48 protein-coding genes, 5 tRNA genes and 4 pseudogenes (2 of these 57 running past the window's edge) are annotated in these 56,563 nt (G+C 65.1%); 23 read left to right on the forward strand and 34 right to left on the reverse strand.

Going from position 1 to position 56,563, the window contains the following annotated elements; all coding sequences use genetic code 11:
• The 4 genes and pseudogenes from msbA to LL972_RS06620 all read right to left on the reverse strand — a co-directional run.
• Positions 1-283 carry the 5' end (the start) of a lipid A export permease/ATP-binding protein MsbA gene (gene msbA, locus LL972_RS06605; protein ID WP_228326902.1) on the reverse strand. 1,487 nt of this gene lie to the left of the window's left edge, so only the first 283 of its 1,770 coding nucleotides appear in the window; the start codon lies at positions 281-283; its stop codon lies beyond the left edge, outside the window.
• A complete protein-coding gene (locus tag LL972_RS06610; protein ID WP_228326903.1) occupies positions 280-744 on the reverse strand; it encodes an ExbD/TolR family protein in 465 nt (154 codons plus the stop codon). Before LL972_RS06610 ends, msbA begins: the two co-directional genes overlap by 4 nt.
• A 3-nt stretch (positions 745-747) precedes the next feature.
• Positions 748-1,410, reverse strand: coding sequence for a MotA/TolQ/ExbB proton channel family protein (locus tag LL972_RS06615; protein ID WP_228326904.1), 663 nt, complete (start codon positions 1,408-1,410; stop codon positions 748-750).
• A pseudogene (locus LL972_RS06620) lies at positions 1,304-3,850 on the reverse strand (DNA internalization-related competence protein ComEC/Rec2); the annotation flags it as partial. The pseudogene LL972_RS06620 and the gene LL972_RS06615, both read right to left, overlap by 107 nt.
• On the opposite strand from LL972_RS06620, the gene LL972_RS06625 reads away from it, so the two are divergent.
• A complete protein-coding gene (locus tag LL972_RS06625) occupies positions 3,756-4,127 on the forward strand; it encodes a hypothetical protein (protein WP_228326945.1) in 372 nt (123 codons plus the stop codon). The pseudogene LL972_RS06620 and the gene LL972_RS06625 overlap by 95 nt on opposite strands.
• On the forward strand, positions 4,106-5,170 hold the full coding sequence (locus LL972_RS06630) for an SDR family oxidoreductase (protein ID WP_228326905.1): 1,065 nt from the start codon (positions 4,106-4,108) through the stop codon (positions 5,168-5,170). Before LL972_RS06625 ends, LL972_RS06630 begins: the two co-directional genes overlap by 22 nt.
• 226 nt (positions 5,171-5,396) lie before the next feature.
• Here the strand turns inward: LL972_RS06630 and lolD are convergent, their stop codons facing one another.
• The 10 genes from lolD to LL972_RS21695 form a co-directional block, all read right to left on the reverse strand.
• The gene (gene lolD, locus LL972_RS06635) at positions 5,397-6,128 is read right to left on the reverse strand and encodes a lipoprotein-releasing ABC transporter ATP-binding protein LolD (protein WP_323134207.1); all 732 of its coding nucleotides are present in this window, start codon (positions 6,126-6,128) and stop codon (positions 5,397-5,399) included.
• 9 nt (positions 6,129-6,137) lie between these two features.
• Positions 6,138-7,379: a lipoprotein-releasing ABC transporter permease subunit gene (locus tag LL972_RS06640; protein WP_228326907.1), complete on the reverse strand. Its 1,242-nt coding sequence runs from the start codon at positions 7,377-7,379 to the stop codon at positions 6,138-6,140.
• A 23-nt stretch (positions 7,380-7,402) separates the two neighbouring features.
• A complete protein-coding gene (locus tag LL972_RS06645; protein WP_228326908.1) occupies positions 7,403-7,855 on the reverse strand; it encodes a hypothetical protein in 453 nt (150 codons plus the stop codon).
• Positions 7,806-8,054: a succinate dehydrogenase assembly factor 2 gene (locus tag LL972_RS06650; protein WP_228326909.1), complete on the reverse strand. Its 249-nt coding sequence runs from the start codon at positions 8,052-8,054 to the stop codon at positions 7,806-7,808. The genes LL972_RS06645 and LL972_RS06650 overlap by 50 nt, the downstream gene beginning before the upstream one ends.
• 111 nt (positions 8,055-8,165) lie before the next feature.
• Positions 8,166-8,948: a succinate dehydrogenase iron-sulfur subunit gene (locus LL972_RS06655; protein WP_024938686.1), complete on the reverse strand. Its 783-nt coding sequence runs from the start codon at positions 8,946-8,948 to the stop codon at positions 8,166-8,168.
• Between the two features lie 16 nt (positions 8,949-8,964).
• A complete protein-coding gene (locus tag LL972_RS06660) occupies positions 8,965-9,168 on the reverse strand; it encodes a hypothetical protein (protein ID WP_429002123.1) in 204 nt (67 codons plus the stop codon).
• A gap of 9 nt (positions 9,169-9,177) precedes the next feature.
• Positions 9,178-10,968 carry a succinate dehydrogenase flavoprotein subunit gene (sdhA, locus tag LL972_RS06665; protein ID WP_039514416.1) on the reverse strand — a complete coding sequence of 597 codons (1,791 nt, stop codon included), beginning with the start codon at positions 10,966-10,968 and terminating at the stop codon, positions 9,178-9,180.
• Positions 10,969-11,001: 33 nt separating this feature from the next.
• Positions 11,002-11,388 (reverse strand): succinate dehydrogenase, hydrophobic membrane anchor protein, encoded by a 387-nt coding sequence (gene sdhD / locus LL972_RS06670; protein WP_016902592.1) that lies wholly within the window; start codon positions 11,386-11,388, stop codon positions 11,002-11,004.
• Entirely contained in the window at positions 11,385-11,780 is a 396-nt protein-coding gene (gene sdhC / locus LL972_RS06675) for a succinate dehydrogenase, cytochrome b556 subunit (RefSeq protein ID WP_228326911.1), read from the reverse strand. The genes sdhD and sdhC overlap by 4 nt, the downstream gene beginning before the upstream one ends.
• Positions 11,781-11,836: 56 nt before the next feature.
• The gene (locus LL972_RS21695; protein WP_228599687.1) at positions 11,837-12,145 is read right to left on the reverse strand and encodes a DUF1674 domain-containing protein; all 309 of its coding nucleotides are present in this window, start codon (positions 12,143-12,145) and stop codon (positions 11,837-11,839) included.
• Here LL972_RS21695 and LL972_RS06685 point away from each other — a divergent pair.
• Positions 12,047-12,937: a YgfZ/GcvT domain-containing protein gene (locus LL972_RS06685; protein WP_228326912.1), complete on the forward strand. Its 891-nt coding sequence runs from the start codon at positions 12,047-12,049 to the stop codon at positions 12,935-12,937. The genes LL972_RS21695 and LL972_RS06685 overlap by 99 nt on opposite strands.
• On the opposite strand, the gene LL972_RS06690 is transcribed toward LL972_RS06685, so the two are convergent.
• Positions 12,934-14,022, reverse strand: coding sequence for an ABC transporter ATP-binding protein (locus tag LL972_RS06690; RefSeq protein ID WP_228326913.1), 1,089 nt, complete (start codon positions 14,020-14,022; stop codon positions 12,934-12,936). The genes LL972_RS06685 and LL972_RS06690 overlap by 4 nt on opposite strands.
• A gap of 421 nt (positions 14,023-14,443) precedes the next feature.
• Between LL972_RS06690 and zwf the strand changes: the two genes are divergently transcribed.
• From zwf to LL972_RS06715, 5 genes are all read left to right on the forward strand, one after another.
• Entirely contained in the window at positions 14,444-15,874 is a 1,431-nt protein-coding gene (gene zwf / locus LL972_RS06695; RefSeq protein WP_228326914.1) for a glucose-6-phosphate dehydrogenase, read from the forward strand.
• Positions 15,871-16,878 (forward strand): glucokinase, encoded by a 1,008-nt coding sequence (gene glk / locus LL972_RS06700; RefSeq protein ID WP_016902597.1) that lies wholly within the window; start codon positions 15,871-15,873, stop codon positions 16,876-16,878. The genes zwf and glk overlap by 4 nt, the downstream gene beginning before the upstream one ends.
• Positions 16,875-17,594, forward strand: a complete 720-nt coding sequence (gene pgl / locus LL972_RS06705) for a 6-phosphogluconolactonase (protein WP_228326915.1) — start codon at positions 16,875-16,877, stop codon at positions 17,592-17,594. The genes glk and pgl overlap by 4 nt, the downstream gene beginning before the upstream one ends.
• Before the next feature lie 123 nt (positions 17,595-17,717).
• A complete protein-coding gene (gene edd, locus LL972_RS06710) occupies positions 17,718-19,634 on the forward strand; it encodes a phosphogluconate dehydratase (protein ID WP_228326916.1) in 1,917 nt (638 codons plus the stop codon).
• A gap of 52 nt (positions 19,635-19,686) precedes the next feature.
• Complete coding sequence (locus LL972_RS06715) at positions 19,687-20,346, forward strand: bifunctional 4-hydroxy-2-oxoglutarate aldolase/2-dehydro-3-deoxy-phosphogluconate aldolase (RefSeq protein WP_228326917.1); 660 nt, start codon at positions 19,687-19,689, stop codon at positions 20,344-20,346.
• A gap of 1,275 nt (positions 20,347-21,621) precedes the next feature.
• Here LL972_RS06715 and LL972_RS06720 read toward each other — a convergent pair.
• The 3 genes and pseudogenes from LL972_RS06720 to LL972_RS06730 all read right to left on the reverse strand — a co-directional run bounded on the left by LL972_RS06720 (position 21,622) and on the right by LL972_RS06730 (position 29,350).
• Positions 21,622-24,708 carry an efflux RND transporter permease subunit gene (locus tag LL972_RS06720; RefSeq protein ID WP_228326918.1) on the reverse strand — a complete coding sequence of 1,029 codons (3,087 nt, stop codon included), beginning with the start codon at positions 24,706-24,708 and terminating at the stop codon, positions 21,622-21,624.
• Positions 24,705-28,213 (reverse strand): annotated as a pseudogene (locus LL972_RS06725) (efflux RND transporter permease subunit). The gene LL972_RS06720 and the pseudogene LL972_RS06725 overlap by 4 nt, the downstream one beginning before the upstream one ends.
• 6 nt (positions 28,214-28,219) lie before the next feature.
• Positions 28,220-29,350 (reverse strand): efflux RND transporter periplasmic adaptor subunit, encoded by a 1,131-nt coding sequence (locus LL972_RS06730; protein ID WP_228326919.1) that lies wholly within the window; start codon positions 29,348-29,350, stop codon positions 28,220-28,222.
• A 220-nt stretch (positions 29,351-29,570) separates the two neighbouring features.
• On the opposite strand from LL972_RS06730, the gene LL972_RS06735 reads away from it, so the two are divergent.
• From LL972_RS06735 to LL972_RS06760, 6 genes are all read left to right on the forward strand, one after another.
• The gene (locus tag LL972_RS06735; protein ID WP_228326920.1) at positions 29,571-29,963 is read left to right on the forward strand and encodes a c-type cytochrome; all 393 of its coding nucleotides are present in this window, start codon (positions 29,571-29,573) and stop codon (positions 29,961-29,963) included.
• A gap of 8 nt (positions 29,964-29,971) precedes the next feature.
• Complete coding sequence (locus tag LL972_RS06740; protein ID WP_228326921.1) at positions 29,972-30,433, forward strand: c-type cytochrome; 462 nt, start codon at positions 29,972-29,974, stop codon at positions 30,431-30,433.
• 103 nt (positions 30,434-30,536) lie between these two features.
• Positions 30,537-30,612, forward strand: a tRNA-Ala gene (locus LL972_RS06745).
• Positions 30,613-30,657: 45 nt separating this feature from the next.
• Positions 30,658-30,733, forward strand: a tRNA-Glu gene (locus LL972_RS06750).
• 500 nt (positions 30,734-31,233) lie between these two features.
• Positions 31,234-31,309, forward strand: a tRNA-Ala gene (locus LL972_RS06755).
• Positions 31,310-31,358: 49 nt separating this feature from the next.
• A tRNA-Glu gene (locus LL972_RS06760) sits at positions 31,359-31,434 on the forward strand.
• Positions 31,435-31,644: 210 nt separating this feature from the next.
• On the opposite strand, the gene LL972_RS06765 is transcribed toward LL972_RS06760, so the two are convergent.
• Positions 31,645-31,821 carry a hypothetical protein gene (locus LL972_RS06765; RefSeq protein WP_228326922.1) on the reverse strand — a complete coding sequence of 59 codons (177 nt, stop codon included), beginning with the start codon at positions 31,819-31,821 and terminating at the stop codon, positions 31,645-31,647.
• Between the two features lie 352 nt (positions 31,822-32,173).
• Positions 32,174-32,260: transfer RNA gene (locus LL972_RS06770), tRNA-Leu, on the reverse strand.
• Between the two features lie 139 nt (positions 32,261-32,399).
• On the opposite strand from LL972_RS06770, the gene LL972_RS06775 reads away from it, so the two are divergent.
• The 3 genes and pseudogenes from LL972_RS06775 to LL972_RS06780 form a co-directional block, all read left to right on the forward strand.
• The gene (locus tag LL972_RS06775; protein WP_228326923.1) at positions 32,400-32,780 is read left to right on the forward strand and encodes a response regulator; all 381 of its coding nucleotides are present in this window, start codon (positions 32,400-32,402) and stop codon (positions 32,778-32,780) included.
• 359 nt (positions 32,781-33,139) lie between these two features.
• Positions 33,140-33,766 (forward strand): annotated as a pseudogene (locus tag LL972_RS21790) (PAS domain-containing protein); the annotation flags it as partial.
• 6 nt (positions 33,767-33,772) lie between these two features.
• Positions 33,773-36,754 (forward strand): annotated as a pseudogene (locus LL972_RS06780) (PAS domain S-box protein); the annotation flags it as partial.
• A 299-nt stretch (positions 36,755-37,053) separates the two neighbouring features.
• On the opposite strand, the gene LL972_RS06785 reads toward LL972_RS06780, so the two are convergent.
• The 3 genes from LL972_RS06785 to LL972_RS06795 all read right to left on the reverse strand — a co-directional run bounded on the left by LL972_RS06785 (position 37,054) and on the right by LL972_RS06795 (position 40,475).
• Entirely contained in the window at positions 37,054-37,398 is a 345-nt protein-coding gene (locus LL972_RS06785; RefSeq protein ID WP_228326925.1) for a hypothetical protein, read from the reverse strand.
• Positions 37,399-37,637: 239 nt separating this feature from the next.
• The gene (locus tag LL972_RS06790; RefSeq protein ID WP_228326926.1) at positions 37,638-40,004 is read right to left on the reverse strand and encodes a Tex family protein; all 2,367 of its coding nucleotides are present in this window, start codon (positions 40,002-40,004) and stop codon (positions 37,638-37,640) included.
• Positions 40,005-40,247: 243 nt separating this feature from the next.
• Complete coding sequence (locus LL972_RS06795; protein ID WP_016904406.1) at positions 40,248-40,475, reverse strand: hypothetical protein; 228 nt, start codon at positions 40,473-40,475, stop codon at positions 40,248-40,250.
• 192 nt (positions 40,476-40,667) lie between these two features.
• Here LL972_RS06795 and LL972_RS06800 point away from each other — a divergent pair, with 192 nt between their 5' ends.
• Positions 40,668-41,879 carry an NAD(P)/FAD-dependent oxidoreductase gene (locus LL972_RS06800; protein ID WP_228326927.1) on the forward strand — a complete coding sequence of 404 codons (1,212 nt, stop codon included), beginning with the start codon at positions 40,668-40,670 and terminating at the stop codon, positions 41,877-41,879.
• Here LL972_RS06800 and LL972_RS06805 read toward each other — a convergent pair.
• The 5 genes from LL972_RS06805 to LL972_RS06825 form a co-directional block, all read right to left on the reverse strand.
• Entirely contained in the window at positions 41,837-42,325 is a 489-nt protein-coding gene (locus LL972_RS06805; protein WP_266104526.1) for a hypothetical protein, read from the reverse strand. The two genes, LL972_RS06800 and LL972_RS06805, sit on opposite strands and share 43 nt — an antisense overlap.
• Positions 42,322-42,522, reverse strand: coding sequence for a PspC domain-containing protein (locus tag LL972_RS06810; protein ID WP_016904409.1), 201 nt, complete (start codon positions 42,520-42,522; stop codon positions 42,322-42,324). The genes LL972_RS06805 and LL972_RS06810 overlap by 4 nt, the downstream gene beginning before the upstream one ends.
• A gap of 117 nt (positions 42,523-42,639) precedes the next feature.
• On the reverse strand, positions 42,640-43,716 hold the full coding sequence (locus LL972_RS06815) for a class III poly(R)-hydroxyalkanoic acid synthase subunit PhaC (protein ID WP_228326929.1): 1,077 nt from the start codon (positions 43,714-43,716) through the stop codon (positions 42,640-42,642).
• Complete coding sequence (gene phaE / locus LL972_RS06820) at positions 43,713-44,882, reverse strand: class III poly(R)-hydroxyalkanoic acid synthase subunit PhaE (RefSeq protein WP_228326944.1); 1,170 nt, start codon at positions 44,880-44,882, stop codon at positions 43,713-43,715. The genes LL972_RS06815 and phaE overlap by 4 nt, the downstream gene beginning before the upstream one ends.
• Before the next feature lie 54 nt (positions 44,883-44,936).
• Positions 44,937-45,599 (reverse strand): CDP-alcohol phosphatidyltransferase family protein, encoded by a 663-nt coding sequence (locus tag LL972_RS06825; RefSeq protein ID WP_180497015.1) that lies wholly within the window; start codon positions 45,597-45,599, stop codon positions 44,937-44,939.
• An 82-nt stretch (positions 45,600-45,681) separates the two neighbouring features.
• On the opposite strand from LL972_RS06825, the gene LL972_RS06830 reads away from it, so the two are divergent.
• On the forward strand, positions 45,682-46,443 hold the full coding sequence (locus LL972_RS06830; protein WP_228326930.1) for a 3-hydroxybutyrate dehydrogenase: 762 nt from the start codon (positions 45,682-45,684) through the stop codon (positions 46,441-46,443).
• Positions 46,444-46,775: 332 nt separating this feature from the next.
• On the opposite strand, the gene LL972_RS06835 is transcribed toward LL972_RS06830, so the two are convergent.
• The 3 genes from LL972_RS06835 to ppsR all read right to left on the reverse strand — a co-directional run bounded on the left by LL972_RS06835 (position 46,776) and on the right by ppsR (position 48,861).
• Positions 46,776-47,264 (reverse strand): NUDIX hydrolase, encoded by a 489-nt coding sequence (locus LL972_RS06835; protein ID WP_228326931.1) that lies wholly within the window; start codon positions 47,262-47,264, stop codon positions 46,776-46,778.
• Positions 47,265-47,330: 66 nt separating this feature from the next.
• Positions 47,331-47,840: a DUF1249 domain-containing protein gene (locus LL972_RS06840; RefSeq protein WP_228326932.1), complete on the reverse strand. Its 510-nt coding sequence runs from the start codon at positions 47,838-47,840 to the stop codon at positions 47,331-47,333.
• Between the two features lie 199 nt (positions 47,841-48,039).
• Positions 48,040-48,861 (reverse strand): posphoenolpyruvate synthetase regulatory kinase/phosphorylase PpsR, encoded by an 822-nt coding sequence (gene ppsR / locus LL972_RS06845; RefSeq protein WP_024939184.1) that lies wholly within the window; start codon positions 48,859-48,861, stop codon positions 48,040-48,042.
• Positions 48,862-49,003: 142 nt separating this feature from the next.
• Here ppsR and ppsA point away from each other — a divergent pair, with 142 nt between their 5' ends.
• Positions 49,004-51,382 (forward strand): phosphoenolpyruvate synthase, encoded by a 2,379-nt coding sequence (gene ppsA / locus LL972_RS06850; RefSeq protein WP_228326933.1) that lies wholly within the window; start codon positions 49,004-49,006, stop codon positions 51,380-51,382.
• A complete protein-coding gene (locus tag LL972_RS06855) occupies positions 51,382-52,347 on the forward strand; it encodes a mechanosensitive ion channel family protein (protein WP_228326934.1) in 966 nt (321 codons plus the stop codon). Before ppsA ends, LL972_RS06855 begins: the two co-directional genes overlap by 1 nt.
• Before the next feature lie 188 nt (positions 52,348-52,535).
• Here LL972_RS06855 and orn read toward each other — a convergent pair whose 3' ends face one another.
• The 3 genes from orn to mntR form a co-directional block, all read right to left on the reverse strand.
• Positions 52,536-53,120 carry an oligoribonuclease gene (gene orn, locus LL972_RS06860; RefSeq protein ID WP_228326935.1) on the reverse strand — a complete coding sequence of 195 codons (585 nt, stop codon included), beginning with the start codon at positions 53,118-53,120 and terminating at the stop codon, positions 52,536-52,538.
• A gap of 70 nt (positions 53,121-53,190) precedes the next feature.
• The gene (gene tadA / locus LL972_RS06865) at positions 53,191-53,706 is read right to left on the reverse strand and encodes a tRNA adenosine(34) deaminase TadA (protein ID WP_228326936.1); all 516 of its coding nucleotides are present in this window, start codon (positions 53,704-53,706) and stop codon (positions 53,191-53,193) included.
• Positions 53,703-54,170 (reverse strand): manganese-binding transcriptional regulator MntR, encoded by a 468-nt coding sequence (gene mntR, locus LL972_RS06870; protein ID WP_024939187.1) that lies wholly within the window; start codon positions 54,168-54,170, stop codon positions 53,703-53,705. Before mntR ends, tadA begins: the two co-directional genes overlap by 4 nt.
• A gap of 143 nt (positions 54,171-54,313) precedes the next feature.
• Between mntR and LL972_RS06875 the strand changes: the two genes are divergently transcribed.
• Both LL972_RS06875 and LL972_RS06880 read left to right on the forward strand, forming a co-directional pair.
• The gene (locus LL972_RS06875; RefSeq protein WP_228326937.1) at positions 54,314-55,660 is read left to right on the forward strand and encodes an Nramp family divalent metal transporter; all 1,347 of its coding nucleotides are present in this window, start codon (positions 54,314-54,316) and stop codon (positions 55,658-55,660) included.
• 336 nt (positions 55,661-55,996) lie between these two features.
• Positions 55,997-56,563, forward strand: the 5' portion of a protein-coding gene (locus LL972_RS06880; protein ID WP_228326938.1) for an alpha/beta fold hydrolase. Its footprint extends 258 nt past the window's final position; only the first 567 of its 825 coding nucleotides appear in the window; its start codon is at positions 55,997-55,999; its stop codon lies off the right edge, out of view.

The raw sequence follows: 56,563 nt of genomic DNA on the forward strand, positions 1-56,563 counted from the left end.
TGCCCATCGCCATGTCGGTGATGTAGCCGGCGACCCCGCGCACCACGAACAACAGGATGATCTGCACCGGCAGCCAGCGGCTGACTTCAGCGTTCTTGTAGATGAAGGTTTCGTCGGTGATCGGCTTCATCAACGCCAGAAAGCCGGTCGTGCCTGCCGCCTCGACCAGCGCAGCAATCAGCGCAGCGATCAGCAACAGGCGATACGGCTTGGCGAAGGCCAGCAGGCGACGGTACGTGCGCCAGGACGAGACTGGCGCCGGGCGGTCGTTGGAGGTGGTCACTGGCGGGTTCCGTTATTACGTGTCTGGCCGGGTGTAGGTGTCGTGCCGGCCTGCGGCGCTGTGGCGATCGCGATCCGGCGGAAGCCGAGTTGCCCCAACGCATCCTGCGCGGTCACCACCGCTTGATACGGCGTACGCGCATCGGCGCGCATCAACACTGTCTGCTCGCGGTCGTCACCGGCGATCTGGGCGATGGTCTGCTTGAGCGAATCCACATCCGAACGCAGCACCTCTTGGTCGTTGATGAAATAACGCCCGTCGGCATTGACCAACACGCTCAATGAACGCGGCGGCGCGCTGGTGTGTTGGTCGCTGGCGGTCGGCAGCTGCAATTGCAGCGTGGAGCGTGCGTCGAAGGTCGTGGTCACCACGAAAAAAATGATGAGGACAAGGATCACGTCAATCAATGGCACCAGATCGATATGCGGCTCGTCCTGGCGTCGGTCACTGCCGATGCGCATCCGTCAGCCCTTTGCCATGACGGGTTTGCCAGCTGCCGCGAGCGGTGCCGCGGCGGCTGGCATCGCGCGGCCGTCCATCGTGTCCAGCAGCAAGGTGGCTTCCTGCTCCATTTCGATGATGTAACCGGCGATGCGGCCCTTGAAGAAGCGATGCGCCATCAATGCCGGTACCGCGATGATCATGCCGGTGGCTGTGCACACCAGCGCCTTGCCGATGCCGCCGGCCAGCTGGTTCACATCGCCCACGCCGTGATCGAGGATGCCCAGGAACATCTGGATCATGCCGACCACCGTGCCCAGCAGTCCCAGCAGCGGCCCGGCTGAGGCGATCGTGCCCAAGGCATTCAGATAGCGCTCCATGCGGTGCACCACGTGCCGGCCGGTGTCTTCGATGCGCTCGCGAATCAACTCACGCGGACGACCACGCACGTCCAGCGCTGCGGCGAGCAAGGCGCCCAGCGGCGAATTACGCCGCAGCGATTCGATGTGGCTGGGATCCAGCTTGCCGCGCGCGGCCCAGTTGCGGACCTCTTCGCCCAGACCTGGCGGGGTCACCTCGTTGCGGCGCAGGCTCCACAGACGCTCCAGCACGATCGCCAGGGCGATCACGCCCAGCAACAGCAACGGCACCATCGGCCAACCGCCTGCCTTGACCAGCTCCAACACGATTCGAGTCCTCCGGCGACGCAGCCGCCTATTCGCTGGTCGATAGGATAGCAGCCGACCGCCGCCGTTCCGCAGCATCCCACAGCCGTGGCTGCCAGCACCGCCGCTCGCGTACCTGCAGGCCGTCGGCGCCCAGCCAGACCCGGATCGCCCCGGCCCGGGCCGTGTCCAGCAGCTCGGCGCCACTGCCCTGCCAGCGTTGCACCACCTCCGCACGCGGATGGCCGAAGCGATTGCCGTACCCGGAGGACACCAGCGCCAGCCGCGCGCCGGTGGCGGCGATGAAACCGGCATGCGAGCCGTCGGCGCTGCCGTGGTGGGGAACCACCACCAGATCGGCCCGCAACTCCGGGGCATGTTCCCGCAGCAGGCGCCGCTCGACGAGCTCGCCGATATCGCCCGGCAACAATGCGCTTCCATACCGTGTTTCGATGCGCAGCACGCAACTGGACTGATTGCGCAGATACGGAAAACCGACGCTGGGATGCAGGAAGCGAAACCGCACACCGTCCCATGTCCACTGTCGGCCAGCACGGCACCGTGTACTAACGTCCAACGGCGCCTGTGGCGGCGCAGCCGTCATTGCAACAGGCAATCCCGCACGCACTGCCGCATAGCCGCCGGCATGATCGGCGTCGGCATGACTGAGCACGATGGCATCCAGGCGGCGCACCCCGAGCGCGCGCAATGCCGGCAGCACCACCCGCTCACCGGCATCGAAACCATCGCGCACCGCCGGGCCGGTGTCGAACAGCAGTGCATGCCGTTGCGTGCGCACCAGTACCGCCAGGCCCTGCCCCACGTCCAGCACCTGCACCTCGGCCTCGCCAGCCGCAGGCAGTTCGCGGTCCGGCCACAGCAGCGGCAGCCATAGCAGCAACGCCAGGGATTTGCCGGGCGTGCCGCGCGGCAGCAGCAACCAGAACGCGCCGAGCAGGGCCACGACCAAGGCGATCGCATCGGACTCGGGTACCCACCACAACGCCACCGACGTCTGCCCGAGCCAGACCAGCCCTGGCCAGGTCAGCTCGAAGCACCAGCCCGCCAATCGCCACGCCCACAGGCCCGCTCCCGGATGAAGTGCTTCCAGCGCAGTCCCCAGCAAGGCAAGTGGCACCACCACGAAGGTCCACCAGGGAATGGCGACCAGATTGGCCAATGGCCCCACCAACGATGCCTGCCCGAACAGGCTGACGGTCAACGGCAGCAGGCCGACGGTGGCGACGGTCTGGGCGGACAGGAAGCCTCGCACGATCGCGTGATCATCCGATGGCAGACACCACACCAGCCAGGCCACTCCGGCAAAGCTGAGCCAGAAGCCGGCCACCAGCACGCTCAGCGGGTCCCACAGCAGCACTGCCAACACCGCCAGCGCGAGAATCTGCGTGGTGGTGGCACGGCGCCGCACCAACCGCGCCAATGCGACCACGGCAATCATCAGCACGGTGCGCACCGTGGGCAGCGCCAAACCCGCCAGCACCGCATAACCAGCCGCACCGAGCAAGGCGGCAACTGCCGCCGCGTGGACACGCGGAATCCGCGTTCCAAGCGCTGGCCAGCAACGCCAGAGTCCGGCGACCAGCACGGCGACGAACGCAGCGACCAGCCCCACATGAAATCCCGAGATCGCAATCAAATGGCTGAGCCCGGTCGCGCGCAGCGTGGCCCAGGCTGCGTCGTCCAGCCCGCGCGTGTCGCCCAACGCGAGCGCGCGCAGGTAAGGCGCCGACGGTCCGGGCACGCGCTCGGCAATGCGCTGCGACATCCCTTCGCGCCAAGCATCCACGCCACGCGATGCAGCGACCTGCCGCGCAGCAGCTGGCACCCGCACATAGCCGGTGGCGGCAATGCGCTGTGCCAGCGCCTGCCGTTCGGCATCGAACCCACCGGGATTGCGCAAGCCACGCGGTGCACGCAGTTTGAGCCGCAGCTGCCACCCTGCGCCCGCGCGCAATGCGGCACGCGGCCCCATCCGCTCGGCACCGAAGTCGTCGTACCAGGCCAACTGCAGCAGCTTGCCGCGTAGTGCGGCAGGCTGTGCGGGATCGTCATCCACGCGCAACTGGAAGCGCGTGCGTCGTGGTTCGGCGACCGGCAATTCGACGATCTGGCCGCGCACCGTCAGTTCTCGCGCTTCATCCTGCGGGCGCAGTTGTGCCTGCAGGACACCGGCGACCTGCCAGCCCATCAGCCCGAAACCGAAGACCGCGCTGGCCAGTGCCCACACCAATACGATCCGCCGCGGACGCAGCCATATGCTGACGCCGATGCCCAGCACCCCTGCACCAACGCAGGCCGCATAGACCGCACGCGACAGCAGTGCAGGCGACCACGCGCACACCACAATGCCCAGCAACAATGCTGCCGCGACCATCGTCGTCGATACGCTCTGCGGCGAAGGCGATGCCTGTGCTGACGCATGCATGCTGTCGGTCGCCATCCTGGCCGTGGTCCATCCACCGATTCAAGTTAGGCCAGCGCCTGCGTCGGGCACAGCAGCGATTAGCGCATTGCTTTGTAGGAAAACGGCTGCGCCTGCCGTGTGCACCCAGTCGGTGGAAGATGCTGCTGCGGACGTGCAACACGCTGGGCAGGACAGTGTGTACGGGCCGCTCATCGACTGTATCGGCCTGCATTCGCCTCGATTTCATGACGGCCGCGCTATGTTCGCCACTGTTTTCGAGGAGTTTCTCCCATGCGTAAAGGCACTGCACTGATTGTCGGCGTGACCGGCATTTCCGGTTACAACCTCGCCAATGTCCTGGTGGCCGATGGCTGGACCGTCTATGGCCTGGCACGGCGCCCGCTGCCACAGGATGGCGTGATCCCGCTTGCGGCCGATCTGCTAGATGCCGAAAGCACCAGCAAGGCGCTGCGTGGCCTGCCGATCACCCATGTGTTCTTCTGCACCTGGACCCGGCGCGACACCGAGCGCGAAAACGTCGAAGCCAACGGCGCGATGATGCGGCATCTGTGCGAAGCGCTGAGCGATGCGCCGCTGCAGCACATGGCGCTGGTCACGGGCACCAAGCACTACCTGGGCGCATTCGAGAACTACGGTAGCGGCAAGGCCGAAACCCCATTCCTCGAAAGCGAGCCGCGCCAGCCCGGCGAGAATTTCTACTACACGCTGGAAGACCTGTTGTTCGCGCATGCCGAGCAGCATGGCTTCGGCTGGAGCGTGCATCGCTCGCACACCATGATCGGCATGGCCAATGGCAGCAATGCGATGAACATGGGCGTGACGCTGGCGGTATATGCGTCGCTGTGCAAGCACACCGGCCAGCCGTTCGTGTTTCCCGGCTCGCAGGCGCAGTGGAACAGCCTCACCGACCTGACCGACGCCGGCCTGCTCGGCAAGCAGCTGGCCTGGGCCGGCCTGAGCCCGGCGGCGCGCAATCAGGCCTTCAATACCGTCAATGGCGATGTGTTCCGCTGGCGTTGGATGTGGAGCCAGATTGCCGACTTCTTCGGGCTCGAAGCTGCGCCCTGCCCCGAGACCCCGATGCCGCTGGAAGCACGCCTGAGCGAGACCGCGCCGGCGGTGTGGAGCGAGATAGCCAAGCAGCATGGCCTGGTGGAAGCCGACGTCAACCGGCTGGCATCCTGGTGGCACACCGATGCCGACCTGGGCCGAGAGATCGAGTGCGTCAACGACATGACCAAGAGCCGCGAGCTGGGCTTTGTGGATTTCTACGACAGCCGTGCATCGTTCCTGGAATTGTTCACGCGCCTGCGCGCGCAGCGCGTCATTCCCTGATGCGCCAGGTCGTCGTCACGCACGTGACGGCGACCGTTTCCTGTCGGCGCGAGCATCGATGCGATGATGCTCGCGGACACCGCGTGCCGAACGAGCAGGTTGTCGCAACATTAGGTGGCCTATCACGCGGATGCATCGATGACCGGATACGGGATCTTCGATCTGAAACCCGCGGTTTACCACCATCTAGCCGTCAAGGATTGCTCCGACGGCCAGGCAATGCGTCCTACACCGCAGACGGTGCCAACTCGCGCAGCTTGCCCTGATGCAGCTCGAGCACGCGGTCCAGACGCCGCGCCAGACTGCGATCGTGGGTTACCAGGACCAGGCTGGTGCGTTGTGCACGATTGAGCTCCAGCATCAGCTCGAACACTGTCTCGGCGGTCTTGTCGTCCAGGTTGCCGGTCGGCTCATCGCCAAGCACGCACCCCGGCTTGTTCACCAGCGCACGCGCCACGGCCGCACGCTGGCGCTCGCCGCCGGACAACTCGCTGGGCTTGTGCTCGATGCGATGTCCGAGCCCGACCGCTTCCAGCAACTGCAAGGCCTGCGCCCGGGCAAGCCCTACCTCTTTGCCGGACAACAGCACCGGCATCATGACGTTTTCCAGCGCGGTGAATTCCGGCAACAGATGATGGAACTGGTACACGAAGCCCAAGGCCTGATTGCGCAACTTGCCGCGCTCGCCATCGGACAACGCCGACATGCGCCGGCCGGCCACATACACCTCGCCCGAGGTCGGAATATCCAGCCCGCCGAGCAGGTGCAGCAGCGTGCTCTTGCCCGCCCCTGAGGCACCGACAATGGCCACGGTTTCGCCGGTCGCCACGGTCAGATCCAACCTGTCGAATACCGGCGTGCGCATCTTGCCTTCGGCGTAGGTCTTGGCCAGACCCTCGGCACGGATCACCGCCTCTGCTTGGTTTGGCTTCTGCACGACCGATTCCCGATTCCCGATTCCTTGATCTCATTCATAACGCAGCGCCTCTGCCGGCTGGGTGCGCGAGGCGCGCCATGCCGGATACAAGGTCGCCAGGAAACTCATCACCAGCGCGACGACGGTGATCACCACCACGTCCTGGGTCTGCATGTCGGTCGGCAGGCCGGTGATGTAATACACGTCCTCGGGCAGCAGCTTGACGCTGAAGATGGTCTCGATCACGCCCAGGATGCGTTCCAGGTTGAGCGTCAGCACGATGCCGCCGATCACCCCCATGATCGTGCCCATGAAGCCGATCAACGAACCCTGCACCATGAACACCTGCATCACGCCCGCAGGCGACAGGCCCAGGGTGCGCAGGATGGCGATATCGGCCTGCTTGTCGGTGACCAGCATCACCTGCGAAGACACCAGGTTGAACGCGCCCATCGCCACGATCAGCGACAGCAGGATGCCCATCACGGTCTTTTCCATCTTCAACGAGTGGTAGAGATTGGCGTTCTCCTGGGTCCAGTCGCTGACCCGGTACGGGCCATGCAACTTCACCGCCAGATCGCGTGCCACCGGCCAGGCCTGATCCATGTCGTGCAGGCGCAGCCGCACGCCGGTGACGCCGTCCATGCGCAACACGTGCGCCAGGTCCTGCATGTTAACCACGGCCAGGCCGCGGTCGATCTCGTTGTAGCCCGCCTCGAAGATTCCGCTGACGGTGAAGCGCTTGAGCCGCGGCATCGCGCCCAGCGGCGTGGCCTGGGTATCGCTGAGCAGCACCACGATGCTGTCGCCCATGTCCACGCCCAGCCAGATCGCCAGCTCCTTGCCGATGACGATGTTGTAGGAGCCCGGGGTCAGGCTGTCGACCGACCCCTGCTGCATCTTCTTGGCCAGCACCGACACCTTGCCCTCTTCGGCAGGAATGATGCCGCGCACGATCGCCGGCTGCTTGCGCGGGCCCTGCAGCAGCGATTCGGTTTCGATGTACGGCGCGGCACCGGCGATGCGCGGATCGGCCATGGCGACCGCGACTGCATGCTGCCAGTCATGCATCGGCGCGCCGTCCGCACTGACCGTGGCATGCGCGGCCATCTGCAGCAGACGGTCGCGGATTTCCTTCTGGAAACCGCTCATCACCGCCAGCGTGGTGATCAGCACGGTCACGCCCAGGGCGATGCCCAGGATCGATGCCATCGAGATAAACGAGATGAAGCCATTGCGCCGCTTGGCACGCAGGTAGCGCAAGCCGATGGCAACCGGGATAGGTTTGAACATGCGGTTCAACCAGGAAAGGGACGCTATGGTGCCACTTGCGACCGCCGGGACGAAATGGCGTGTGCCTGAGCGGCCAGACGCAGTTCACGTCGCTGCGCTGCGGGCAAGGTATCCGGCCAGAAAAGCAGGCGTTGGCGACGTGCATCCAGGCCAGTCCACGCCACCACCGCGACCGGCCCGCGCCACGCCACCTGCAGGCCCTGTACCTGCACACCGTCAACGCTGGCGGGCGTTTCGCTCCAGGGCACGATCACTTCCCGCGCTGGCGAGCGCAACAGCAGGCGCAGTGATAGTCCACCGGTCAACACCGTATAGACGGACAACAGCATCGCCAGCCATGGCGGTGCCCCGCTCCGCCAGAGCGCCCCCAACGCGAGCGCGCTCAGCACGCCCAGCGCGCAAGCAAGCCCGCGCGATGGGCGCCATTCAAGCCGGCATGGCGCGAATATCGGCGATGAGTGCGGCGTTGGCGGCATCCGGGCAGGCCTTGTATCCCATGAACCAGCGCCACAACTTATCGTCTTCGCAATCCAGCAGCTGTAGGAAAACCGCGCGCTCGGATTCGGAAGCCTGCGCCCAGCGTTGATCCAGATAGCGCCCGAACAATTGATCGAGCTCGCGCATGCCGCGCCGGCAACGCCAGCGCAGTTTCTTCAACAGGGTTTCTTCATCCATCTCACTCTCCAGCTCGCCTTGCCGGCGCCGAAAACGACAGCGGCACCAGACCAAGGGCCGGTGCCGCTGTGAACCATCTCCCCGCCGAGGCGGGCCCGCATTGCGCTGCGATCAGGCGCGACGCGCCATCATCAGCTTCTTGATCTCGGCAATCGCCAGCGCCGGGTTCAGGCCCTTGGGGCAGGTCCGCGCGCAGTTCATGATGGTGTGGCAGCGATACAGCTTGAACGGATCTTCCAGGTCGTCCAGGCGCGCACCGGTGTCTTCGTCGCGCGAATCGATGATCCAACGATACGCCTGCAGCAGGATCGCCGGGCCCAGATAGCGCTCGCCATTCCACCAGTAGCTCGGGCAGCTGGTCGAGCAGCAGGCGCACAGGATGCACTCGTACAACCCATCGAGCTTGCGGCGGTCTTCCGGCGACTGCAGGCGCTCGCGGTCCGGCGGCGGCGGGGTCTGGGTGCGGATCCACGGCTTGATCGACGCGTACTGCGCGTAGAAATGCGTCAGATCCGGCACCAGGTCCTTGATCACGCTCATGTGTGGCAGCGGATAGATCGGCACCTCGGCCTTGCCGCAGGCGGCAATCGCCTTGGTGCAGGCCAGCGTATTGGTGCCGTCGATGTTCATCGCGCACGAGCCGCAGATGCCCTCGCGGCAGGAGCGGCGGAACGCCAGTGTCGGGTCGATCTCGTTCTTGATCTTGATCAGCGCGTCCAACACCATCGGGCCGCACTTGTCGAGATCAATCTCGTAGCTGTCGGTACGCGGGTTGGCCTCGCCATCCGGATCCCAGCGGTAGACCTTGAAGGTGCGCGTGTTCTTGGCGCCCTGTGCAGGGTAATGCTTGCCCTTGCCGATCTTTGAATTCTTGGGGAGGGTGAACTCTGCCATAGCTGCTCTCGTTGGCTCAGGCGATGCGCGGTGCGAACGACAACCGCACCGTGCGCATGAAGGTAAAGATGACGGATGCCACCGCCGCGGCGGTGGCGCAACGGCCGGCGGCGTGCCGGCGTTGCCGCTGCGTCAGGACACGATCCGCCTGCAACGGTGCGCCGCTGCCATGCCCGAACAGGCCGGCCGGCAGAGGCAACGCACAAGCGGATCGATCCATGCGCATCGATCAGTAAACGCGCGGCTTCGGCGGGACCACGTCCACGTCCTTGCTCAGCGTGTACATGTGCACCGGACGATATTCGAACTCGCACTTGCCCTTGTCGTCGACGGTGACTAGCGTGTGCTTCTGCCAGTTGACGTCGTCGCGGTCCGGGAAGTCTTCGTGCGAATGCGCGCCGCGGCTTTCATGGCGCTGCTCTGCCGAGTTGATCGTCGCCACTGCGTTGAGCAGCAGGTTGTTCAACTCGTAGGTTTCGATCAGATCCGAGTTCCACACCAGCGAGCGGTCCGAGACCTTGACGTCCTCGAAGCTGGCGAAGATCTCGGCCATCTTGTCGACACCCTCTTTCAGCGTCTTGCTGGTACGGAACACGGCTGCGTCCGACTGCATGGTGCGCTGCATGTTGTCACGGATCACCGAAGTCGGCGTGGAGCCGTTGGCGTAGCGCAGCTTGTCCAGCAGGCCCAGCGCCTTTTCGCAGGCATCGGACGGCAGCGTCTTGTGCGGCTGGTTGGGCTTGACCGTCTCGGCGCAACGGTTTGCCACCGCACGGCCGAACACCACCAGATCCAGCAGCGAGTTGGAACCCAGGCGGTTGGCACCGTGCACCGATACGCAGGCAGCTTCGCCGATCGCGTACAGGCCCGGCACGACCGCATCCGGGTTGTCGCCCTGCTTGCGCACGACTTCGCCGTAGAAGTTGGTCGGAATGCCGCCCATGTTGTAGTGCACGGTCGGCAACACCGGAATCGGCTGCTTGGTCACGTCCACACCGGCAAAGATGTGCGCGCTCTCGGCGATGCCGGGCAGCTTTTCGTTGATGACTTCCGGGCCGAGGTGGGTCAGGTCGAGCAGGATGTGGTCCTTATGCTCGCCCACGCCACGGCCTTCGCGGATCTCCACGGTCATCGAGCGCGATACCACGTCGCGCGAGGCCAGATCCTTGTAATGCGGTGCGTAGCGCTCCATGAAGCGCTCGCCGTTACTGTTGCGCAGGATGCCGCCTTCGCCACGCACGCCTTCGGTGATCAGGCAGCCCGCACCGTAGATGCCGGTGGGATGGAACTGCACGAACTCCATGTCCTGCACCGGCAGGCCGGCACGCATCACCAGGCCGCCGCCGTCACCGGTACAGGTATGGGCGGAGGTGGCGCTGAAGTAGGCGCGGCCATAGCCGCCGGTGGCCAGCACCACGCCGTGGGCGCGGAACAGATGCAAGCTGCCATCGGCCATGTCCAGCGCCAGGACGCCGCGGCAGACGCCCTCCTCGTCGAAGATCAGGTCGAGCGCGAAGTACTCGATCATGAAGCGCGCGTTGTGCGCCAGCGACTGCTGGTACAGCGTGTGCAGCATCGCGTGACCGGTCCGGTCGGCCGCTGCGCAGGTGCGCTGTGCGGACGGGCCTTCGCCGTACTTGGTGGTCATGCCGCCGAACGGGCGCTGGTAGATCTTGCCCTCTTCGGTGCGCGAGAACGGCACGCCGTAGTGCTCAAGTTCGATGATGGCCGGGATCGCCTCACGGCACATGTACTCGATCGCGTCCTGGTCGCCCAGCCAATCGGAGCCCTTGATGGTGTCGTAGAAGTGGTAGCGCCAGTCGTCTTCGCCCATGTTGCCGAGCGCGGCCGAGATGCCGCCCTGCGCCGCCACGGTATGCGAGCGGGTCGGGAAGACCTTGGTCAGGCAGACCGTTTGCAGGCCCTTCTGGGCCAGGCCGAACGTGGCGCGCAGGCCGGCGCCGCCGGCGCCCACCACGACCATGTCGTACTTGTGTTCTGTGATCTTGTAAGCGGACATCGAATTATGGATTCCTGTTTGGTCGCGGACGACTCAGCTGATGCCCAGCGCAATACGCGCCACGGCAAACACGCTGACGATGGCGCCCAGCACGGCGACGAAGCGCACGATGGTCTGCGCAGCAAGCGCGAGCAGCGAGTTGTGCACGTAATCTTCCAACACCACCTGCATGCCCAGCTGCGCATGCCAGAACGAGGCGATCAGGAAGCCGACCAACAGGATCGCGTTCCATGGCTTGGCCACGGCGGCGCTGGCCGCAGCGTGATCGGCACCGATCAGGCTCAGCACGAAGATCAAAAACCAGATCGACAGCGGCACCAGGGCGGTGGCGGTCAGGCGCTGCACCACGAAGTGTTCGGTACCGGTTTTGGCGGCACCCAGGCCACGCACGTTTTTCAACGGGGTACGGTAGCGATTCATACGGCACCTCCGGCCAGCAGCACATAGGCCCAGATGGTAGCAGTGAGCACGAAGCTCAGGATCAGCGACAGCCAGCCAAGACTGACGAACGAGCGCACTGCATAGCCCTGTCCGAAGTCCTGCATGATGTGGCGCAGTCCACCAAACAGGTGGAACGCAAAGCACCAGGTCCAGCCGAACAGGAAGACCTGGCCGTACCAGGCGCCTGTGTGCTCGCGGAAACAATTCCAGTGGTCGGGGCCGAGCATCAATGTCAGCAAGGCGGCGGCAATCGCCAAAGCGCCGATGGACAGTACGATGCCGGTGGCTCGATTGAGAATCGAGGTCACCATCTGTATCTGCCAGCGATACACCTGGAGATGCGGGGAAAGAGGACGTTCGCGGATCGCCATTCGCTGGGCTCGTTTTCTCGGCTGGGCGGCACTAGACCGCTGTGGCTAAAAGCTGCTCAAAAATCGATGCAGCGTCCATTTTTTTCCCAGTCGCCGTAGCGCGTTGGCTCAGGGCCGTCGCGTCCACCAATTTCCTTGGGCAGTGGCTGCTTCTCGGGAAGATGCTCCTGAGGAGAAGGCTGCGTCTCGGAATCCTGCGCTGGGGTGGGGGTTGGATGGCCTATCATAGTGGTCTCACAACATTGCGATTTTAGTCCTCCCCTTCCATGGCTGACAACCTGAATCTTATTCCACAGGGTTTTGGCTCCCTGCACGACATGCAATACGTCCGCTTGATCGGGACGGATGCAGTGGCGTTCGCGCATGCCCAATTTGCCAACGACGTACAAGCGCTGGCGATCGGGCAGTGGCAGTGGAATGCGTGGTTGACCGCGAAGGGGCGCGTGATTGCCATCTTCGCACTCCTGCGTGAGGACGACACACACCTGTTGATGCTGTTGCCCGACGGCAATGCGACCGAGATCGCGGCGCAACTCGGCCGCTTCGTATTCCGACGCAAGCTCAAGATCGGCGTGGCAGCGCTTTCGGCGTACGGCGGCTTTGTCGTGCCTGCGCGCGCAAACGGCGCGCAGGCCGATATCGGAACGCAGCGTATCGAATTGGACATGGGCAGCCCGGCTCTGCCGCGCACCTTGGTATTGCTCGCGGACTATAAGGCATTGGCTGCGCCTATCGAATCTGCGCGGATGGATGCCGATTGGCGCCGTACGGATCTGCAACTGGGGCTGGCGCGCCTGCCCGATGCGCAACGCGAGCAGTGGACGCCGCAGCAGCTAGCGCTGGATCGCCTGCAGGCCTTCAGTGTCAAAAAGGGCTGCTATCCGGGCCAGGAAATCGTGGCACGCACGCATTTTCTGGGCAAGGCCAAGCGTGCGCTGCAGCTGCTGCAGGTCGATGCCGTTGGCAGCGATGCGCTGGTCGAGGCGGGCCAGGCCGTGCTGCTGGACGATGCCACCGTCGGCACGCTGGTCAGTGTGGCGGGCGATCTTGCACTGGCGGTGCTGCCGCTGGAGCTGACCCTGGAGGCCGGCGCCGTGCTGCAAGCGGGCGCGCATGCCGCACGCCCGCTTGCGTTCGTGCAGGGATTGGCGCGTTAAGCCACTGTCAGCCGTTCGCCGCTGGCCGGGTCGAAGAAATGCAAGGCGTCGCTGCGCAGCGCCAGGCGCAGTTGCTCCCCCACCGCCGGCAAGGCCTGCGGCGCGACACGGATCACCAGCGGCTGGCCGCCACGGTCGAGGTTGAGGAATATCTCGTTGCCGACCGGCTCGATCACATCGATACGTGCGTCGAAGCCCAGTGCGGCATCGCCTGACGGTTGCAGGTGCTCCGGGCGGACGCCGACGATCACCTCGCGACCAAACCAGCTGCGCTCGACCCGCGCCGCACCCAGCGGTACGCGCCAGCCATCGGCCATGACCAGATGCAGGCCGTCCAGTTCATCCAGGCGTCCCTGCAGCACATTCATCGCCGGGCTGCCGAGGAATCCGGCCACGAACAGATTGGCCGGGCGGTCGTACAGCGCCATCGGACTGTCGATCTGCTGAATCACCCCATCCTTGAGTACCACGATGCGCTGGCCCAGGGTCATCGCCTCGACCTGATCGTGGGTGACGTAGATCATCGTGGTACCCAGCTTGCGATGCAGCTGCGCGATCTCGGTGCGCACGCTGTGGCGCAGCTTGGCATCCAGATTGGAGAGCGGCTCGTCGAGCAGGAACACCGACGACTCGCGCACCATCGCCCGCCCCAGTGCCACGCGCTGACGCTGGCCGCCGGACATCGCCTTGGGCAGCTTGTCGAGCATCGGGGTCAGCCCCAGCAGCTCGGCGGCGTTGTTGACGCGCTCGGCGATGACCTGCTTGGGGTGGCCGCGCAGCTTGAGCCCGAAGGCCAGGTTCTCGGCCACGGTCATGTGCGGGTAGAGCGCATAGCTCTGGAACACCATGGCGATGTCGCGGTCCTTGGGGGCCACGTCGTTGACCACGCGCTCGCCGATCTTGAGCGTGCCGGCGCTGATGTCCTCGAGCCCGGCGATCATGCGCAACAGGGTCGACTTACCGCAGCCGGACGGACCGACCAGTACCATCAGCTCGCCATCGGCGACCTCGAAGCTCGCACCCTGTACCGCGACCTGGCCGTTCTCGTAGACCTTGCGGACACCTTCCAACTGCACTTTCGCCATCTTCGGCCTCAACGTAAGTTGTGCGCCCTGCCCTCGGCCCTCCCGACGGCGGTGACGCCGCATGCGCCTGCAAGGAAATTTCCTGCAAACGAATGCATTGGTTTATTCTGACATGTAATCGTTTTCACATGGCAACATCGATCTCGGGAGGGACCATGCCGCCACCGACCCAAGCCGCTGCCTCAAGCGGTGCAGCCTACCGTGCAAGGCCCGCCATTCGGCCACGCATGTGCAGGTCTACCGCCGCGGCGCTAACCGCTGACGGCCACTTGCTGCAACAATCGGGGATTGGGCGTACGCGTCCATCCCCCGCTGCGCGCACGCCAGTGTCGCTCAGGAACAGACATACCGACCGCCGGCTGTCCGGCGCCTTTCCGACCAGCTGCTGATCACGATGTCTCCAGAATCTGAAATTCGGTCCATGCACAACACCCTGATCCTGTTCGGCGCCACCGGCGATCTCGCCCAGCGCTATCTCTTCCCGTCCCTGCTGCGATTGTTCGTCGATGGCCTGCTGCCGGAGGACTTCCGTATCCGTGCGCTGGCATTGTCGCCGCACGACACCGAGGCGTTCCGCGAGGTCCTGCGCCCGCGCCTGGCCGCCGCGCTGCCGATCGCCACGCCCGAGCAGATCGAAACGCTGCTGCAGCGGGTCGACTATCGCTCGGTGGATATGCGCGATGCCGAGTCGGTGGCCAATGCCGTACGCGAGCTGGCCAGCCGCCAGTGCGTGAGCTACCTGGCGATTCCGCCGGGCCTGTATATCAGCACCTGCCAGGGCCTGGCCCTGGGCGGTGCGCTGGCCGCGCCGCACCGGCTGATGCTGGAAAAGCCGATCGGCCACGACTCGGACAGCGCCCGCGAGATCCTGCAGTCGATCGGCGCGCTGATCGACGAAGACCGCGTGTTCCGCCTGGACCATTACCTGGGCAAGGCGGCGGTGCAGAACCTGATCGCGCTGCGTTTCGGCAATACGTTGCTGGAAGCGGTGTGGAACCGCACCTACATCGAGTCGGTGCAGATCCTGGTGGCCGAAAGCGAAGGCGTGGACGGGCGTGATGCCTATTACGCCCGCTCCGGCGCGCTGCGCGACATGGTGCAGAGCCACATCCTGCAGCTGTTGTGCCTGGTGGCGATGGAGCCGCCGGCCTCGCTGGAAGCCGACCGCATCCGCGACGAGAAGGTCAAGGTGCTGCGCGCATTGCGCCCGATGACCGCCGAACACGCCGCCCATGACAGCGTGCGCGGCCGCTACACCGCCGGCAGCATCAACGGCCAGCCGGCGCAGGCCTATCACCCGCCGGAAGGCAGCGACGTGGAAACCTTCGTCGCGGTGACCGCGCATATCGACAACTGGCGCTGGGCCGGGGTGCCGTTCCACCTGTGCACCGGCAAGCGTCTGGCCGAGCGCTCCACCCGCATCGTGGTCACGCTCAAGCCGGTGACGCATTGGCTGTTCGAGCGCCCGGACCGGCAGAACGCCGTGCCCAACCGCCTGACCTTCCAGCTGCAGCCGCAGGAAAACATCGAGCTCGGCCTGATGAGCAGCCTGGCCGGCCCGGAATGGGGCGCGATCGAACTGCAGCCGCTGGAACTGGAACTGTCGGTGCCAACCGGCCTGCACCGCCGCATCGCCTACGAGCGCCTGTTCGTGGATGCCTTCAACGGCAACCCGGCGCTGTTCGTGCGCGACGACGAGGTCAAGGCCGCCTGGTCGTGGATCGACAGCGTCAGCCATGCGTGGAAAGACGCGCAGCTGCCGCTGCAGCCCTACCCGGCCGGCAGTTGGGGCCCCGATGCCGCGGCGCCCTTCCTGCCCCCGGCCACCGACGCACAGGGACACACCGCATGACCGCTCCTTCCAAGCCGGTGCTGGTTGCCGATATCGGCGGAACCAATGCGCGCTTCGCGCTGGCCGACGTCGACGCCTCGGTGCCGCTGCTGGATGACACCTCGCGCGAATTTGCGGTGGTCGACTTCGGCTCGCTCGGCGAAGCCGCGCGTTACTACCTCGACCAGATCGGCGTGCAGGCCACCCAGGGCGTGTTCGCCGTGGCCGGCCGCGTGGATGGCGACGAGGCACGCATCACCAACCATCCGTGGGTGATCTCGCGCTCGCGCACCGCTGCCATGCTGGGCTTCAGCACCCTGCACCTGATCAACGACTTCGCCGCGCAGGCCATGGCGATCAGCCTGCTGCGCCCGCAGGACGTGGTGCAGGTCGGCGGCGCCAGCTGGCGGCCGGCGCCGATCGATCAACCGCGCAACTACGGCGTGATCGGCCCGGGCACCGGGCTGGGCGTGGGCGGGCTGATCATCCGCAACGGGCGTTGCTTCCCGCTGGAAACCGAAGGCGGCCATGTCAGCTTCCCGCCCGGCACGCCGGAGGAGATCCGCATCCTGGAGATCCTTTCCGAGCAGTTCGGCCGGGTCTCCAACGAGCGCCTGATCTGCGGCCCAGGCCTGGTCAACATCCACCGCGCGCTCAGCGAGATCGCCGGGGTCGATCCGGGCCCGCTGCAGCCCAAGGACATCACCGCGCGTGCGGCGGCGGGCGACCCGCGCTCGTCGCGCACCATCGATCTGTTCTGCGCCATCTTCGGCGCGATCGCCGGCGACATGGTGTTGATGCAGGGCGCCTGGGACGGCGTGTTCCTCACTGGCGGGCTGGTGCCCAAGGTGCTGGATTCGCTGCAGCATTCCGGCTTCCGCCAGCGCTTCGAACACAAGGGACGCTTCTCCGCGATCATGTCGCGGGTGCCGTCGCTGGCAGTCATGCATCCGCATGCCGGCCTGCTCGGCGCCGCCGCCTATGCGGTGGATGCGCAGCGTCAGCATCCAGGGGAGCAACGATGAACCTGCAGGACAATCCGCGCATCACACTGGTGCGTTACGAAGACCCGGCCGAATGGACCGAGGCGGTCGCCAGCGAGATGGCCGACCTGCTGGAACAGGAGATTTCGCGCCGCGGCCAGGCGCGCATGCTGCTGTCCGGCGGCACCACCCCGGCGCCGGTGTACGAATCGCTCGCTCACCGTGCGCTGGACTGGTCGCGGGTGGAAGTGGGCCTGGTCGATGAGCGCTGGCTCTCGCCGCAGGATCAGGACAGCAACGCCTGGCTGGTCAATCACAGCTTTTTGACCCACGCACCGGCGGCGACCTTCATTCCGCTGGTGCGTCCGGGCAAGCAGTTGCCCGAGTGCGTGCACACCGCGAACCTGCAGGCCAGGCATGCCGAACCCGCATGCCTGGCGGTGCTGGGCATGGGCGGCGACGGACATACCGCCTCGCTGTTTCCGGGCTCGACCGATCTGAGCAAGGCACTGTCCAGCCCGCAGCCGTACGCGTCGCTGGATGCCACCGGCTGCCCCGGCTCGAATCAGTGGCCGCTGCGGATCACCCTGACACCGGCCGGACTGGCCGCCATCCCGACCCGCCTGCTGTTGCTGCGCGGCAAGCAGAAGCTTGACGTGCTGCAGGCTGCCTTGGAGGGCGATGATGTCAGCGAGTATCCGATCCGGGTGGCGCTGCAGCAGCCGGGCCCGAAGTTGCGGGTTCACTGGTGTGCTTGAATGCGAGTCCCTCGCAACAGCCGATTTTGTGCGAATCCCTCGCAAGAGCCCGCACATCCATGTGCGGGTATCTACGAAAAGAACAGCGTGATTACCTTCCCCGTTTCTCATAGCCGGTAGCCAATGAGCCTGCATCCGAACATCCAAGCTGTCACCGACCGTATCCGCAAGCGCAGCGCGCCGTCGCGCGCGGCGTATCTGGCCGGTCTCGATGCCGCCCTGCGCGAGGGTCCGTTCCGTAGCCGTCTGAGCTGCGGCAATCTTGCGCATGGTTTCGCTGCGTCCGAGCCGACCGACAAGTCGCGCCTGCGCGGTGCGGCCACCCCCAACCTCGGCATCATCACCGCCTACAACGACATGCTGTCGGCCCATCAGCCGTTCGAGCATTACCCGCAATTGATCCGCGAGACCGCGCGTACGCTTGGCGCCACCGCGCAGGTCGCCGGCGGCGTGCCGGCGATGTGCGACGGGGTGACCCAGGGCCGCGCGGGCATGGAGCTGTCGCTGTTCTCGCGCGACAACATTGCCCAGGCCACGGCGATCGGCCTGAGCCACGACATGTTCGACAGCGTGGTGTACCTGGGCGTGTGCGACAAGATCGTGCCGGGCCTGCTGATCGGCGCGCTGGCGTTCGGACATCTGCCGGCGCTGTTCATGCCGGCCGGCCCGATGACGCCGGGCATTCCGAACAAGCAGAAAGCCGAAGTGCGCGAGCGCTACGCCGCCGGCGAAGCCACCCGCGCCGAACTGCTGGAAGCCGAGTCGTCCTCGTATCACTCGGCCGGTACCTGCACCTTCTACGGCACCGCCAACTCCAACCAGGTGTTGCTCGAAGCGATGGGCGTGCAGCTGCCCGGCGCCTCGTTCGTCAACCCGGAACTGCAGTTGCGCGATGCGCTGACCCGCGAGGGCACCGCGCGTGCGCTGGCAATCTCCGCGCTGGGCCAGGACTTCCGCCCCTTCGGTCGCCTGATCGACGAGCGTGCCATCGTCAATGCCGTGGTCGCGCTGATGGCCACCGGCGGCTCGACCAATCACACCATCCACTGGATTGCGGTGGCGCGCGCGGCCGGCATCGTGCTGACCTGGGACGACATGGACCTGATCTCGCAGACCGTGCCGCTGCTGACCCGCATCTACCCCAACGGCGAAGCCGACGTGAATCGGTTCCAGGCCGCGGGCGGCACTGCCTTCGTGTTCCGCGAGCTGATGGACGCCGGGATGATGCACGACGACCTGCCCACCGTGGTCGAGGGCGGCATGCGCGCCTACGCCAACGAGCCGCGCCTGCAGGACGGCAAGATCGTCTACGTGCCCGGCACCGCGACCACCGCCGACGACAGCGTGGCGCGCCCGGTCAGCGCCGCATTCGAGTCGCAGGGCGGCTTGCGCCTGCTGCGCGGCAACCTGGGCCGTTCGCTGATCAAGCTGTCGGCGGTCAAGCCGCAGCACCGCACGATTGAGGCGCCAGCGGTGGTGATCGATACGCCGCAGGTGCTCAACAAGCTGCATGCCGCCGGCGTGCTGCCGCACGATTTCGTGGTGGTGCTGCGTTACCAGGGCCCGCGTGCCAATGGCATGCCGGAATTGCACTCGATGGCGCCGCTGCTGGGCCTGTTGCAGAATCAGGGCCGGCGCGTGGCGCTGGTCACCGACGGCCGTTTGTCCGGTGCCTCGGGCAAGTTCCCGGCGGCGATCCACATGACGCCCGAAGCCGCACGCGGCGGCCCGATCGGGCGCGTGCGCGAAGGCGACATCGTGCGCCTGGACGGCGAAGCCGGCACGCTGGAAGTGCTGGTGTCGGCAGAAGAGTGGGCATCGCGCGAGGTCGCGCCGAACACCTCGGTGGCCGGCAACGATCTGGGGCGCAACCTGTTCGCCATCAACCGCCAGGTGGTCGGCCCGGCCGACCAGGGCGCCATCTCGATTTCCTGCGGCCCGACCCGTCCGGACGGCGCGCTGTGGAGCTACGACGCCGAGTACGAACTCGGTGCCGATGCAGCGGCCGCCGCCGCACCGCACGAGTCCAAGGACGCCTGATTCCCCTTCCCTCTGCGCGACCGCCTGGCGGTCGCCGTCTACCGGAGTTGCAATGACGATTGCCCAGACCCAGAACACCGCCGAACAGCTGCTGCGCGACGCCGGCATTCTGCCGGTGGTCACCGTGGACACGCTGGACCAGGCCCGCCGCGTCGCCGATGCGCTGCTCGAAGGCGGCCTGCCCGCGATCGAGCTGACCCTGCGCACCCCGGTCGCGATCGAAGCGCTGGCCATGCTCAAGCGCGAGCTGCCCGACATCGTGATCGGCGCCGGCACCGTGCTGAGCGAGCTGCAACTGCGGCAGTCGGTGGATGCCGGTGCGGACTTCCTGGTCACCCCGGGCACGCCGGCACCGCTGGCGCGTCTGCTCGCCGATGCGCCGATCCCGGCCGTGCCCGGCGCGGCGACGCCGACCGAACTGCTGACCCTGATGGGCCTGGGCTTCCGTGTCTGCAAGCTGTTCCCGGCCACCGCCGTGGGCGGATTGCAGATGCTCAAGGGCCTGGCCGGCCCGCTGTCCGACCTCAAGCTCTGCCCCACCGGCGGCATCAGCGAGGCCAACGCGGCCGAGTTCCTGTCGCAGCCGAACGTGCTGTGCATCGGCGGCTCCTGGATGGTGCCCAAGGACTGGCTGGCCCAGGGCCAGTGGGACAAGGTCAAGGAAAGCTCGGCCAAGGCTGCGGCGATCGTGCGGCAGGTACGGGCTGGCTGACTTACGGGGCACCGCGGCCAGCGGCCTGGAAGACTGGGCTTCTGCGTGAAAGAAAGCTGGTTGCCCGAGGAAAGCGTGGTTGACTGGCGCTTTATCGTTTTTTGAAGAAAAGCGCCGTTGTTTGCGCTTTGACTTTGGTTGAGAAAGGCATGGTGGCTGGCGCCTTGTTTTTGCCCGCAGGAGCGGCCCGCGGGCGCCGGGGCAGGACACGCCATGAACCCATCCATGGGGGTTCTTACACGACATCCTTGTCGTGTAAGGTCCTGCCCCGGCGCCCGCGGACCACTCTTCGAATCGTCCTGTGTTTGCGGAACGGAGAGCAGCGATTGCCGCAGGGGGGCTCGACTCAGGCTTTGATAGTTGCCTTGCCTAGTAAGGCAGAGACCTCTTCGCATCCCTCTTGAAGGTGGTGGATTGAGAGCGGTGGAAAACCGTGCACCTCTAAGCAATTGACGTCAGGGCGGTTTTTCCGAGAGCTACAAAGTCATAAGGTCCAGAAGACGTGCAGCGAACTTGGCGGATGACTGGCACGTACTAAAATCGAGCACGAATCAGCTGCGGTTTTTCGTTGCCCAACGTCGCGGAAACGACTCGCCGAAGCGACAGCGTGGCCGGGGATTGGCGGAGAGCGGCACAGGGATGTGCCGCGGCGGCGAGTCAGACAGGATGTCTGACCGAGCCGAGGAGCCAGTCCGCGGACGCGCTGTCGCCCTCACCGAAGCCATCGACTGACAGCCGCTTGATTGGCAGTGCCCGGAGAACCCGTACCCTCACCCCAACCCCTCTCCCGACGGGAGAGGGGCTGCAGTCGGCGCGTGTCGTTCAAAACTCCAGCCCTAGGTGGCTGCGATGTTGTCGGAACACCACACGCACGGCGAAAGATCCCTGGCTCTACTGCTGTCAGCGAGAATCGCGCAGGTCAATGGAAAACAGGATGAGGAATCGGCTTGCCTTGACTAGGTCATGGCAACAACTCACCGAGGCGGCAGTGTGGCCGGGGATTGGCGGAGAGCGGCACAGGGACGTGCCGCGGCGGCGAGTCAGACAGGATGTCTGACCGAGCCGAGGAGCCAGTCCGCGGACGCAGTGTCGCTCTCAACGAAGCCAGCGAATGACAGCCGCTTACTTGGCGATACCTGGAGAAACCGTACCCTCTCCCCAACCCCTCTCCCGGCGGGAGAGGGGTTTCAGGCGGCGCGTGACGTTCAAGACTCAAGCGCTACCTAGCGGTGGCGTCTTCGGCACACCGTGACAAACTTCAGCCAGGTTGACTGATCAAGACTCCAACGCAACGCTTGCCGGCGGCGTCTTCGACACGCCACGCGCACGCCGCACCAGCGCTGCTGCGCCATTGCTCATGTCATCGAGAATCGCGTAGATCGTGGGCAGAAACAGCAGGCTCACTACCGTCGAAAACGCCAGGCCACCGGCGATCGCGCGGGCCATCGAGAAATACGGCGGGCCGTCGCTGAACATCGTGGTGCTGGTCAACGATATCGGCACCATCGCCAGGATGGCGGTGGCCATCGTCATCATGATCGGCCGCAAGCGCTCGCGTGAGCCTTCGATCAACGCCTGCGTGCGGCCCATGCCACGGCGGCGCAGGTTGTTGATGTGCTCGATCATCACGATGCCGTTGTTCACCACAACGCCCATCAACACCAGGATGCCGATGAAGGACATGATCCCGAACGAGGTGCCGGTGATCCAGAACAGCCAGAACACCCCGAAGATCGAAAACACCACGCCGCTCATGATCGCCGCAGGAAACAGCAGCGACTCGAACACCGCCGCCATCACCACGTAGATCATCACCAGTGCGATCACCAGGTTGAACACCATCTGGCCCATCGCTTCGCCGTCGTTCTGGTAGTCGCCGCCATCGAACGTGTAGCTGTAACCGGCCGGGAAACTCATCGCCTTGAGCGGCTGTTCCATTGCCGCGCGTGCTTCCGGGACAGTGACCTTGCTGGCCGGATTGGCCTTGATCGTCAGCGTGGTCTGGCGGTTGGTGCGGCCGATCTGCGTGGCGGCCGGGCGAATCTGCACATCCACCAGGCTGAGCAACGGCACGCTGCGGCCATCCTTGGTGCGCACCGTGAAGCTGGCCAGGTCTTCCGGCTTGCTCTGTTCGGCGCCAGCAAAGCGCACCCACACCGGCACCTCGTTGTCGCCGCGGCGAAACTCGCGCAACGGCGTGCCACGCAAGGCCAGGCCCACGAAGCTTGCCACCTGCTCGGCACTGAAGCCGAAGGCCGCCGCACGCTCGCGGTCCACCCGGATCGCCAACTCGCTGGTGCGGTCGCCGGTGTCCACATGCACATCGCGCAATTCCTTGCGCTGCGCCAGCAGTGGGATCACGTCGTCGGCCAACGCCTGCAAAGCCTGGGTCGAATCACCGACCAGCTGCACCTGCACACCTTGGTTGCCACTGCCGCCATCGCCCTGATTGCCGATGCTGTAGTCCGCACGCGCCGAGCGCGGCAATGCCTTGCGAATCTGTTCCAGCAGCGGCGGCAGGTCCTTGACCTTGCCCGCATCGAAGGTCACGGTGGTGCTGCTGCCTTCCGCTTCGCTGAACCACGAATAGATCTGGGTGATGTGGTACTTGTCGCGATTGGCCTGCAGGTAACGCTCGACCCGGCCGACCTCCTCGCCCATCTGCTCATGCGTGTACGAGCCTTTCCACTGGTACTGGATGAAGGCCTCGTTGCCGCCATCGCCGCCGAACATGTCGACCTTGGTCAACTTCATCGGCACCAGGCTGATCGCACTGACCAACACGATACCGGCCACGCTCCAGCCGCGATGCGCCAGCGTCCACGCCAGCACCCTGGCGTAACGGCGCTGCAGCCGTGCGATCACGCCGCGCTCGGAGCTCACCATCGGCGGTGTCTTCATGCGCGCCGACAACATCGGAATCAGGCTGATGGCCACCAGCCACGAAGCCAGCAGCGACACCGAAATGGTGATCGCGATCTGCGCCATGAAGATGCTGATGTTGTTGGTCTCGCCGAACAGGTTCGGCACGAACACGATGCAATGGCACAAGGTGCCGGCGCTGAGCGCGATCGCCACGCTGCGCGTGCCAAGCAAGGCCGCCAGCTGCGGTTGGCCGGGCATGCGCTCGCGTTCCTGGTAGATGCTTTCCACCACCACCACCGCGTTGTCGACCAGCATGCCGACCGCCAGCAGCAGGCCCATCATGGTCAGGATGTTGAGCGTGACGCCGACGAAGTACATGAAGCCCAGCGTGATCGCAAAGCAGATCGGAATCGCCAGCGTCACCATCAGCGTCGATGGCCAGTGGCGCAGGAAGAAGAACAGCACCGTGATCGACAACAGCAAGCCCACCGCGCCGGCTTCGGCCAGTTCCGCCAGCGACGAGGTCACCGCCTTGCCCTGGTTGTCGATCACCTTGATCTGCACATCGCGCATCGCAGGTTCGGCGCGAATGTCTTCGACCTCCTTCAACGCCGCCCTGGACACATTCACCAGGTTGGCGCTGCGCTCCTTGTAGATATCCAGCCCGATCGCCGGCCGTCCATCCAGGCGGCGGCCGTAATTCATGCGCGTGGGCTTGAGCCGCACCTGCGCAATATCGCCAAGACGCAGCCCTTTTGCGTTGAGCACCAGCTCGCGCAATTCCTGCAGGTCGCGCAACTCGCCGATCGGCTGTACCCGAATGCGCTGGCCGTTATCGTCGATCTGGCCGGCGGACACCGAGAAGTTGAGCTTGCCCAGGCGCTCGCTCAAGTCATTGAGGCTGAGGTCGTGCGCAGTGAGCCGGTCCGGCGCGATCGCGATCTCCACTTCGTTCGGCGGGGCGCCGGAGATCTCCACCTTGGCCACGCCGGGAATCCGTTCGATGCGCCGCTTGAATTCGCGGTCGAGCATGTCGTACGCGCCGGTCAGGTCGGTCTGGCTGGCCAGGCGCACCTTGAGCACCGGCTCGTCGCTGCTGGACCATTTGTAAATGTGGAAGCGCTGCAGATCTTCCGGAAAATCGTCGCGGATGGCATCCAGCCGCTCGCGCGCATCCGATGCGGCAATGGCGATGTCGCGGTCCCAGTCGGAGAACTCGATGAAGATGTTGGCGCCATCGGCGGTGGCGGTCGAGCGCATGCGCTTGATGCCGGTCATCGTCGCCAGCGCCTCTTCGGCCGGTCGCACCAGGTTGCGTTCCACCTCGTCCGGGGTGGAGCCGGTGTACGGCAGTTGCACGAACAGGAACGGTGCGGAAATGTCCGGCAGCGCTTCCAGCGGCAGCCGGAACGCGGCAATCAGCCCCACCACCACCAGCGAGACGAAGCACATGATGGTGGTGACCGGGCGACGGATGCTGAAGGCGGCAACGCTCATAGCGCCTCCAGCCCGTCGGAGTTCTCACCGGCCTGCGCCTGCTGCCGCGCCATGCGCCGGCCACGCTCCAGGTAATACGCATCTGCGCGACGATCCAGCAGGTCGTACACCACCGGGATCACCAGCAGGGTCAGCAGCGTGGACACCAGCAACCCACCGATCACGGTGATCGCCATCGGCGCGCGTACCTCCGCGCCCTCGCCCATCGCCACCGCCAGCGGCAGGAAGCCGAACAAGGTGCACAGCGTGGTCATCACGATCGGCCGCAGGCGCGAACGCGCGCCTTCGATCAAGGCCTCGCGCTTGGGCACGCCGTCCTCGCGCAACTGGTTGACCTTGTCGATCAGGATGATCGCGTTCTTGGTCACCAGCCCCACCAGCAGGATCAAGCCGATAAACACCACCACCGACACCGGCTTGCCGGTCATCAGCAAGGCCAGCACCGCGCCGACCATCGCCAGCGGGATGGTGAACAGGATGACGAACGGATGCAGCAGCGATTCGAACTGCGAGGCCATCACCAGATAGACCAGGAAGATCGCCAAGCCGAACGCGAACAGCAGCGACTTCACCGATTGCGCCAGCTCCTCGCCCTGCCCGCCGATATGCATGCCCACGCCGGCGGCCAGCGGATCGTTGCGCACCATCGACTCGACCTCGCGCACCGCACCGCCCAGATCCATGTCATGCAGACTGGCCGACACGATCGCCACGCGGGTCTGATCGGCGCGATGGATCTCGCTCGGCCCGGTCGTCGCCACGACCTCGGCCACCGCCGCCAGCCGCACCGGTCGGCTGCTGCCCGGGTTGACGATCAGCTGACGGATCGCATCCACACTGGCGCGGTCGCTGTGTTGCGCACGCACCAGTACATCGATCTTGCGATCGCGAAAGCTGTAGCGCGTGGCCACATCGCCGCGCACCTTCTTGACGATGACATCGGCGATCTGGCGGGTGGTCAGCCCAACGCACCAGCGCGTTCCTGATCGAAACGGATCTGGATTTCCGGGAAGCCCTCTTCCACCGTCGACTTGACGTCGGCGTAGTGGCCATTGGCCCGCAGCATCGCCGCCAGCTTCTGCCCGGCACGTTCCAGCTCGCCCAGATCCTGGCCGCGCAGCTCCACTTCCAGCGGCGTGGAGAAGCTGAACAATGCCGGCCGCGCAAAATCTACCTGCGCTCCGGGATGCCCGACCATGCTGCTACGTAGCCGCCTGGTGGCCGCCGCTTCCACTTCCGGGCTGCCGCCGCCGGCCATCACCACGGTGAGCTTGCCGATGTTCTCGCCGCTCTCGGTGGGGTTGGCGTCCAGCCGCGTGCCGCTACCGCTGACGCCATACAACGAGGCAATGCCCGGATCCTTGTCGTGCGCCAGCTGCAACTCGCGCACCAGCGCGTCGGTCTGCGCCAACGGCGTACCGGAAGGCAGCTTCACGGTCATTTCGAAGCGGTCCTGCGCCAGCTGCGGAATCAGGTCCGCCCCCAGCATCGGCACCAGCAACACGGTGCCGATAAACGCGGCAGCCGCCAGTCCCAGCACCAACCCGGGCCGCCGTAACGCCGCCGGCAGCATCGCCAGATAGCCACGCTCGGCGCGGCCATACGGCGCCATCGCCAGATCACTGGCCTTGCGCATCACGGGCGACACCACCCGCGCGATGCCGCGCCACAGCTTGACCACCGTCCATGCAACCGCGAAGAACGCATAGCGCACGCTCGCCCCAGCCCCGCGCCGGCCCGCGGCCACCGGCTTGAGCCAGCGCTGCTGCGGCTGCCACTGCGGGTGGCTCGGCTCGTCCGGAAACGCCATCGGCGGCGCGCCCTTGAGCGAACTCAGCATGGGGATCAGCGTCATCGACACCACCAGCGAAATCGCGATCGCAATCGCCACGGTCATTGCCTGGTCGCGGAACAGCTGCCCGGCGATGCCCTCGACGAACACCAGCGGCAGGAACACCGCGATCGTGGTCAGCGTCGAGGCCATCACCGCCATGCTGACTTCACGGGTGCCGGCAATCGCGGCATCCAGCACGCTCAGGCCGCGCTCGCGCGCCTTGGCGATGCTTTCCAGCACCACGATCGAATCGTCCACCACCAGGCCGGTGGCCAGCGCCAACCCGCCCAGCGACATCACGTTGAGGCTCAGGCCCAGCTGGCCCATGAAGAAGAACGTGGTGATGATCGACACCGGCAGCGACAGGCTGATCACGAAGGTGCTCCAGCCATCGCGCAGGAACAGGAAGATGATCAGGATCGCCAGCACCCCGCCGATCACCGCATCCTTCTTGACGTCGCTGATCGCGTGCTCGATGAAGTGCGACTGGTCCTCGATGGTGGTGATCTCCACATCGCCCGGAACGGTCGCCTTCAGTTGCTCCAGCCGCTTGCGTAGCGCTGCGGCGGTGGACACGGTGTTGGCGTCGCCTTCCTTGTAGATCGCCAGCTCCACCGCTTCCTTGCCGCCCAGGCGGATGATCGCCTCGCGCTCCTTGTAGCCCTGGCGCACCTCGGCCACATCCTTCAATCGCACCGGCATGCCGCCGGCAATACTGCTGGTCGACGACGAGGACGTGCTCTGCACTTCGGCCGCCGCCGCCAGCGCCGCCTGCGAGCCGGTGGACGCGGCGATCGCATACATCTGCTGCATCGCCGCTTCTGCGGCGCTGCCGCTGCTGCTCTGCGTAGTCACCAGCATGTTGCGGATCTCGTCCATATCCACGAACTGGTTGACCGTTCGCACCAGATACCGCTGCGAGCCTTCTTCCAGCCGGCCGCCGGAGATGTTGACGTTCTCCTCCTTGAGCCGGGTAATCACATTGTCGATCGGCAGGTTGAGCTGCGCCAGTTTCTGCTGATCGATATCGACCTGGATCTCGTCCTCCAGCCCGCCGCCGACCTTGACCGCGGCCACGCCGGCCACCGGTTCGAGCTTCTTTTTCAGATCCTCGTCGGCATAGCGACGCAGGCCGGTAAGCTGGCGGATCGCATCGCTGTCGGAGGACGGCGCCTGCTTCTGCGACAACGCCAGCCGCATGATCGGCTCGGTCGACGGATTGAAGCGCAGCAACACCGGCGGCTTAGTTTCCAGCGGCAGCGACAGGGCTTCCATCTTGTCGCGTACCTCCAGGCTGGCCTGGTCCATGTTGGTGCCCCAGGCGAATTCCAGCACCACATCGCTCTGCCCGGTGCGCGAGATCGACTTGAGCTTGCGCAGGTTCTTGACCACGCCGACCGCTTCTTCCACCGGCTCGGTCACCAGCGTCTCGATTTCCGCCGGCGCCGCGCCGGTGTATTCGGTGCGCACGGTCAGCGTGGGATAGCTCAGATCCGGCAACAGATTGACCTTGAGGCTGCGCAAGGCGATCAGCCCGAACAGCAGCATGGTCACGGTGATCATCGCGATGGTCACCCGCCGCCGCGTGGCGAAGGCCACCAGACCGCCGCCGCCGGGCAAGGGCGCATGCGGGTCGTGCACGGGTCCGTGCGGGTTGCCGTGATCGCTCATGAGCGCTTACCGTCGCTGCCGGTTGCCGGTTGCCGGCGCCGCCGCCGCAACCGGCTTGCGATCGGGCTGGCCGATGACCTGCACCGCAGTGCCATCGCGCAGCGCCACCTTGCCGGCGGTGACCACCTGGTCGCCTTCCTTCAGGCCTTGCCGCACTTCCAGCCACGGGCCTTCGGCATAGCCGAGTTTCACCGGCACCCGGCTGGCCTTGCCGTTGCGCACCACGAATACCGCCGGCTCGCCATCGTCCAGCAGTGCCAGGCGCGGAATCACCAATGCGTCCTTGCGCTGGTCGTAATCGATGCGGATGCGCCCGAACATGCCCGGCTGCAGCGCTTCGGCGCCCTGGCCAAACGCACAGATCACCCGGAAGGTACCGCTGCCCGAATCCACCACCGGCGCGATGCGATCGACCTTGCCGATGAACTGCTGGCCGGGCAAGGCATCGGCCAGCAAGGTCACCGGCTGGCCGGATTTGAGCGTGGCCAATTCGCGCTCGGGCACGTTGAGCGTGGCTTCCAGCTGCGAGTCGTCGACGATGCGGAAGATCGGCGTATTGATCTGCACGAAGTTGCCGGTCTTGATCGAGCGCGAGGCGATCACCCCGGAAATCGGCGCCTGCACCGTGGTGTAGGACAGTTCCAGCGATGCCAGGCGGTGCTGCGCGCGGCTGTTTTCGACATCGAACTTGAGCTGGTCGACATCGGCGGCACTGACCAGTTGCTGCCCCACCAACTGGGTGGCACGACGATAACTGTTCTCCAGTTTGCGCAGCTGCGCTTCGCTCTGTGCCACCGCCAGATGCGCGCGGTCCGGGTCCAGGCGGACCAGGGCCTGGCCAGCGGCCACTTGCTGCCCCTCTTCCACCATCACCGCCAGTGCCACGCCGGAGGTCTTGGCCACCACCTGCGCTTCGGCACGCGGCTCCAGGGCGGCGGTGCCGGTATAGCTGGCCGCCACCGCACGGCGCGCGGCCTTGGCGATTTCCACCGGCACCGCGTCGACGCTCTTCTTTTCCTCGGCGGCCTTGGCCTCGCCATCTCCTGCCTTGCAACCGCCCAGCAACAGGCTCGTGGTGATCAACAATGCAGCGGCGCAGGTTCCGCTGCGACCGGGCAAAAAGGAGAGTGGCGACATCGTCGTGTCCTAGTGGATGCGTGAACAGGTGTTGTAGGCAAGTAGACCACCCGAACGATCATGTCGCCAATGCGCCAATGCGCCAATGCGCCAAAGGTCATGGTCTGTTCAAGTTCGCCTATTCACCCCGTTTGCGCGGGGCCAAATCGCAGGCATACTCGGACCGGTTCCGTCATGCCCCCACGTGCGGACGTTCAATCAGTCTTCCGGATACGAAACCATGCGCCCGCAGCCGCTCGCCGCTTGTCTCGCTCTGGTCGTCTTCCTGCCGTTTGGGGGCGCATCAGCGACACCATCAGTCCCGCCAGCCGCACCCGCCACGCCTGCGCCCGCCGCGGCAGTGGCCACATCCGCAGCGCCCACCGGCAACCCGTCCAACGGCCGCTTGCTGGCCTATACCTGTCAGGGTTGCCACGGCGTCACCGGCTACAAGAATGCCTATCCCAGTTATCGCGTGCCCAAGATCGGCGGCCAGTCCAGTCAGTATCTGACCCAGGCGCTGACCGAGTACCGCCAGGGCAAACGCAAGCATCCCACCATGCAAGCGCAGGCGCAGAGCTTTTCCGAGCAGGACATCGCCGACATCTCCGCCTACCTGTCCACCCTCAAATAAGCGCCCACATGCCGAACGCCCTGCACGCTCCGCGTCTAGCCATCGTCCTGGTCGCTGCCCTGATGGTGGCGGCCTGCTCCCAATCCCAGGTGGAGTCCACCGATCATTCCGCCGGCGATGCCGGCCACGCCAGCGGCGAACATGGCTCCGGTTCGTCCGCCGGGCTGCCGACCGGGCGCGCCCAGGCCGGCGACAAGCTGGCGCATGCGAAGGGCAAGGCCACCGGCCAGAGCTGCATCGATTGCCATGGCACCGACGGCAATGCTCCCATCGACCCCAGCTATCCCAAGCTCGGCGGACAGTACGGCGATTACCTTGCGCACGCCTTGCAGGCCTACCGCAGCGGCGATCGCCAGCACCCGCTGATGACCGCACAGGCCGCCGCGCTGAGCGATCAAGACATTGCCGACCTAGCCGCCTACTTCGGCGCACGGCAGACGCAGCTGCGCGACCTGCACGGCGTCAACTGAGTTACAGACGCACAGCGTGCCCGCGCACGCTGCGTCTCATGCGAAATGAAAAAGCACTTGCGCGAACATTAACAGGCCGCTATCATTTCGTTCTCAGTTTCGTGGGGCCATAGCTCAGCTGGGAGAGCGCCTGCATGGCATGCAGGAGGTCGGCGGTTCGATCCCGCCTGGCTCCACCACTCCTGACTTAGGCCGTCAGGGTGACAACTCAGGTTTTGATACGCGTCCCCATCGTCTAGAGGCCTAGGACACCACCCTTTCACGGTGGACACCGGGGTTCGAATCCCCGTGGGGACGCCAATCATCTGAAAGCCCCGGCACTGCCGGGGCTTTTTTTTGCGTGTTTTTTTGGCATCGCTCGTGTGCCGTTGATCTGCACGCGGCACGCCTGGTGGCATATCACCAAGCAGATATCGAAGATGCAACTAGTGCGTATTGCCGCATAGCGACCCGCCCTTTGCTTGACCTGCTGCTGGCAGCAGCGCAACTGCACGCATGGCGATGATCGCGATCACATGCTCATTGCAGCGCTGATCGATCACTTGCGCAAAGACTGTTGCACATGCCCAGCTGCGGATGTAACCACGGCCACTGCATTGCTGCGCTCAACGCGATCAGACAATCGCCTATACAGCGACTCCAGATCGATCAGTTGACGACCCACGATCGCATCCGGTTTCTAGGTATGCACGCGCCACGTTGAGCCATGCCACCGACGCATCCGTCGAGTACATCTTTTTTGCACATACCACTTCCCAAGCTGCATCGATGCCGCTATGATTGCCGGCTCGCAGCATCGTGGGGCCATAGCTCAGCTGGGAGAGCGCCTGCATGGCATGCAGGAGGTCGGCGGTTCGATCCCGCCTGGCTCCACCAATTTTCCGGACATAGGCCGTCTGGAATCTACAACCAGGTTTTGATACGCGTCCCCATCGTCTAGAGGCCTAGGACACCACCCTTTCACGGTGGACACCGGGGTTCGAATCCCCGTGGGGACGCCAATCATCTGAAAGCCTCGGCATTGCCGGGGCTTTTTTTGCCTAACATTCAGGGGCACCCTGCTTCACCGCATGCAATCGGTGGCGACACGATACGCATGCACCGTGTCACTCCATCAAAACTCTCAGCGCATACGCCGATTGACTATGGAACGTGCGCACCGATGACGCACCACCCTGCTTGCGAATCGAACAAATCCGCACAACGACAGATCAGGTCTGCCCGACATCCAGCGCCTTGCGGCCTTCGTGGGTGAGGTCGATATCGCCATCTTCGGCCTGTGTCGCATAGCCGGCGCGTACCGCCCAGTTGGCCTCTTCGTCGCTAACCGGCTTGGTGTCGTGGATGTCGCGCAAGATGCGCAGTTGCTGCGAAGAATCGAAATCCATGGGAAGCCACCTGCTTGAAAAGAGCTTTCCAAGGTACGCATCGCGCGTGATGGTTGCGTGCCTGCAGGCGCAAGGTGGCAGCCCAGCCTCATCTCGACCAAATTCTTCAGCAGCTGCGCAGCATTGATGCGGAGTGGCGGAACACGCCGCCATCATGTGACGAAGAAGGTGCGACGCTGTGCCAACTGCCGCACAACATCGGCACCACGTCGCTCCAGTCCTGACGGCAATGCTCAAGCGTGGCGATACAATCTTAGGCAGACATTCGCCCATCCCTGCACGGCCGTCGCGCCCCAAAAAGAAAAGCCCATCTGACGATCGCCAGAAGGGCTCTGCTTGTACTGCTACATCCTGGTGCCGAAGGTGGGACTCGAACCCACACGCTTTTAAGGGCGGCGGATTTTGAATCCGCTGCGTCTACCGATTCCGCCACTTCGGCGTGGCCGCGCAGTATAGCGACTTGTACATGAAACGAACAGTGTCAGAACGCGCCTGACGAATTCAGGTGCAAGCGGAGTCGTCAGCGCCGCGGAGAGGCAGTGTCGATATACTGGCCGACTTAGGTGAAGGAGTAAGCAATGTCGGTGTTGCGTGGAGTTCGGGTGCTGGTGGTCGAAAACGACCAGATGAATGCCATGCTGCTCGACTTGCAGCTCGTCCAGGCTGGTGCGGTCGTGCTGGGTCCGGTCGGAGAGGTTGCACAAGCGCTGGCGCTGATCAAGGCCGATGCGCCGGAGATCGCAGTGCTCGACTACCGTCTTGGCAATGGCGAGACCAGCGAGCCGGTCGCCCGACTGTTGTCGGAGCTTGGGATTCCGTTCGTGCTGGCCACCGGTGTTGCCAGTGGCACCATCCCCAGCGGTTTCGAACGCGGCGTGATCCTGACCAAGCCTTACTTGTCCGAAGAGCTGATCAGCGCGCTGTCCAGGGCACGGCAACTGAGCGGTGCCGACAGCTGAGCACGACCGTCCACCGGTATGTCGCCAACATGCGGCGCGGTCGATATTCGGCACCTTTCTGTCACCCATCACGTCCGCAGCCTGCACGCCTGCTGCGCTTAACGCAGACCGTTCGCCCTGCCGTGCCGGTTGCCGCAAACCCCTCGACCATGGCCCGCTTGCCACTAGAATCGTGCATCCAGGCATGATGGGCAGGTCACCCAATGGATATCGCCGCGTCGCCGTTTGCCGGTCTGTTGCCGGACACGTGCGAGATCGCCGGATTGTTGTCGTCGTCCGCATGCGCCGCCGATCCGCTGCTGCGCGACAGCCAGGCGCTGCGTACAACGCTCTCGGTGTGCCTGCATGCACAGGTTCCGATGCTGCTGGTCTGGGGCGACCAGTCGCGCTGCATCTATAACGATGCCTGCATCGCGTTGTTGGGCGAACGCCACCCGGCAGCATTCGGCCAGCCATTGGCGGAACTTGCAAGCACCACTGAAGCCGACCACCACAGTGCCGATGCGCATGCGGCATTGACACTGTCGACGTGGTCCTGCAGCCCGGTCCTGCATGCCGGCGAACGTCTGGGCACGTTGTATGTCGCCAGCACGCTGTCCCCGGCTGCAGGGCCGACGCGTAGCGAGGTCGAGCCCGTAGCAGTATCCACCGCGCTCGATCAGTCGCCGGCCTTCATGGCGGTGCTGCGTGGACCCGGCTACATCATCGAAAGCGCGAACCAACGTTTCCACGAGCTCGTCGGCCAGCGTCAGTTGATTGGCCGTCCCTTGCTCGAGGCGATGCCGGAAATCGCCGACCAGGGCTATCTCGAGCTGCTCGATGAGGTGCGACGCAGCGGCCGTCCCTTCATCGGCGAGTCGATGGCCGCCTATCTGCAGCGCACGCCCGGCAATGCACTTGATCAGACCTTCGTGGATTTCCTGTATCAGCCAATGCGTGAGCGCGATGGCCGCATCGACGCGATCCTGGTGCACGGATTCGATGTCACCCAGCAACGCAGCATGGCAAGTCGCGACAGTTTCCTGCTGATGCTCGAAGACGCGCTGCAAAACGTCTCCGATCCGCGGCAGATCATCGACACTAGTGTGCGATTGCTGGGCGAACATCTGCAGGTCAATCGCTGCGCGTTTGGCCTGGCAGCGGCCGACGGCAGGACCATGCACGTGATCAGCGACCATGTGCAGGACATGCCAAGCCTGCAGGGCGATTTTCCGCTGGAAGTGGCGCAAGGCCTGCGCGACGCCTTGCTGGAAAACCGCCCCTGGTTCACCACCGATGCGATGGCGCCCGGTGCGCCGGACTATGTGGCGCAGCAGTACCGTCGCTCCGGCCTGCGCGCGTCGCTGGCGATTCCGCTGCACAAACACGGCCGCCTGGTCGCGGCCATCGGCGTGCATCAGCGCGCACCGCGGCGCTGGCTGTCCACCGAGATCGAGCTGGTCCGCCTGGTTGCGGCGCGCTGCTGGGAATCCATGCAACGCGCCAAGGCGCAGCAGCAACTGGCCGCCAACGAGGCGCGGCTGCGCCGACTGGCCGACACGCTACCGCAGATCATCTTCATCGCCGACCCGGGAGGTCAGCCGCATTACTTCAATCGGCGCTGGTACGAATACACTGGCCTGGATCCTGCCGACAGCCAGGCTGCTGCGTGGCATCAGGCGCACACCGCCGATGGGCTGCAGCTGTCCGCGCAAGCCTGGGCGCTGGCCATCGAGGGCGAGCGCGCCTACGAAATGGAGTGCGAGCTGCAACGCCACGATGGCAAGACACGCTGGCATCTGGCGCGCGCCCTGCCCGTGCGCGGCGACGACGGCAGCATCAGCGAGTGGATCGGCACCTACACCGACATCCATGACCGCCGTGCGTTCGAGCAACAGCTGCGCGAAAGCGAAGTGCGCTTCCGCGCCTTGTGCGAGACGGTGCCGGCGATGATCTGGATGGCCGATGCGCAGGGCGACTGCGTGTACTGGAATCCGCGCTGGTACCACTTCACCGGGCAGGCCGAAGACCAGGCGATGAATCAGGGCTGGTGGGATGTGATGCATCCCGACGATGCGGCACGCGTGCGCTACGCGTTCGGGCAGGCGTTGGCGCAACGTGGCGAGTTCCTGGCCGAGTACCGGGTGCGTCGTCACGACGGGCAATACCGCTGGTGCATCGATACCGCGTCGCCGCACTTCGCCAGCGATGGGCGTTTTCTCGGCCACATCGGCTCGCTGACCGATATCTCCGAACGCAAGCACATCGAAGATGCCACCGCCTCCGACCGCGCCATCCTGAGCCTGATCACCACCGGCGCACCGCTGCCGGTGGTGCTGGACGCCATCGCATCGAGCGTGGAAGCGCGTGGCGAGACGACGTTGTATTGCGCGGTGATGGTGCTGGATGAGGTACGTAAAACGCTGAGCTTCGGTTCGGCGCCGCATTTCCCGATCGAGTACCGCGGGCATTTCGAAGCCTCGCCGATCGGGCCGGACGGGCCGCCCTGCGCGCGCTCTGCTTACCTCGGGCGGCAGGTGATCTGCGCGGACATCCAGGCGGACCCCAGCTTCAGCGACCATCATGCGGTTTCGGCGGCACTGGGCATCGTCGGCTGCTGCGTGACGCCCATCCTGGACAGCAACGGTCAGGTGCTGGGCACGCTCAACATCTACTACGACCGCGCGCACCTGCCCTCGCTGCGCGAGCAGGCGATGGCACGGTCTGCATCGCATCTGGCCGGCATCGTCATCGAGCGCACGCGCGTGGATGCCAAGCTCAAGCAATCACTGCAAGCCGAGACCGCCGCACGCAGCCAGGCCGAGCATGCCAGCCGGGTCAAGGACGAGTTTCTGGCCACGCTCAGCCACGAATTGCGCACTCCGCTCAATGCCATCCTGGGCTGGTCGCGGTTGATGCAGTCGGAGGTATTCGAGCCGGCCAATCTGGGCAAAGGCCTGATCATCATCGAACGCAGTGCGCGTGCACAGACGCAGATCATCGACGACTTGCTCGACATGAGCGCGATCCTGTCCGGCAAAATCCGCCTGCAGGCAGAGCACTTCGATATCGCAGGACTGATGCGCAGCACGGTGGAGTTGATGCAGCCGTCTGCGCTGGCGCGCGACATCATGCTGGAACTGGATGCGCCCGACGCAGGCGAACTGTGGTTCTTCGGCGATGCCGGGCGCCTGCAGCAGGTGCTGACCAATCTGCTCAGCAACGCACTCAAGTTCACCTCGCCCGGTGGCACGGTGCGGGTGGCGCTGGACATCGAGGACGAGCGGCTGCGGCTATGCGTGCAGGACACCGGCATCGGGATTGCGGCCGACTTCCTGCCGCACGTGTTCGACCGCTTTCGCCAAGCCGATGCAGGCACCACGCGCCGCGTGGGTGGGCTGGGGCTGGGCTTGTCGATCTCGCGTCAGTTGGTCGATCTGCACGGCGGCAGCCTGGGGGCATCCAGTGCGGGCGAAGGCAAGGGGTCGACCTTCACCATCGTGCTGCCGTTCCAGCACGGGGTCAGCGATCTGCGGCCGGCGTCGGCCGAGTCGCTGCAGGTCGGCCCGTTGCCGAGCGACTGCCTGGGACGCCTGGATGGGGTGCGCCTGCTGCTGGTCGACGACGACCAGGATTCGCGCGAGGCGGTGGTGCAGTTTCTGATGCTGGCCGGCGCGCAGGTGCAGGCCGCCGGCTCGGTGGAGGCGGCCGAACAATGCCTGGCAGAGGCACCCTTCGACGTGCTGGTCAGCGATATCGCCATGCCGGTACGCGATGGCTACGACTTGATCCGCACCGTGCGCTCCGGCCGCGCCGACCTGCCGCGGCACATCCCCGCGATCGCCCTCACCGCCTATGTGCGCGAAGAAGACCGCGACCGCGCAGTAGTCGCCGGATTCGATGCGCACATGGGCAAGCCGGTGGAGCCACCCGGCCTGGTCGATCTAATCGAACGCCTGATCTTGCCGACACGCGCGGTACGCAGCGAGGCGTGAGATCGCCTGGAAACGCAATAAAACAGCGTGGTCAACCAAGCGCTGCTTGCAGCACACACACCAACCATCTCGACCGGTCCTTGCCTGCCCACCGTCGCGGGACCTTACGCGGCATGGATGCCGCGTAAGAGCCTAAAAGGACGTACTTGCGGCGTGTCCTGCGAGGGTGGGCGGGCAAGGGCCTGCAGCCAAGCTGCAGATCAAGCGCTCTACAGCAGATCAAGCGTTTTACAACTAATCTATCTGCCCCGCCGCGTTGCCCAAAAGAGACATGCGGCTATTTCGAGCAGTAGCGTCGTTTAGGTGAAGACCATGCACAGCTCAAAAAGCTTCGGCAGTCGAGCGCGCGGTGCCCTCACCACTTGCGGGACACGCCGTGAATCCGTCCATGGAGGCTCCTCGGCGGCATCCATGCCGCCGAGGGTCCCGCAACCGGCAAGGACACCGCACCAGGAAGTTGGTCGGTGGTCGGTTGAAAAACCGCGTGTGGCGGTTGCGAGTTTTGCCTTGAGGCGCTGAAAAGTTTGTAGATTGCTTTGTCGAGCCGCTGCCTGTTGCTCAACTTGCGCTGGAAAGCCGATCGAACGCACGGTGATCCGACCAACGCACACCATGCTCTGCTTGCAACCAAACTCGCCGACCATCTTGACTGGTCCTTTCCCGCCTACCGTCGCGGGCCCTTGAGCGGCATGGATGCCGCGCCAGAGCCTACTTGGACGTACTTGCGGTGTGTCCCGCGATGGTGGGTGGGCAAGGGCCCTGCAGCAAGGTCTCAGATCAGCCGCTCCAAGCGCGATCCAATCCAAGCAATAGATCGGCCGCCTTGCGAACGGATCTACCTGCACTGCTCGGCCACACCAGCACAGCAGCCGAGCATGCAGAATCAGCTGCGCTTGGCGCGTGCGAACGCAGCGGCCAGCGCGTTGTCGGCCGGCGGTGCAGTGATGCGTGGCTTGTTGTTGCCCTGCGCCGGGCCACGTCCACCGCCACCGTCGCGCCTGCCCTGCCCCGGGCCGCCGCTGCCGCGTTGATCGCGCGATTGGGCTGCGCCATCGGCCGGTGGAGGCGTGTCGGACAGACGGCAGGTCAGTGCGATGCGTTTGCGCGCCACGTCCACTTCCAGCACCTTGACCTTGACGATGTCGCCGGCCTTGACCACATCGCGCGGATCCTTGACGAAGGTGTCCGACAACGCGGAAATGTGCACCAAGCCATCCTGGTGTACGCCGATATCGACGAACGCACCGAATGCGGCCACGTTGCTGACCACGCCTTCCAGCACCATGCCGGGCTTGAGGTGCTTGATGTCCTCGATGCCCTCGGCGAACTGCGCCGCCTTGAACTCGGGACGTGGGTCACGGCCGGGTTTTTCCAGCTCCTTGAGGATATCGCGCACGGTCGGTACACCGAACTGCTCGTCGGTGAACAGCTCCGGCTTGAGTCCGCGCAGAAAGCTGCCATCGCCCAGCAGAGCCTTGATCGGCTTGCCGGTGCTGCCGACGATACGCTCGACCACCGGATAGGCTTCCGGATGCACCGCCGACACATCCAGCGGCTCGTCGCCATCGGCAATGCGCAGGAAACCGGCGCATTGTTCGAAGGTCTTGTCGCCCAGACGCGGCACCTTGAGCAGGTCCTTGCGGCGCTTGAACGGGCCGTTGTCGTCGCGATGGCGCACGATGTTCTCTGCCACCGTGCTCGACAGCCCGGACACCCGCGACAGCAACGCCGCCGAAGCGGTATTGACGTACACGCCGACCGCGTTGACGCAGTCTTCCACGCGCGCTTCCAGCGCCTTGGCCAAGCGATACTGGTCCACGTCGTGCTGGTACTGGCCCACGCCGATCGCCTTGGGTTCGATCTTGACCAGCTCGGCCAGCGGGTCCTGCAGGCGCCGCGCGATCGACACCGCGCCGCGCAGCGACACGTCCAGATTGGGAAACTCCTTGGCCGCGAACTCGGATGCCGAATACACCGACGCCCCCGCTTCGCTGACCACGATCTTCTGCAGCTTGGTCGCCCCGCACTGCGCGATCGCCTCACCGGCGAGCTTGTCGGTTTCGCGGCTGGCCGTGCCGTTGCCGATCGCGATCAGCTCCACGTTGTGCTGCAGGCACAGCTTCTTGATCGTCTGCAGCGACTGGTCCCATTGCCGCTTGGGCTCATGCGGATAGATCGTCTCGGTGGCCACCAGCTTGCCGGTGGCATCGACCACGGCGATCTTGCAGCCGGTACGGATACCGGGGTCCAGCCCCAGCACCACGCGCGGACCGGCCGGCGCGGCCAGCATCAGGTCCTTGAGATTGTCGCCGAACACGGCGATCGCTTCGGCCTCGGCCTTTTCGCGCGCCTGGTTGAACAGGTCCAGCAGCAGATGCATGTGCAGCTTGGCGCGCCAGGTCAGCCGGCAGGCATCCAGCAACCAGCGGTCGGCCGGGCGGTTCTGGTTGGAGATGCCGGCATTGCGCGCCACACGCCCCTCGGCGTACTGGTGGCCGGCCTCGGCATCGCTGCCCGGCTCCAGATCCAGGTACAGGAATTCCTCACGGCGCGCGCGAAACAGCGCCAACAGGCGGTGCGAGGGAATCTTGGACAGCGATTCAGCATGATCGAAGTAATCGCGGTACTTGGCGCCGGCCTCTTCCTTGCCCTCGGCAACGCGCGCGCGGATCACGCCGTTGTCGTTCAACCAACTGCGCAGCTCGCCCACCAGGGCGGCATCTTCGCCCCAGCGCTCCATCAGGATCGCGCGCGCGCCTTCCAGCGCCGCCTTGATATCGGCCACGCCTTTTTCTGCATCGATGAACGCCGCAGCGGCGACTTCCGGCGCCTGGTTCGGGTCGGCCAGCAGGCCGTCGGCCAGCGGTTCCAGGCCGGCTTCGCGCGCAATCTGGGCGCGGGTGCGGCGCTTGGGTTTGTAAGGCAGGTACAGATCTTCCAGCCGCGACTTAGTGTCGGCCGCCACGATCTCACCGCGCAGTTCGTCGCTGAGCTTACCCTGCTCGCCGATGCTGGACAGGATCGCCGCGCGTCGCTCTTCCAGCTCGCGCAGATAGGTCAGGCGGGTTTCCAGATTGCGTAGCTGGGTATCGTCCAGCCCGCCGGTGACTTCCTTGCGGTAGCGGGCGATGAACGGAACGCTGGCGCCTTCGTCGAGCAGGGCGATGGCGGCGCGCGCCTGGGCGGGTTGGGCACCGATCTCGTCGGCGATGGTGCGAGCGATCTGCTGGGCAAGCTGGCTATCGTGCATGGCGGCGCGGCCGGAGCCGCTTCACTGAAAAAAGCATTTTCGCAGTGCTGGCCCGCCGCGGGAACCCGTTGACAGGATCGCCGTAAACCTATGCCGACGCATGTTGGAACGGCCAACAAGACGTACCAGGCGGTGGTTGGGTTGGCGTGGGTGGCGCGGAGGACCCGGTGTGTACAAGCGCCTGCCGATTCCGAGCACCGGCTGCGTCCGCCTGGCGGCTCGCGCAGTAAAGGTGAGCCGCTCTTAGCTGGCCCGACCTGCGTAATGGGTGGCCGCGCGCTCGACCAGGATGCTTTCGTGCAGCGACTCCAGCGCCATCACGCGGATCTTGCCGACATCCTTCAGCGGTACCATGCGCTCGACATAGATCTCCGGCCCTGCGTCGGTCATCGCACGCGACTTGCTGAACCCGTAAGGCACAACACCCTTGTCGCCATCTTTGCTGCCACCGACGTACAGAACGATCGACATGCCCACACCCTCGTTAACAACTGTGACTACGTTAGTGGCGCGAGCATAACGACCGTGCCGTGAGGAGCTTTCCACGCACGTTAACGCCGGCTGTTTGCGGTTTGGTGACGGCTGGACCCGGGCCCCTGTCTGCACGAGCGCTTCACCCCGCTTGCCCGTCCAATTGCGCTCCGCCCGCATGTACGACATCGCATGGACCTCAAAAGTGGCTACCCGTTCTGGTCGATCCGCAACGGTTTGATGCGCGCCTATCCGCGTCTGGAGCAGGACATCCATTGCGAGGTCGCCATCGTCGGTGGCGGTGTCACCGCCGCCCTGATCGCGCACGAACTGCTCAAGCACGGGCACGAGGTGGTGGTGGTCGAGCAGCGCGAGATCGGCTGGGGCAGTACGTCGGCCAGCACCGCCTTGCTGCAGTACGAAATCGATACGCCGATGATCGCGCTGGCCAGACAACACGGCATGCCGGCCGCCGCGCTGGCGTATGGGGCATGCGCGCAGGCCATCCTCGACCTGCAAGGCCTTTGCAATACGCTGGGCGGCTGTGACTTCACTCGGCAGGACAGTCTTTACTATGCGAGCCGGTCACGGGATCTCAGCGACCTGCAAAGCGAACTGGACATGCGCAAAACCCACACGCTTCCGGTCGAATGGATCGAGCGCGCGCCGTTGTGGCACAACTACGGAGTGCGCTCGGAGGGTGCGATCCTCAGCCGCCTGGCCGCCAGCGTCGACCCGTACCGGCTGTGCTACCGCCTGTTTGCAGAAGGCGAGCAATATGGCGCGCGTATCTACGACCGCACCACGATCGCCACCATCACACCCCACGATCAGCATGTTGAGTTGCGCACCCAGGATGGGGTCACGCTGCGCGCCAGGCACGTCATCATGGCCGCGGGCTATGGAAACCAGCAGTGGCTGTCGCAGCGCGTGGCACGCAACCGCAGCAGCTACGCATTCGTGACCGATCCCCTGCACGACAGCGACATGGGTGCGCTCAAGCACACCATGATGTGGGAAACCGCGCGTCCCTATCTCTACCTGCGCAGCACACCGGATGGACGCGTGGTGGCCGGCGGCGAAGACGACAGCGTCGATCTCCCCGCGCGTCGCGATGCGCGTGTCATGCGCAAGCTGAAGACGCTGCTGAAGAAGATCCAGCAGACGATGCCGGATGTGAGCCTGTGCCCGGTGTTCGCCTGGGGCGGCACCTTCGCCGAAACCGCCGATGGACTACCGTTCTTCGGCACCCATCCCGAACATGGGCCACGGGTGTCGTTCGCCATGGCCTATGGCGGCAACGGCATCACCTATAGCGCCATCGGCGCAGGCTTATTGCGCGCGCAACTGGAAGGCAGGCCTCACCCGTTGTCGGAACTGTTTAGTTTCTCGCGCTTGCGCTGAGAGCCCCACGGCCACCAGCCGTGCCCGTGCAGCGCATACGCGTCGGCGGCCCGTTCCAGCGGATTGCGAACGTGGATGCCGCCGCACAGGAAATACACCGGCAGGAACAGCGGGCCGAGCAGCATGTACTGATAGACATGGGCCCGCTCGTGATCGCCCAGGCGCACCGGCGGGTGCTGGCAACGGCCGGCGGCATGCGCATACGTGCTGCACTGCAGATCCAGCGAGGCGCCCTTGAGCAGGATCACATTGCCCAGCGTCATCGCCCCGCCCGGCCCCCATGGCCAAGCATGGAACACCACGGCCAGTTCCTCACCGGACCAGCGCGGACGCGCACCAAAGCAACTTCCCGTGGCACCGATCGCCAGACCGAGCAAGGTATTGGGCAGCGTCCATAGCGCGCCCAGCACATGCACCGCGGACCACCCGTGCCGGGCGGGCGTCAGTCGGCCTGGTTGGGGATCAGCAGCCACAGGATCAGATAGACCAGGATGCCGGGAAACGCGGCCGAGGCGATCGACACGATCACGAACAACACGCGCAGCAGCGTTGAGCTCCAGCCGAACCGGCGTGCGATGCCGCCGACGACGCCGGCGATCATGCGATCGTTGAGGGAACGGGACAATGCGGTGGTCGTGGCCATGGAATGCTCCTTCGAACGTGGTGCCCATTCTAGAAAGCGCAGCGACAGTACTTCGTGATGGCTGCGGCGTCTGGCCGCATGCAGCGATAAGCGCCCGCAGCGTATTTGCAAATCCAGTTACGCGTTTCCGCCACGCTCCTGCAACCAACGGTGGATCGCCACCGGCACCTCGCGCTGCGCGCGTCCGGAGACGTAGATCCCGATATGCCCGCCACGGAAGCTCAGCTCGGTGTAATCGTCGCTGCCGACCAGGCCGCGCAATGCACGCGAGGCGTCGGGCGGCACCAGATGATCGTGCTCGGCATAGATGTTGAGCACCGGCATGTCCACCGCCTGTAGATCGACCGCCTCCCCGCCGATGCGCACCTGCCCGGTCACCAGGCCATTGCGCTGGTAGAACTGGGTGACGAACTCGCGGAAGGCCTCGCCGGCCAGATCGGGCGAATCAAAAATCCACTTTTCCATGCGCAGGAAATCTTCCAGCGCCTGCTTGTCGTCGAGGATGTCGAGCAAGCCAACGTATTTCTGCAGATTCAGCCGGAACGGCTTGAGCATCAGGTAACTGGCGTTCATCAGATCCGCCGGCACGTTGCCCATGGTGTCCACGAACAGATCCACATCGACCATGCGCGCCCAGTTGGAGAGCATGTTGTCGGGGGTATGGAAATCCACCGGTGTGACCATGGTGATGAGGTTGCGCACCTTCGACCGCTGCAGGGCGGCATAGCACAGCGCAAACGTGCCGCCCTGGCAGATGCCAAGCACATCGACCGCCTCCAGCCCCGACTGCGCGCGCAGGTGGTCCACCGCGCCATCGATGTAACGCAGCAGATAGTCCTCCAGCGTGAGGTAACGCTCGGAGCGGTCCGGGTAGCCCCAATCCAGCACGTAGACATCCTGGCCGTGGCCCAGCAGGCCCTTGACCAACGAGCGGTCGGCCTGCAAATCGACCATGTAGGGGCGGTTGACCAGCGCGTAGACGATCAGCAGCGGCGTCCTGGCCACCGGCGCCTGCTCGCCGACAAAGCGGTACAGCACCACCTTGCCATCGCGCCAGATTTCCTCGCGCTCGGTCACGCCGTAATCCACGTCTTCCACGCCGGGCAGCAACTTGAGCCCCTCGCGCAGCTTGCGCTGCATCGACAGGGTTTCCTGCATCAGGTCTTCGGCGCTGAATCCCAACGGGCCTTTCATGCCTGCGCTCCACGTGGCTTGCGTGCGGCCGGCGTGCCAGGAGATGTGCCGGCGGACTTGGAGGCGTTTTTCGACGCCTTCGTGGTTTTGGCTGGAGCGGTCTTCGCCGTCGATTTCTTGGCGGACGTCGTCGCAGCTGGCGGCTTGGGCACAGCGTCCGCCTTGGCTGCCGGCGCGCGTGGGGCTTTGGCCGGTCCGGCCGGATCAGCCGGCGACGCCGCAGCAGGCTTGCTGCCCGGGCCGGTGGCAGTGCGCAGCATGCGCCGCACCGCACGTTCCAGCTCGGCGATGCGGCGGTGCGCGGCGTCCATCTCCGAACGCGTGGGCATCCCGAAACGTTCGCTCAACTGCTCCACCTCTTCCTGCAGCGCGGCGCGCAAGCGCATATGCGCATTGGCAAAGCCGCCATACACCTCGCGAAACTGATCGGACAAGGCGACGTCGGCATACGACTCTTCGGCAGCTTCGATCCATAGATCGAACAAGGCACGCGCGCTGGTCAGCTGACTGCCGCTGCTTTCGTGCTCGCCTAGCTTGGAGGCAAACCGCCCGAACGCCTGCTCGATGGCCGACTTGAGTTGTTCGCCATAGGCCTGCGATTGCGCCTGGTATTCCTGCTGCGCACGGGCCAGCGTCTGCAGGCGCGCCTGGTGATTGCGGTTCAGGCCGAACGCCGGCATGTCCAGCCACGGCGCGTTTTCCTCCCGCCACTTCGCCAGGGCCTGCGCGGCGTCCTGCAGCCACGGGTCGAAGCCGCCCGGGCTGCCGCCGCGCAGCGAGCCCAGCGTCCACTGCATCAGCTGCTCGCCCTGCCCTTGCACGGCACGTCGCCAGGCCTCGGAGACTTCGTTGGCCGAGGTGTCGCGCCCGGCAAACTGCGCGGCCACCTGCTGCATGGTGCCGAACCAGTCGCCGGCCTGATGACGGAAGCGGTCGATCGCCTCCTGCGCCTGCGGTGCAGCCTGGGTGGGCAGCAGTTGCGACCACCAGTCCATCGCCTTGCGCCAATCCTGCGGTGCGTCGGAGGCCTGCCCCTTCCCGGGAACGGCACCGGGCTGCCCAGCGGCACCGGCCTGGCCGTGGCGCATGGCATCTCCCCAGGCGCTCCAGTACTGGCGCGCCTTGTCTTCGAAGTTGCCGTTGTCCGAACCGCTGGTTGCCATGATCCCTTCCCGTGACTGTCCACCAGCCATCCTACCGCGTGTGCCCGGCTGTACCGGTCAGGGTTTGGGGATACGCAAAGTCTTGCTGATCATCAGCGAGCCGGACACCGCAAACAGCAGCACCAACGGGTGGAACTGCCACGGCCCGAGCTGCCACTGGCCCCACCACAAGGTCTGGCCGATATGGCCACTGCTGGCGGCCACTGCCAGCAGGATCACCAGCAGCAGGCTGGTGGGAATCGGGGTGCCTTCGAAGTACGGCACCTTGTCGGCCTCGCCGGCGATCTCTTCGGCGGTCACGTTGTAGCGCGCAAGCCGGCTCACGCCGCAGCAGACGAAATAGCTCAGCACCAGCCAATCCCAGCCGCCGCGCATGCCGCAGGCATAGCCCAGTGCCGCCGGCGCCACCCCGAACGAGATCACGTCAGCCAGTGAATCCAGCTCGCGGCCCAGCGTCGAGGACGCCTTGCGCCAGCGCGCCACGTGCCCGTCCAGCGCATCGAACACGAACGCCAGCGGGATCAGCGCCATGCCCAGCAGCAGGTCGCCGCGATGGCCTTCCTGCAGGAAGCGCATCGACGCAAACACCGCGCCGGTGCCGCAGAAGGCGTTGGCCAGGGTGAACCAGTCCGCAAGTTGGAAATCGCGCAGCATCGAGAAATGGCGTTTCATGCGGAACCTGAGAAGTGCAAGGCGCAAAGGGTAACGCGCGCACGCCATGCAGGCGACCGTTTCGCGCTATCGGATAGTCTGGCGACCGACGCGGCCGGTCCGGCCGGGCACGATCAACGACGAGGACAGCATGAAGCACAGCATCCTGATTACCGGCGCAGGCAGCGGCATCGGCGCCGGTATCGCCACCGAGCTGGCCGCCGGCGGCCATCATCTGATCGTCAGCGATATGGATCTGGCGGCGGCCGAACGCACGGCGCAGGGCCTGCGCGAGACGGGCGGCTCGGCCGAAGCCCTGGCGCTGGATGTCACCGATGACCACAGCATCGCGCAGGCATTGGCACGCACAACCCGTGCGCCGCAGGTCTTGGTCAACAACGCCGGGCTGCAGCAGGTGTCGGCGCTGGAAGACTTCCCGATGCAGCGCTGGGCCTTGCTGGTGGATGTGATGCTGACCGGTGCCGCCCGGCTCAGCCGCGCAGTCCTGCCCGGCATGCGTGCGGCCGGCTACGGGCGCATCGTCAACATCGGCAGCATCCACTCGCTGGTCGCCAGCCCTTACAAGAGTGCGTATGTCGCCGCCAAGCACGGCCTGGTTGGCCTGGCCAAGGTCATCGCACTGGAAACCGCCGACTGCGACATCACCGTCAACACGCTGTGCCCGAGTTATGTGCGCACCCCGCTGGTGGAGCGCCAGATCGCCGACCAGGCGCGCACGCGCGGCATCGCCGAAGAGGCGGTGATCCGCGATGTGATGCTCAAGCCGATGCCCAAGGGCGCCTTTATCGACTATGACGAACTGGCCGGCACAGTCGCCTTCCTGATGTCGCATGCCGCGCGCAACATCACCGGGCAGGCGATCGCCATCGATGGCGGCTGGACTGCGCAGTGAGCGCGGCTGGCGAAAATTTCACCAGTCGGGGTGATCGCCCTGCGCCGCAAGACGCGCGCAGAGTTGTCCACAGACTTGCGCAGGATTCATCCACAGCGGGTGTGGAGAAGTGCGTCGAGCCGGAATGCCGGTGGCATGCCAGCGCGTCGCACAGCGCTGGCTTGCGCTTGCGCTCGCTATCCTTGTCTCACGTGTATTGCCGTCACTAGACCAAACTATGCGGTCTAGTGGAGACCAGAAACAGCGCGCAGCCGGTGCAAGACACCAGCGATGGTCAGCCGGCAACAGCGGCCGCGCTCGCCTGGGCGGCTGCGCACTCCCTCAATCCCCGCTCAGATGCGCGAATACGTCCACGACTGCATGCGCCCGTCGCGATACGGCATCACGCCATGGAACGGACGCGGGTCGCCATCGAAGACCAGCGGCAGGAAATTGCGGTCGCCTTCCCACATCGGTACCTGGTCCATGCGGTCGATCCTCACCCATTCCAGCGTGCCTTCCGGGTTGGAGGCCTGCGGCTCGCCTTCGAAGCTGCGGATCAGGAATACGAAGCCCAGCCAGTCCTCGCCGTGCTTGCCGAAGCCCGGCCAGCTGATGGTGCCGCGCAGCTGCATGTCGCCGCACTCCACGCCGGCCTCTTCGCGGATCTCGCGGCGCATGCCGGCCAGTACGTCTTCGTCCGGCTCCACCTTGCCGCCGAGCCCGTTGTATTTGCCCAGGTGCTGATCGCCGGGGCGGGCATTGCGATGGATCATCAACACCTGTGTGCCGTCGGGCGACAACAGGTAGCCGAGCGTGGCGACGGTGGGGGTATAAGGCATGGCGGGCGAGCTAGAATCGAGCGCATCAGTATGACCGATGCTGCCCAACCAGCGTGGCACAGAGGCTCAGCCGGCCGCGGCCTGCGCACCGGGGCGCGGTGGCGCGACGTAATCGGTATCCAGCCGCAAAGTAGCCACGCCATGGCCGCGCTCGGCCAGATAGTCCAGCCACTTGCCCAGGAAGGTGTTCATGCGCATGCGGTGGCTGATCAGCTCGGCCGGCGGCGGGAACATACCCATCACGTCCTGCCAGCGACGGCCGACGTAGCAATGGGTGGTCTCGGCCTGGCGGGCATCGCGGTACAGCCGCACATAGGCCGACGGGTCCGGCTCACCGGTCACCGGGTCGCACAGATCGTAGGTCAGCCGCAGCTCGACCGTGTAGCGGTGACATTCGATCACGTCCAGACGCAGGTCCAGGCCATCGCCGATCGACGACACGTAGGAGCCTGGAGCGAGGTCAGCCGGCGCGAACAACCGGGTCAGGTGCTGAAAGTTTTCTGCGTACAAGCCCATCAGCCAGCCGAACCGGCTCAACTTGGGGATGCGTTCGAGTTTACTGAGTGCTTGCGCCATGAACCGATCCTACACGCTGCGCTGCCGCACGGGCAGCATTGACGACCGGCCACCGGCAGGCCTACCTTGGCAGAGCCCTGCTCTGCCCGCTTTATTTCCCTGAAACGTGCCCACGGACCGGAATGCGTCAGGGCAATCTTGGCTCGTGGATACGCCACGCGCGTCTCCAATCCCCAATCCCGCCGCACCAATCCCCGCCTCAAAACATCTCGCGCTGCAGCCCCAGCGTGGACAACACCTTGCTGGAAATCTCCTCGATCGAGGTATTGGTGGTGCTCAGGGTGGGAATGCGCTCCATCTGGAACATGCGCTCGGCGGTGGCCACCTCACGCCGGCAGGTCTCTGCCGCGCTGTACCGCGAATTGGCGCGCCGCTCCTGACGGATCTGCTGCAGCCGCTCCGGGTCGATGGTCAGGCCAAACAGCTTGCTGCGGTAGTTGCGCAGGCGCGGCGGCAGGCGCTCGTTTTCCAGATCTTCCTCGGTCAACGGATAGTTGGCGGCGCGGATGCCGTAATGCAATGCCAGGTAGATGCAGGTCGGCGTCTTGCCTGCGCGCGACACCGCCACCAGGATCACGTCGGCCTCGTCGTAATTGAGTGCGATGCCGTCGTCGTGGCTCAGCGCAAAGTTCATCGCGTTGATGCGGCGGTGATAGGTCTCGAAGTCCACCATGCCATGCGCACGTCCCACCCGGGAATGCCGCGGTGCATTGAGCTCGCGCTCCAGCGGCTCAATGAAGGGCGCGAACACATCCAGCATCAGGGCGCCGCTTTCGGCCAGGATCATGCTCAGTTGTGGATCGACGCAGGAATTGACCACCACAGGACGCACCTGGTACCGCTCGCCTGCCGCGCGCACGCGCAGCGCCGCATCGCGCGCTTTTTCTGCATCATCAATGAACGACATGCGGTCGGTGACGAAGTTGAATCCACTGAACTGCGTGAGCAGGCTATGCCCAATCGTTTCAGCGGTGATACCGGTTCCATCGGAGACGTAGAACACCGGTCGAATTGTTGACATCAAGACCACCTCTTTGAACTGGTGTCCAAAACTTACGGGTTCATGCTTGTGCAGATTCCGCTGTGCACTGCATCATAGCGACTTCTTCCTACGGACGCGGCCATCCAGCCCGCTCGGGCGATGGCCATACGGAGCATCGCGCTTGAACGAGAATATCCTGTGGTTGCATGAGCTACGCCTGGCCGATCTGGCCCGCGTAGGTGGTAAGAATTCCTCGCTCGGCGAGATGATCGGCAACCTGGCCGGGCTTGGCGTTTCGGTTCCCGGTGGATATGCGACCACTGCCGAAGCTTTCAAGGATTTCATCGCGCATAACGATCTGTCCAAGCGCATCTTCGACAAGCTGGCAACGCTGGACGTCGAAGACGTTAGCGCCCTCACCATCGCCGGCAAGGAAATCCGCGGCTGGGTGATCGACGCTCCGCTGCAACCGGAACTGGATCGCGACATCCGCACCGCCTACGCACAGCTGTGTGCGGAAAACGGTGGTGGCGAGGTGGCCGTGGCGGTGCGTTCGTCGGCCACTGCCGAAGATCTGCCCGATGCCTCGTTCGCCGGCCAGCAGGAGACCTTCCTCAACGTGACCGGTGCCGACGATGTCGTGCACAAGGTCAAGGAAGTGTTCGCCAGCCTCTACAACGATCGCGCGATCGCCTATCGCGTGCATCATGGTTTCAAGCACGAAGACGTGTTTCTGTCGGCCGGCGTGCAGTTGATGGTGCGCTCGGGCGTCGGTGCGGCCGGTGTGCTGTTCACGCTGGACACCGAATCGGGCTTCCGCGACGTGGTGTTCGTCACCTCCAGCTTCGGTCTCGGCGAGATGGTCGTGCAGGGCGCGGTCAACCCGGACGAGTTCTACGTGTACAAGCCCACGCTGACCGCGGGCAAGCCGGCGATCCTGCGCCGCTCGCTCGGCAGCAAGGCGATCCGCATGGTCTACTCGGATGTGCCCGGCGAGCGCGTGCGCATCGAAGACACACCGGTCGAACTGCGCAGCACCTTCTCGATCAGCGACGAAGACGTGCAGGAGCTTTCCAGGCAGGCGCTGGTGATCGAAAAGCATTACGGCCGCCCGATGGACATCGAGTGGGCGAAAGACGGTGTCAGCGGCAAGCTGTTCATCGTGCAGGCGCGCCCGGAAACGGTGAAATCGCGCAGCCACGCTACCCAGATCGAGCGTTTTTCTCTGGAAGCCAAGGGCGCCAAAATCCTGGTCGAAGGACGCGCTGTGGGTGCCAAGATCGGCAGCGGCGTGGCGCGCGTGGTGCGCTCGCTGGAGGACATGAACCGCGTGCAGGCCGGCGACGTGCTGATCGCCGACATGACCGACCCCGATTGGGAGCCGGTGATGAAACGCGCTTCGGCAATCGTCACCAACCGTGGCGGCCGTACCTGCCACGCGGCGATCATCGCGCGTGAGCTCGGCGTGCCGGCCGTGGTCGGTTCGGGTAACGCCACCGATGTGCTCAGCGACGGCCAGGAAGTGACGGTGAGCTGTGCCGAAGGCGATACCGGCTTCATCTACGACGGTCTGCTGCCGTTCGAGCGCATCACCACCGATCTGGGTAACATGCCGCCTGCGCCGCTCAAGATCATGATGAACGTGGCCAACCCGGAGCGCGCATTCGACTTCGGTCAACTGCCCAACGCTGGTATTGGTCTGGCGCGCCTGGAAATGATCATTGCCGCGCATATCGGCATCCATCCCAATGCGCTGCTGGAATACGACAAGCAGGACGCCGACGTGCGCAAGAAGATCGACGCCAAGATTGCCGGCTACGGCGATCCGGTGAGCTTCTACGTCAACCGTCTGGCCGAAGGCATCGCCACGCTGACCGCATCGGTGGCGCCGAATACGGTGATCGTGCGCCTGTCGGACTTCAAGTCCAACGAGTATGCGAACCTGATCGGCGGCTCGCGTTACGAACCGCATGAAGAGAACCCGATGATCGGCTTTCGTGGCGCCAGCCGCTATGTCGATCCGTCCTTCACCAAGGCCTTCTCGCTGGAGTGCAAGGCGGTGTTGAAGGTGCGCAACGAGATGGGCCTGGACAACCTCTGGGTGATGATCCCGTTCGTGCGCACGCTGGAGGAGGGCCGCAAGGTGATCGAGGTGCTGGAGCAGAACGGGCTCAAGCAGGGCGAAAACGGCCTGAAGATCATCATGATGTGCGAGCTGCCGTCCAACGCGCTGCTGGCCGACGAGTTCCTGGAGATCTTCGACGGCTTCTCGATCGGCTCCAACGACCTGACCCAGCTGACCCTGGGCCTGGATCGCGACTCGTCGATCGTGGCGCATCTGTTCGACGAGCGGAATCCAGCGGTCAAGAAGCTGCTGTCGATGGCGATCAAATCGGCGCGCGCCAAGGGCAAGTACGTGGGCATCTGCGGCCAGGGGCCGTCCGATCACCCGGAGCTGGCCGAGTGGCTGATGCAGGAGGGCATCGAGTCGGTGTCGCTGAATCCTGACACCGTGGTCGATACCTGGCTGCGTCTGGCCAAGCTGAAGAGCGAGAGTTGATGGGCATGGTGGGTGCGATGTTGGCGGCGGCTGCGGGAGCAGTCGCCGCAAAGCCGGTGGTGGCCAAGGCGGCGGAGCCGGCGTTCAACTGGGCCAATATCCCGTGGGCGCAATACGCGCTCAATTGGGGACTGGCCCTGTTGATCGTGGTGGTCGGCATGTGGCTGGCCAAGCAACTCAGCCAGTGGCTGCATCGCGCACTGACCCGCGCGCGCATCGAGATCACGCTGACCAACTTCCTGCGCAACGTGTTGTATGCGTTGTTGCTGGTGCTGGTCTTCGTCAGTGCGTTGAGCAAGATCGGCGTGCCGCCGACCTCGCTGATCGCGGTACTGGGCGCGGCTGGTCTGGCGGTTGGTCTGGCGTTGAAGGATTCGCTGTCCAACATCGCTGCAGGCGTGATGCTGATCGTGCTGCGGCCGATGCGCGATGGCGACCATGTGGTGATCGCCGGTCAGGAAGGCATCGTCGACGAGATCCGGATCTTCCAGACCCGGATCCGCTCGTTCGATGAGCGGATGATCACCCTGCCCAACAGCACCATCACCACCTCGCCGATCGTCAACTACAGCACCCTGCCCAACCGGCGCCTGGAAGTGACCGTGGGCGTGGGCTACGGCGACGATCTGAAGAAAGCCCAGCAGCTGTTGCTGCAGATCGCCAAGGACAATCCGAACATCCTGGAGTCGCCGGCACCGTTCGTGCAGGTCACCAACCTGGGCGAAAGCACGGTGGATCTGATGTTGTTCGCGTATGCGACCAACGGCAATTTCGGCGCGGCCAAGAGCACCACGCTGGAACAGATCCGCAATCAGCTGCTGGAGAACGGGCTCAATATCCCGTATCCGCAGCGCGACCTGCACGTGTATCACCACGATGCCGACGGCAAGCCGATCTCCGACCTGTTGCTGAAAGGCGTCGCCGACGATGGCGATCTGACCAAGGGACCGTCGCTGGCGCGCTGATGCGCTGAATGGCGTGATGGAAAGCAAAAGGCCGCATCGAAGGATGCGGCCTGTTTGTTGGATGCGCTGCCACCGTGTGCGTCTGGCTATGCAATTAGCGGCGAGCGCTGATCGGCGAACGCCGTCCGCCGTTCTCAGTCGGACACCGGCGAGATGCCCACAGCGTGCAACGACGCCGTGACCGGCGCTTAGCGCTGCACGTCGGCCTGGGAATCGCCGCCCAGCGCGCCCATGAACTGGCGGTAGTGACGCAGCTCGTCGATCGAATCGCGCACATCGCTCAAGGCGGTGTGGGCCGAGCTCTTGGCAAAGCCATTGGCCACCGTCGGCGCCCACCGCCGTGCCAGTTCCTTGATGGTGGACACGTCCAGGTTGCGGTAATGGAAGTAGCGCTCCAGGCGCGACATCTGGCGGTGCAGGAAGCGGCGGTCCTGGCAGATCGAGTTGCCGCACATCGGCGAGGCGCCGGCGCGGATCCACTCGCCCAGGAAGGCCACCGTCTGCGCTTCGGCCTGGGCGTGGGTGACCTGGCTGTCGAGCACGCGCTGCCACAGACCGGAACGGCGGTGCTGGTTGCGGTTCCATTCGTCCATGGCTTCCAGGGTCGCCAGGGGATGGGCGATGGCCAGTTCCGGCCCTTCGGCAAGCACGTTCAACTGCGCATCGGTCACGATGGTGGCGATCTCGATGATGGAATCGCGATCGGTATCCAGGCCGGTCATTTCCAGATCGATCCAGATCAGTCGGTCGTTGCCTGCAAGGGTGTCTGCCATGTCGCCGTCCTGTGGAGGGCCGTCGCCGGCCAGATGCTGAAGGGCGCGCATCATACCGCGGCCGCGCCGCTCAGGGCGCGAGGGGCGGCTTGCCACGCTTGGCCCTGAAGTAATTGGTCAGCCGCGCACCCGCCTCGGCGGCCAGAACGCCACCGCTGACCTGCACGCGGTGGTTGTGGCGCGGGTCGGTGAGCAGGTCGAACACGCTGCCGCAGGCGCCGGTCTTGGGGTCGCTGGCGGCGAACACCACCCGCGCGATGCGTGCGTGGATCATCGCCATGGCGCACATCGCGCACGGCTCCAGCGTGACGTACAGCGTGCAGCCGATGAGCCGGTGGTTGGCCAGGCGGCGGCCGCCTTCGCGCATGGCCATGATCTCGGCATGCGCGCTGGGATCGTGGCTGGCGATATTGAAGTTCCAGCCCTCGCCCAGCACGGTGCCCCCGGCATCGATCAGCAGCGCGCCGACCGGGATCTCGTCAAAGTCGCGTTCGGCACGCTCGGCCAGTTGCAGGGCGCGTTGCATCCACTGTTGGTCGATAAGCGCCTGCGCCGCGTCGACCGACGTTTCCACCGGCATGCTCATGCGGCGCTGCCGCCCTGGCGATCCAGGAAGGCGGCGAACGCGGCCACAGTGGCTTCGCTGACATGGTGCTCGATGCCTTCGGCATCGCGCCGCGCGGTGGCCTCGTCGATGCCCAGCGCGAGCAGGAAGCGTTCGACGATCTGATGGCGCTGCCGGCTGGACGCCGCCAGCGCCTCGCCGGCCGGGGTCAGGAACACCCCGCGGTACGGGCGCTGCACCACCCAGCCGTCGCGCACCAGCCGCTTGAGCATCTTGGCCACGGTCGGCTGGGCCACGCCCAGGCGCGCGGCGATATCGACCTGGCGCGCCTCGCCGCCGTCGACCAGCAGGTCGGAGATCAGCTCCACATAGTCCTCGACCAGTTCGGCGCGGCGCGCTTCGCGCACCTGACGGAAGCTCTCCATGTGCACCTGCGCGTCGATCAGCGCCGGTGCGGCCGCTTCCAGCTTTTCGCTCTTGCCCACCCTCATCCCCGTCATCACGTCCGGCGCCAGTGCCGGGATGCGTAGTTTGAAGCACGCAGCCGATCATTACGATTTAGATTGCCAATGCTCAACAGCATAGCAGTTGCTATATCATCCGTATGACCCTAGCCAGCCTGCCCCGCATGTCCGCCGATCTCCGTACCAACGCAGCCCTGCCCCTCCCTTCGCCGGCAGTGACCAACGGCGGGCTGGGCGACCACCACGCCAGCGTCGCCGTACCCAAGGGCGGCCACTGGTGGTTCCGGCTGCTGGCGTTTCTGGGCCCGGGCTACATGGTGTCGGTCGGGTACATGGACCCGGGCAACTGGGCCACCGATCTGGCGGGCGGCTCGCAGTTCGGCTATCTGCTGCTGTCGGTGATCCTGCTGTCCAATCTGATGGCGATCGTGCTGCAGAGCCTGTCGGCACGGCTGGGCATCGCGACCGGGCTGGATCTGGCACAGGCCTGCCGGGCGCGTTACCCGCGCGGGGTGAACCTGGCGCTGTGGGGCATCTGCGAACTGGCGATCATCGCCTGCGATCTGGCCGAGGTGATCGGCACCGCCATCGCATTGAAGCTGTTGTTCGGCATTCCGCTGACCGTGGGCGCCATCATCACCGCGGTGGATGTGGTGCTGGTGTTGTTGCTGATGAACCGCGGTTTCCGCGCGTTGGAAGCGTTCGTGATCGCGCTGCTGTTGATCATCTTCGTCTGCTTCGGCATCCAGATCGCGCTGGCGGCACCACCCATCGCAGCCGTGCTGGGCGGATTCATTCCGCGTGCGCAAGTGGTCACCGACCCGCGCGCGTTGTATCTGGCGATCGGCATCATCGGTGCGACGGTGATGCCGCATAACCTGTACCTGCACTCGTCGATCGTGCAGACACGTGCGTATCCGCGCACCGACGCGGGCCGCAAGTCGGCGCTGCGCTGGGCGGTGACCGACAGCACCGTGGCGTTGATGTTCGCGCTGTTCATCAACGCCTCGATCCTGATCCTGGCGGCGGCGGTGTTCCACGCGCAGGGCCGCACCGATGTGCAGGAAATCGAACAGGCCCATGCGCTGCTCGCGCCGATGCTGGGCGTGGGGCTGGCCTCGACGCTGTTTGCGGTCGCGCTGCTGGCCTCCGGCGTCAATTCCACCGTCACCGCCACGCTGGCCGGGCAGATCGTGATGGAAGGCTTTCTGCAATTGCGCTTGCCGCCGTGGCTGCGCCGCCTGCTGACGCGCGGCATCGCGATCGTGCCGGTGGTGATCGTGACCTGGCTGTATGGCGAGGCCGGTACCGCGCGGCTGCTGGTACTGAGCCAGGTGGTATTGTCGATGCAGCTGCCGTTTGCGGTGATCCCGCTGGTGCGCTTCGTGTCGGATCGCGACTTGATGGGCGCGCTGGTGGCACCACCGTGGCTGGTGCGCATCGCCTGGGTCATTGCGGCGGTGATCGTCTGTTTGAACGTCAAGTTGTTGTGGGATACCGCGCTGCAGTGATCCGTCCCAGCGATCTGTCGTAGTGATCCGCCTGTGCGGTCGAGGCTGATGCGCTAGCGGCGCCTCGCGTGTACCGCGTGCACAACAACCAATTCGACGCGTGCTCTACCGACCGCGTCATGCGACGCCCGGGGTATGCCCTCGCCCTCAGCAGTTTCCATGCATCCGTTCGAGCGCATCTGGCCGACGCCGGACGCCGCAGCTTTCTCATCTCCGGCACGGCCGCCGTGGCAGCGTTGTCGCTACCGAGCTTCGCCAGTGCTGCCCCGGCGCTACGCGCCCATCTCACCACACCGCCCCACACCGCCCCACCAGACCAACAACGGAGTCAACCCGATGTCCAATTTCGTCACCCGCCCCGACGGCGCCAACATTTTTTACAAGGACTGGGGCAAGGGCCAGCCGGTGGTGTTCTCGCACGGCTGGCCGCTCAGCGCCGATGCCTGGGACGCGCAGATGCTGTTCATGGGCCAACACGGCTTCCGCGTGATCGCGCATGACCGTCGCAGTCATGGCCGCTCGTCGCAGACCTGGGATGGCAACGACATGGATACCTACGCCGATGATCTGGCGGCGGTGATCGAGCAGCTGGATCTGCAAGACGCGATCCTGGTCGGCCATTCCACCGGCGGCGGCGAAGTGGCGCATTACGTCGGCCGCCATGGCAGCAAGCGCGTGGCCAAGGTGGTGCTGGTCGGCGCGGTGCCGCCGCAGATGGTCAAGAACCCGACCAATCCCGGTGGCCTGCCGATCAGCGTGTTCGACGGCATCCGCGAAGGTGTGGCCAAGGACCGTTCGCAGTTCTACCAGGAGTTGACCACGCCGTTCTTCGGCGCCAACCGCGACGGCCACAAGGTCACCCAAGGCATGCGCGATGCGTTCTGGCTGCAGGGCATGCTGGGC

The organism is Xanthomonas campestris pv. asclepiadis, from assembly GCF_020784175.1.
Classification (GTDB): Bacteria; Pseudomonadota; Gammaproteobacteria; order Xanthomonadales; family Xanthomonadaceae; genus Xanthomonas; species Xanthomonas campestris_D.

What these genes read in the sequence shown, in the direction of transcription:
- ppsR (WP_024939184.1), bottom strand. Translation starts at nt 48,861, where the DNA reads ATGTCAACAATTCGACCGGTGTTCTACGTCTCCGATGGAACCGGTATC.
- LL972_RS06730 (WP_228326919.1), bottom strand. Translation starts at nt 29,350, where the DNA reads ATGTCGCCACTCTCCTTTTTGCCCGGTCGCAGCGGAACCTGCGCCGCT.
- LL972_RS06685 (WP_228326912.1), top strand. Translation starts at nt 12,047, where the DNA reads ATGGCTGACAACCTGAATCTTATTCCACAGGGTTTTGGCTCCCTGCAC.
- edd (WP_228326916.1), top strand. Translation starts at nt 17,718, where the DNA reads ATGAGCCTGCATCCGAACATCCAAGCTGTCACCGACCGTATCCGCAAG.
- tadA (WP_228326936.1), bottom strand. Translation starts at nt 53,706, where the DNA reads ATGAGCATGCCGGTGGAAACGTCGGTCGACGCGGCGCAGGCGCTTATC.
- LL972_RS06765 (WP_228326922.1), bottom strand. Translation starts at nt 31,821, where the DNA reads ATGGATTTCGATTCTTCGCAGCAACTGCGCATCTTGCGCGACATCCAC.
- LL972_RS06660 (WP_429002123.1), bottom strand. Translation starts at nt 9,168, where the DNA reads ATGGATCGATCCGCTTGTGCGTTGCCTCTGCCGGCCGGCCTGTTCGGG.
- LL972_RS06690 (WP_228326913.1), bottom strand. Translation starts at nt 14,022, where the DNA reads ATGGCGAAAGTGCAGTTGGAAGGTGTCCGCAAGGTCTACGAGAACGGC.
- LL972_RS06640 (WP_228326907.1), bottom strand. Translation starts at nt 7,379, where the DNA reads ATGTTCAAACCTATCCCGGTTGCCATCGGCTTGCGCTACCTGCGTGCC.
- LL972_RS06625 (WP_228326945.1), top strand. Translation starts at nt 3,756, where the DNA reads ATGCCCAGCAACAATGCTGCCGCGACCATCGTCGTCGATACGCTCTGC.
- LL972_RS06875 (WP_228326937.1), top strand. Translation starts at nt 54,314, where the DNA reads ATGTCCGCCGATCTCCGTACCAACGCAGCCCTGCCCCTCCCTTCGCCG.
- LL972_RS06815 (WP_228326929.1), bottom strand. Translation starts at nt 43,716, where the DNA reads ATGAAAGGCCCGTTGGGATTCAGCGCCGAAGACCTGATGCAGGAAACC.
- LL972_RS06630 (WP_228326905.1), top strand. Translation starts at nt 4,106, where the DNA reads ATGCGTAAAGGCACTGCACTGATTGTCGGCGTGACCGGCATTTCCGGT.
- LL972_RS06800 (WP_228326927.1), top strand. Translation starts at nt 40,668, where the DNA reads ATGGACCTCAAAAGTGGCTACCCGTTCTGGTCGATCCGCAACGGTTTG.
- LL972_RS21695 (WP_228599687.1), bottom strand. Translation starts at nt 12,145, where the DNA reads ATGCGCGAACGCCACTGCATCCGTCCCGATCAAGCGGACGTATTGCAT.
- LL972_RS06830 (WP_228326930.1), top strand. Translation starts at nt 45,682, where the DNA reads ATGAAGCACAGCATCCTGATTACCGGCGCAGGCAGCGGCATCGGCGCC.
- LL972_RS06825 (WP_180497015.1), bottom strand. Translation starts at nt 45,599, where the DNA reads ATGGCGTGCGCGCGTTACCCTTTGCGCCTTGCACTTCTCAGGTTCCGC.
- sdhD (WP_016902592.1), bottom strand. Translation starts at nt 11,388, where the DNA reads ATGAATCGCTACCGTACCCCGTTGAAAAACGTGCGTGGCCTGGGTGCC.
- LL972_RS06645 (WP_228326908.1), bottom strand. Translation starts at nt 7,855, where the DNA reads ATGCCGCCAACGCCGCACTCATCGCCGATATTCGCGCCATGCCGGCTT.
- LL972_RS06785 (WP_228326925.1), bottom strand. Translation starts at nt 37,398, where the DNA reads ATGGTCGGCGAGTTTGGTTGCAAGCAGAGCATGGTGTGCGTTGGTCGG.
- LL972_RS06720 (WP_228326918.1), bottom strand. Translation starts at nt 24,708, where the DNA reads ATGAGCGTTGCCGCCTTCAGCATCCGTCGCCCGGTCACCACCATCATG.
- LL972_RS06735 (WP_228326920.1), top strand. Translation starts at nt 29,571, where the DNA reads ATGCGCCCGCAGCCGCTCGCCGCTTGTCTCGCTCTGGTCGTCTTCCTG.
- LL972_RS06775 (WP_228326923.1), top strand. Translation starts at nt 32,400, where the DNA reads ATGTCGGTGTTGCGTGGAGTTCGGGTGCTGGTGGTCGAAAACGACCAG.
- glk (WP_016902597.1), top strand. Translation starts at nt 15,871, where the DNA reads ATGACCGCTCCTTCCAAGCCGGTGCTGGTTGCCGATATCGGCGGAACC.
- zwf (WP_228326914.1), top strand. Translation starts at nt 14,444, where the DNA reads ATGCACAACACCCTGATCCTGTTCGGCGCCACCGGCGATCTCGCCCAG.
- pgl (WP_228326915.1), top strand. Translation starts at nt 16,875, where the DNA reads ATGAACCTGCAGGACAATCCGCGCATCACACTGGTGCGTTACGAAGAC.
- LL972_RS06855 (WP_228326934.1), top strand. Translation starts at nt 51,382, where the DNA reads ATGGGCATGGTGGGTGCGATGTTGGCGGCGGCTGCGGGAGCAGTCGCC.
- LL972_RS06740 (WP_228326921.1), top strand. Translation starts at nt 29,972, where the DNA reads ATGCCGAACGCCCTGCACGCTCCGCGTCTAGCCATCGTCCTGGTCGCT.
- LL972_RS06610 (WP_228326903.1), bottom strand. Translation starts at nt 744, where the DNA reads ATGCGCATCGGCAGTGACCGACGCCAGGACGAGCCGCATATCGATCTG.
- LL972_RS06835 (WP_228326931.1), bottom strand. Translation starts at nt 47,264, where the DNA reads ATGCCTTATACCCCCACCGTCGCCACGCTCGGCTACCTGTTGTCGCCC.
- LL972_RS06840 (WP_228326932.1), bottom strand. Translation starts at nt 47,840, where the DNA reads ATGGCGCAAGCACTCAGTAAACTCGAACGCATCCCCAAGTTGAGCCGG.
- orn (WP_228326935.1), bottom strand. Translation starts at nt 53,120, where the DNA reads ATGGCAGACACCCTTGCAGGCAACGACCGACTGATCTGGATCGATCTG.
- sdhC (WP_228326911.1), bottom strand. Translation starts at nt 11,780, where the DNA reads ATGGCGATCCGCGAACGTCCTCTTTCCCCGCATCTCCAGGTGTATCGC.
- LL972_RS06650 (WP_228326909.1), bottom strand. Translation starts at nt 8,054, where the DNA reads ATGGATGAAGAAACCCTGTTGAAGAAACTGCGCTGGCGTTGCCGGCGC.
- LL972_RS06795 (WP_016904406.1), bottom strand. Translation starts at nt 40,475, where the DNA reads ATGTCGATCGTTCTGTACGTCGGTGGCAGCAAAGATGGCGACAAGGGT.
- LL972_RS06655 (WP_024938686.1), bottom strand. Translation starts at nt 8,948, where the DNA reads ATGGCAGAGTTCACCCTCCCCAAGAATTCAAAGATCGGCAAGGGCAAG.
- LL972_RS06790 (WP_228326926.1), bottom strand. Translation starts at nt 40,004, where the DNA reads ATGCACGATAGCCAGCTTGCCCAGCAGATCGCTCGCACCATCGCCGAC.
- LL972_RS06715 (WP_228326917.1), top strand. Translation starts at nt 19,687, where the DNA reads ATGACGATTGCCCAGACCCAGAACACCGCCGAACAGCTGCTGCGCGAC.
- sdhA (WP_039514416.1), bottom strand. Translation starts at nt 10,968, where the DNA reads ATGTCCGCTTACAAGATCACAGAACACAAGTACGACATGGTCGTGGTG.
- LL972_RS06810 (WP_016904409.1), bottom strand. Translation starts at nt 42,522, where the DNA reads ATGGCCACGACCACCGCATTGTCCCGTTCCCTCAACGATCGCATGATC.